This is a genomic window from Mucilaginibacter pedocola (assembly GCF_002013915.1).
In the GTDB taxonomy this organism is placed as follows: domain Bacteria; phylum Bacteroidota; class Bacteroidia; order Sphingobacteriales; family Sphingobacteriaceae; genus Mucilaginibacter; species Mucilaginibacter pedocola.
Window position 1 is genome coordinate 1 of record NZ_MBTF01000010.1, and the last position, 57,671, is coordinate 57,671.

General features: G+C 47.6%; 46 protein-coding genes (1 of these 46 running past the window's edge). 30 read left to right on the forward strand and 16 right to left on the reverse strand.

Annotated elements, in window-relative coordinates; translation table 11 throughout:
• Both BC343_RS11625 and BC343_RS11630 read right to left on the reverse strand, forming a co-directional pair.
• Nucleotides 1-3,212 (reverse strand): hypothetical protein (locus BC343_RS11625; RefSeq protein WP_078347958.1); only part of this gene is annotated, 3,212 nt, incomplete at its 3' end.
• A 390-nt stretch (nucleotides 3,213-3,602) separates the two neighbouring features.
• Entirely contained in the window at nucleotides 3,603-3,869 is a 267-nt protein-coding gene (locus BC343_RS11630; RefSeq protein ID WP_078347959.1) for a helix-turn-helix domain-containing protein, read from the reverse strand.
• 114 nt (nucleotides 3,870-3,983) lie between these two features.
• On the opposite strand from BC343_RS11630, the gene BC343_RS11635 reads away from it, so the two are divergent.
• Nucleotides 3,984-4,220: a hypothetical protein gene (locus BC343_RS11635; RefSeq protein WP_078347960.1), complete on the forward strand. Its 237-nt coding sequence runs from the start codon at nucleotides 3,984-3,986 to the stop codon at nucleotides 4,218-4,220.
• Between the two features lie 88 nt (nucleotides 4,221-4,308).
• Here BC343_RS11635 and BC343_RS11640 read toward each other — a convergent pair whose 3' ends face one another.
• On the reverse strand, nucleotides 4,309-5,328 hold the full coding sequence (locus tag BC343_RS11640; protein ID WP_078347961.1) for a hypothetical protein: 1,020 nt from the start codon (nucleotides 5,326-5,328) through the stop codon (nucleotides 4,309-4,311).
• Nucleotides 5,329-5,447: 119 nt separating this feature from the next.
• The gene (locus BC343_RS30995; RefSeq protein ID WP_156088748.1) at nucleotides 5,448-5,600 is read right to left on the reverse strand and encodes a hypothetical protein; all 153 of its coding nucleotides are present in this window, start codon (nucleotides 5,598-5,600) and stop codon (nucleotides 5,448-5,450) included.
• A 95-nt stretch (nucleotides 5,601-5,695) separates the two neighbouring features.
• Between BC343_RS30995 and BC343_RS11645 the strand changes: the two genes are divergently transcribed.
• Both BC343_RS11645 and BC343_RS11650 read left to right on the forward strand, forming a co-directional pair.
• Nucleotides 5,696-6,790 carry a sensor histidine kinase gene (locus tag BC343_RS11645; RefSeq protein WP_078347962.1) on the forward strand — a complete coding sequence of 365 codons (1,095 nt, stop codon included), beginning with the start codon at nucleotides 5,696-5,698 and terminating at the stop codon, nucleotides 6,788-6,790.
• Nucleotides 6,790-7,515, forward strand: a complete 726-nt coding sequence (locus BC343_RS11650; protein ID WP_078347963.1) for a LytR/AlgR family response regulator transcription factor — start codon at nucleotides 6,790-6,792, stop codon at nucleotides 7,513-7,515. The genes BC343_RS11645 and BC343_RS11650 overlap by 1 nt, the downstream gene beginning before the upstream one ends.
• A 5-nt stretch (nucleotides 7,516-7,520) precedes the next feature.
• Here BC343_RS11650 and BC343_RS11655 read toward each other — a convergent pair whose 3' ends face one another.
• Nucleotides 7,521-10,376: a lantibiotic dehydratase gene (locus BC343_RS11655; protein WP_078347964.1), complete on the reverse strand. Its 2,856-nt coding sequence runs from the start codon at nucleotides 10,374-10,376 to the stop codon at nucleotides 7,521-7,523.
• Nucleotides 10,377-10,470: 94 nt separating this feature from the next.
• On the opposite strand from BC343_RS11655, the gene BC343_RS11660 reads away from it, so the two are divergent.
• Together BC343_RS11660 and BC343_RS11665 are read left to right on the forward strand one after the other, a co-directional pair.
• Nucleotides 10,471-10,896, forward strand: coding sequence for a MauE/DoxX family redox-associated membrane protein (locus BC343_RS11660; RefSeq protein WP_143822157.1), 426 nt, complete (start codon nucleotides 10,471-10,473; stop codon nucleotides 10,894-10,896).
• A 58-nt stretch (nucleotides 10,897-10,954) separates the two neighbouring features.
• Nucleotides 10,955-11,251, forward strand: a complete 297-nt coding sequence (locus tag BC343_RS11665) for a DUF6520 family protein (protein ID WP_078347966.1) — start codon at nucleotides 10,955-10,957, stop codon at nucleotides 11,249-11,251.
• Nucleotides 11,252-11,310: 59 nt separating this feature from the next.
• Here the strand turns inward: BC343_RS11665 and BC343_RS11670 are convergent, their stop codons facing one another.
• The 4 genes from BC343_RS11670 to BC343_RS11685 all read right to left on the reverse strand — a co-directional run bounded on the left by BC343_RS11670 (nucleotide 11,311) and on the right by BC343_RS11685 (nucleotide 17,708).
• Nucleotides 11,311-12,693: a RagB/SusD family nutrient uptake outer membrane protein gene (locus BC343_RS11670; RefSeq protein ID WP_078347967.1), complete on the reverse strand. Its 1,383-nt coding sequence runs from the start codon at nucleotides 12,691-12,693 to the stop codon at nucleotides 11,311-11,313.
• 11 nt (nucleotides 12,694-12,704) lie between these two features.
• A complete protein-coding gene (locus BC343_RS11675; RefSeq protein WP_078347968.1) occupies nucleotides 12,705-15,869 on the reverse strand; it encodes a SusC/RagA family TonB-linked outer membrane protein in 3,165 nt (1,054 codons plus the stop codon).
• Between the two features lie 12 nt (nucleotides 15,870-15,881).
• The gene (locus tag BC343_RS11680; RefSeq protein WP_078347969.1) at nucleotides 15,882-17,240 is read right to left on the reverse strand and encodes a TlpA family protein disulfide reductase; all 1,359 of its coding nucleotides are present in this window, start codon (nucleotides 17,238-17,240) and stop codon (nucleotides 15,882-15,884) included.
• Between the two features lie 165 nt (nucleotides 17,241-17,405).
• Entirely contained in the window at nucleotides 17,406-17,708 is a 303-nt protein-coding gene (locus BC343_RS11685; protein ID WP_078347970.1) for a hypothetical protein, read from the reverse strand.
• 245 nt (nucleotides 17,709-17,953) lie between these two features.
• Between BC343_RS11685 and BC343_RS11690 the strand changes: the two genes are divergently transcribed.
• Nucleotides 17,954-18,307, forward strand: a complete 354-nt coding sequence (locus BC343_RS11690; protein ID WP_162276856.1) for a helix-turn-helix domain-containing protein — start codon at nucleotides 17,954-17,956, stop codon at nucleotides 18,305-18,307.
• Nucleotides 18,308-18,447: 140 nt separating this feature from the next.
• Nucleotides 18,448-19,200 (forward strand): DNA/RNA non-specific endonuclease, encoded by a 753-nt coding sequence (locus BC343_RS11695; RefSeq protein ID WP_078347972.1) that lies wholly within the window; start codon nucleotides 18,448-18,450, stop codon nucleotides 19,198-19,200.
• Nucleotides 19,201-19,576: 376 nt separating this feature from the next.
• Here BC343_RS11695 and BC343_RS11700 read toward each other — a convergent pair whose 3' ends face one another.
• Genes BC343_RS11700 through BC343_RS11715 form a run of 4 tightly spaced genes read right to left on the reverse strand, consistent with a single transcriptional unit; the run spans nucleotide 19,577 to nucleotide 23,734 of the window.
• Nucleotides 19,577-21,112: a hypothetical protein gene (locus tag BC343_RS11700; RefSeq protein WP_162276857.1), complete on the reverse strand. Its 1,536-nt coding sequence runs from the start codon at nucleotides 21,110-21,112 to the stop codon at nucleotides 19,577-19,579.
• Nucleotides 21,063-22,328, reverse strand: a complete 1,266-nt coding sequence (locus BC343_RS11705; protein WP_078347974.1) for an ABC transporter ATP-binding protein — start codon at nucleotides 22,326-22,328, stop codon at nucleotides 21,063-21,065. Before BC343_RS11705 ends, BC343_RS11700 begins: the two co-directional genes overlap by 50 nt.
• Complete coding sequence (locus BC343_RS11710; protein ID WP_078347975.1) at nucleotides 22,325-23,404, reverse strand: caspase family protein; 1,080 nt, start codon at nucleotides 23,402-23,404, stop codon at nucleotides 22,325-22,327. Before BC343_RS11710 ends, BC343_RS11705 begins: the two co-directional genes overlap by 4 nt.
• Before the next feature lie 6 nt (nucleotides 23,405-23,410).
• On the reverse strand, nucleotides 23,411-23,734 hold the full coding sequence (locus BC343_RS11715) for a hypothetical protein (protein ID WP_143822159.1): 324 nt from the start codon (nucleotides 23,732-23,734) through the stop codon (nucleotides 23,411-23,413).
• A 1,723-nt stretch (nucleotides 23,735-25,457) separates the two neighbouring features.
• Between BC343_RS11715 and BC343_RS11725 the strand changes: the two genes are divergently transcribed.
• The 3 genes from BC343_RS11725 (at nucleotide 25,458) to BC343_RS11735 (ending at nucleotide 30,606) form a co-directional block, all read left to right on the forward strand.
• The gene (locus BC343_RS11725) at nucleotides 25,458-28,232 is read left to right on the forward strand and encodes a hypothetical protein (protein WP_078347978.1); all 2,775 of its coding nucleotides are present in this window, start codon (nucleotides 25,458-25,460) and stop codon (nucleotides 28,230-28,232) included.
• Nucleotides 28,216-30,006, forward strand: a complete 1,791-nt coding sequence (locus tag BC343_RS11730; protein ID WP_078347979.1) for a metallophosphoesterase family protein — start codon at nucleotides 28,216-28,218, stop codon at nucleotides 30,004-30,006. Before BC343_RS11725 ends, BC343_RS11730 begins: the two co-directional genes overlap by 17 nt.
• 171 nt (nucleotides 30,007-30,177) lie before the next feature.
• Nucleotides 30,178-30,606, forward strand: a complete 429-nt coding sequence (locus tag BC343_RS11735) for a hypothetical protein (protein ID WP_078347980.1) — start codon at nucleotides 30,178-30,180, stop codon at nucleotides 30,604-30,606.
• 306 nt (nucleotides 30,607-30,912) lie between these two features.
• Here BC343_RS11735 and BC343_RS11740 read toward each other — a convergent pair whose 3' ends face one another.
• On the reverse strand, nucleotides 30,913-31,227 hold the full coding sequence (locus BC343_RS11740) for an HNH endonuclease domain-containing protein (protein ID WP_078347981.1): 315 nt from the start codon (nucleotides 31,225-31,227) through the stop codon (nucleotides 30,913-30,915).
• Nucleotides 31,228-32,076: 849 nt separating this feature from the next.
• Here BC343_RS11740 and BC343_RS11745 point away from each other — a divergent pair.
• The 17 genes from BC343_RS11745 (at nucleotide 32,077) to BC343_RS11825 (ending at nucleotide 50,727) form a co-directional block, all read left to right on the forward strand.
• A complete protein-coding gene (locus tag BC343_RS11745; protein WP_078347982.1) occupies nucleotides 32,077-32,619 on the forward strand; it encodes a hypothetical protein in 543 nt (180 codons plus the stop codon).
• A gap of 235 nt (nucleotides 32,620-32,854) precedes the next feature.
• Nucleotides 32,855-33,184: a DUF4134 domain-containing protein gene (locus tag BC343_RS11750; protein WP_078347983.1), complete on the forward strand. Its 330-nt coding sequence runs from the start codon at nucleotides 32,855-32,857 to the stop codon at nucleotides 33,182-33,184.
• A 10-nt stretch (nucleotides 33,185-33,194) separates the two neighbouring features.
• The gene (locus BC343_RS11755) at nucleotides 33,195-33,641 is read left to right on the forward strand and encodes a hypothetical protein (RefSeq protein ID WP_078347984.1); all 447 of its coding nucleotides are present in this window, start codon (nucleotides 33,195-33,197) and stop codon (nucleotides 33,639-33,641) included.
• A gap of 6 nt (nucleotides 33,642-33,647) precedes the next feature.
• A complete protein-coding gene (locus tag BC343_RS11760) occupies nucleotides 33,648-39,263 on the forward strand; it encodes a helicase-related protein (RefSeq protein WP_078347985.1) in 5,616 nt (1,871 codons plus the stop codon).
• A complete protein-coding gene (locus tag BC343_RS11765) occupies nucleotides 39,260-39,751 on the forward strand; it encodes a hypothetical protein (protein WP_238381765.1) in 492 nt (163 codons plus the stop codon). Before BC343_RS11760 ends, BC343_RS11765 begins: the two co-directional genes overlap by 4 nt.
• Before the next feature lie 56 nt (nucleotides 39,752-39,807).
• The gene (locus BC343_RS11770) at nucleotides 39,808-40,143 is read left to right on the forward strand and encodes a DUF4133 domain-containing protein (RefSeq protein WP_078347986.1); all 336 of its coding nucleotides are present in this window, start codon (nucleotides 39,808-39,810) and stop codon (nucleotides 40,141-40,143) included.
• Nucleotides 40,140-40,934: a hypothetical protein gene (locus BC343_RS11775; protein ID WP_078347987.1), complete on the forward strand. Its 795-nt coding sequence runs from the start codon at nucleotides 40,140-40,142 to the stop codon at nucleotides 40,932-40,934. The genes BC343_RS11770 and BC343_RS11775 overlap by 4 nt, the downstream gene beginning before the upstream one ends.
• Nucleotides 40,935-40,968: 34 nt before the next feature.
• Complete coding sequence (locus tag BC343_RS11780; RefSeq protein WP_078347988.1) at nucleotides 40,969-43,410, forward strand: TraG family conjugative transposon ATPase; 2,442 nt, start codon at nucleotides 40,969-40,971, stop codon at nucleotides 43,408-43,410.
• Nucleotides 43,411-43,419: 9 nt separating this feature from the next.
• Nucleotides 43,420-44,097, forward strand: coding sequence for a conjugal transfer protein TraI (locus BC343_RS11785; RefSeq protein ID WP_078347989.1), 678 nt, complete (start codon nucleotides 43,420-43,422; stop codon nucleotides 44,095-44,097).
• 24 nt (nucleotides 44,098-44,121) lie between these two features.
• Complete coding sequence (locus tag BC343_RS11790; RefSeq protein WP_078347990.1) at nucleotides 44,122-44,787, forward strand: hypothetical protein; 666 nt, start codon at nucleotides 44,122-44,124, stop codon at nucleotides 44,785-44,787.
• Nucleotides 44,784-45,431: a hypothetical protein gene (locus BC343_RS11795; RefSeq protein WP_078347991.1), complete on the forward strand. Its 648-nt coding sequence runs from the start codon at nucleotides 44,784-44,786 to the stop codon at nucleotides 45,429-45,431. The genes BC343_RS11790 and BC343_RS11795 overlap by 4 nt, the downstream gene beginning before the upstream one ends.
• Before the next feature lie 2 nt (nucleotides 45,432-45,433).
• Nucleotides 45,434-46,561: a conjugative transposon protein TraJ gene (traJ, locus tag BC343_RS11800; RefSeq protein ID WP_078347992.1), complete on the forward strand. Its 1,128-nt coding sequence runs from the start codon at nucleotides 45,434-45,436 to the stop codon at nucleotides 46,559-46,561.
• Nucleotides 46,562-46,563: 2 nt separating this feature from the next.
• Nucleotides 46,564-47,181 (forward strand): conjugative transposon protein TraK, encoded by a 618-nt coding sequence (gene traK / locus BC343_RS11805; RefSeq protein WP_078347993.1) that lies wholly within the window; start codon nucleotides 46,564-46,566, stop codon nucleotides 47,179-47,181.
• A gap of 55 nt (nucleotides 47,182-47,236) precedes the next feature.
• The gene (locus BC343_RS11810) at nucleotides 47,237-48,364 is read left to right on the forward strand and encodes a conjugative transposon protein TraM (RefSeq protein WP_078347994.1); all 1,128 of its coding nucleotides are present in this window, start codon (nucleotides 47,237-47,239) and stop codon (nucleotides 48,362-48,364) included.
• Between the two features lie 10 nt (nucleotides 48,365-48,374).
• Nucleotides 48,375-50,153 (forward strand): hypothetical protein, encoded by a 1,779-nt coding sequence (locus tag BC343_RS11815; RefSeq protein ID WP_078347995.1) that lies wholly within the window; start codon nucleotides 48,375-48,377, stop codon nucleotides 50,151-50,153.
• Between the two features lie 13 nt (nucleotides 50,154-50,166).
• Entirely contained in the window at nucleotides 50,167-50,451 is a 285-nt protein-coding gene (locus tag BC343_RS11820) for a hypothetical protein (protein ID WP_078347996.1), read from the forward strand.
• 24 nt (nucleotides 50,452-50,475) lie between these two features.
• Nucleotides 50,476-50,727 carry a helix-turn-helix domain-containing protein gene (locus BC343_RS11825; RefSeq protein ID WP_078347997.1) on the forward strand — a complete coding sequence of 84 codons (252 nt, stop codon included), beginning with the start codon at nucleotides 50,476-50,478 and terminating at the stop codon, nucleotides 50,725-50,727.
• A 15-nt stretch (nucleotides 50,728-50,742) separates the two neighbouring features.
• Here BC343_RS11825 and BC343_RS11830 read toward each other — a convergent pair whose 3' ends face one another.
• The gene (locus tag BC343_RS11830) at nucleotides 50,743-52,005 is read right to left on the reverse strand and encodes a tyrosine-type recombinase/integrase (RefSeq protein ID WP_078347998.1); all 1,263 of its coding nucleotides are present in this window, start codon (nucleotides 52,003-52,005) and stop codon (nucleotides 50,743-50,745) included.
• A 250-nt stretch (nucleotides 52,006-52,255) separates the two neighbouring features.
• Between BC343_RS11830 and BC343_RS31975 the strand changes: the two genes are divergently transcribed.
• Both BC343_RS31975 and BC343_RS11840 read left to right on the forward strand, forming a co-directional pair.
• A complete protein-coding gene (locus BC343_RS31975; protein WP_078348048.1) occupies nucleotides 52,256-52,504 on the forward strand; it encodes a GIY-YIG nuclease family protein in 249 nt (82 codons plus the stop codon).
• Nucleotides 52,505-52,879: 375 nt separating this feature from the next.
• A complete protein-coding gene (locus BC343_RS11840) occupies nucleotides 52,880-55,180 on the forward strand; it encodes a sensor histidine kinase (RefSeq protein WP_078347999.1) in 2,301 nt (766 codons plus the stop codon).
• Nucleotides 55,181-55,198: 18 nt separating this feature from the next.
• Here BC343_RS11840 and BC343_RS11845 read toward each other — a convergent pair whose 3' ends face one another.
• Complete coding sequence (locus tag BC343_RS11845) at nucleotides 55,199-56,980, reverse strand: S41 family peptidase (RefSeq protein ID WP_078348000.1); 1,782 nt, start codon at nucleotides 56,978-56,980, stop codon at nucleotides 55,199-55,201.
• A 208-nt stretch (nucleotides 56,981-57,188) separates the two neighbouring features.
• Between BC343_RS11845 and BC343_RS11850 the strand changes: the two genes are divergently transcribed.
• Nucleotides 57,189-57,671: the 5' end (the start) of a Gfo/Idh/MocA family protein gene (locus tag BC343_RS11850; RefSeq protein ID WP_078348001.1), read on the forward strand. It continues 888 nt past the right edge of the window; only the first 483 of its 1,371 coding nucleotides appear in the window; the start codon lies at nucleotides 57,189-57,191; its stop codon lies off the right edge, out of view.

Sequence of the window (57,671 nt, forward strand, 5' to 3'; positions counted from 1 at the left end):
CTCATCAGTGCATCGGTGGGATAAATGCAAATATCATCGCGGTAAACACCACTTACTGCATCAAAAGTTTTACTACCTGTGTAGGCTTCCTTCTTGTAAACCCATTTACCGGCTACCAATTCGTACCAGCTGATAAAATAGCTCTTACCTGCCGGCGGGCTAAAATTGACCGTATGTTCCCCAGACTTAGCGCGGGTGCCCGTGTGGGCCTCGGACGTTGGCACCAAAGTATTAGACTCGAAGCCGTCATAGAAAATTTCATTGTAAGCAGCATTTTTTGCTTCGGCAACAGGCAGCAAGCCGTCGTAACCCCACAGGTAACTACTTTTAGGCCCAAGGTATTTCGATTGGCTTTGCAGGCCACCGCTGGTGGTATAGCCATAGAACACAATGCGTGGGTCCCAGTTGCCCCCGGCAGCTTTGGTTTGTATGCCCGCAGGTTCAAATACCTGGTTCCCCCAATCGCCATAATCGGTTTTTACCGCTTGCAGGAAAGTTAAGTCCTTATAATAATCGTCCTCTATCTTTTTTTCTACCAGGTTGGCGGCAATCATAGCCGGGTAAGGTGCCCCTGCGCCATCGGCAACCATTTCGTGCGGGTATTTTGATAACACGCGCTGTACAATACCATCGCTCCCCCCCGTTTTTTGCTCGGTGACCTGCATGTGGGCGGGGTTGCCGTAGATGTTCACCTGGTAATTACTCACAGGATTATTGCCCTCCAGGTCGTAATTGGTGGTTGTTACCGTATCGGCATATATCCATTGTACATAAGTTTTGTAGCGCGAAACATCAAAAGCATCCAGCCGGAAATAAGCAGCATCAATAGGTGAACCAGGATCAAAATTTCTTCGTACCACGTTACTGCTGTAATTAACCTGCAGGCGTGGGTCGTTTACATAATGTGTAGTTACGTTTTTTACTATTTTCCAGGTGTAGGCGCCTGCCGATCCGCCATTTACAAAAAAGGCACCGCTTTGCCTTTCCAGCCCATTGGTCAGCCCATAGTTCTCTATCGGCGTACCTGGAATAGTGTCGCCGGTGATAATTTGCCCGTAATTATTAAACGTGTACAAGTATTCATGCTCTACCCCGCCATTAGCCCACTGGTCGCCCTGCATCTCAATAACCTGTTTATAAACGATATGCCCGCCCGAATAAAAATTCAATGAACGGTTGGGGCTGGAACTGGCTATATAGTATTGGCATAAACCGCCCGGGCAGCTGCTTGTTTTTTGTATGCCGTAATAATCAGCATTATCCGCCTTTTGCATCACGCGGCCCGAAGACTGGGTTTGAGCCGCTAACGACGCGTATACATATCTTTTAATAAGCGTTTTACCCGTGAGCGGGGTACTGATATTCCGGGCAAGGCGCACGCCGCCTACCTGATAGTTGGCAGTAACCCCGCCAGCCACCGGCTGATAATTTACAGTGGCGCTGGATACTGCGGCCGCACCGAAGGAACGCACCCTTAAAATAAAATCCCCTCCCGAAGCATTAGGCAGCGTGCCGCTGTAGCTTTGCCCGATATTGATCTGGTTGCTCCACATTACCTGGTTGGTAGCGGCATATAAAACCTCCACGATGGCATGCTGGTGTATCTGGTCATCGATGCCCGAACCGCTATAGGTGCATGACATGGATATCGTAATGGGTGCATTGGCTGAACTGAAGGCCTGGCTTACGGGAGTTTCGCCGCTGTTACCAAAGCCTGTGGCTGATTTAGTGAGGTTAACACGGGGCAATACCGGCACACGTGTTTCGTAAACCGTATTCGGTTCGTACTCCAGGCTATCGGTGCCATAGGATGGATAGGTAATTTTGCTTAATAAGCCAAAATAGGAATAAGCCCCGTTGGGGTTCCTGTCGGCCATGCCCGAAGGAAATTTCGCAGTAATTGTAGGGTCGGGGCTTGGCGGCACCAAATAGCTGTTGTTTACACCATTAAAATAGCCCCAATAATCTTGTGCGAAAGACAGCCTGGAGCCCAGCTGGTTAATGTTATAGTAATTCATCCGGTGCGTTTGCGCCTGAACGCCGGTATTGTACTTGATTACGCTTTTCAGGTATGGGCGGTTGGCCGTGCTGGCACCCGCAAACGTATTGGTGTAATTATTATTATAGCCGTAGATATAGGAAAGCTGGTAACTCTTCAGTATTCCGGAACCGTTAAAGGCCACGTAATCCAACAACTTGTCGCCCGGCACATCCAGCCTGTCGATATAAACAAAATCAACACTGGAATAAGAACCGGTGATGGATGACAATATTACACCGTTGCTGCGAAGCACACTACCGCATATCTGGCTTTCGTTACGGCTGCTGCATACTGTAGGGCTGCCGGGGCACGATACCGTGCTTAAGGTAGTTTGCGGTGTACGGATCAGCGTCTGGCTTACATCCGCTACATAATCGAAGGTGATTGGCTGGTAAGTGAACAATACCTGCTCGCCGCTGTAATGCTGTATTTTGGTAAGGTACCAGGCCGTGGCATTGGGTAAATTAAAATTCTTCCCGCAATCTTCACCTGCACCCTGCGGCACGGTTTTACTGGTTTCGGTAGCCTGAGTGCCACCGAAATAATATTTAGTCCCTTCCGGATCAGTTATCTTGATGGTCCAATCCTCCGGGATTTCCTGGTGGAAATTTGTTTCGATCTTCAGGTTCGTGGCTGCTAAAGGCACCGCTTTGGTCCGTTGCGCCGGGTCGAGGATAAACTGCCCGCTGTAACCATTAAAATCAAAATTAAATACATCTGTTTGGGTATCGTACAAAGAAGAACCCGAAGTGGCATTATATAAAAAATACCGGTAATCAGATCCGTAAGTATCAGTTGGGTAAGGCAGCCAGTTCGAATTCTCGTCCGCCACTCCTGCAACCGAACGGGAGATAACGCCCCCGGCATTCAGTACCCAACCGGTCCCTGCCCGCGAAGCAATTTGGTTCATCCGAATGCCGTTCCCCGAGTTGTAAGATAAATTAACAGGCACCTTAACCCGACCGGCAGTGATCTCGCCAAGTGGTATAGCCGCGCTTACCGAGCCCGTGGACATATTAACGGGCAGCCCCGCATACTTCGTGGTCTCGAAAGCATTGGGTGCGGGTGGTAAAACATTGGTTAAAGCGGGGGCATTGATACCCTGCTGGGCAAAAGCCAGCGAACACGCAAAAGAAAGCAAAAGGCCGGCAATAAAGGTCTTTTTTAGCATATGATAAGGAGGTTATAAAAGTGATCGGTAATTAGCGGCGAACGCTATTTGCAGTGAAAATATTTGATTCCGCCGAAACAAGCACCGGCGATCGTCGCAGAACGTTAAAAGTGTAGGGATCCATACGTGATAAGTACTAAAGGTTACGGTATAAAGATAGCGGCAAATATGTTCAAGGCAAAAAGAATATTAAAATAATATCAATAAGCAAATGCTCGAAACTATTTTACATAGGAAAAACCGGGCTGACCGTGATTGGAGATAACCTTACGGATCTGCTGCCGACAAAATCAATGCCAGGTTTATCAACATGAGCCCCGATGCCGCCCCCCCGGCATATCAATCGTATAGCACAATTTTCAAAGTCCTGCCTGCAAATCACCAATAGTTTTAATGCTTGCTATTTATAGATTCAAGGTCCAAACCCTCGAACCCTGCACTAAAGAATTCTTCCGGTGTCATTTTGAACGCCGCTATTATTTTCAACAAATTGTCGAAGCCAATATTCATCCCTTTTTCATAACGGAAGTACTGTGCCCGGGAAATATCATGTTCGTTAGCGAAGCTTTCATGGCTGGTATAACCCTGGCTGATGCGGATCGACTTGATCCGCTGGCCTAAAAGCCTCTGGTTATATTTTAAAGCCTCTTTTGACATATCCCGCAATCCTTTGCTGTAAAATAAAACAAAACACTGCGCATGAATAACTACTTATAAAGCAACATCTTTTAAGTATATATTTTTATCTTTACCATTGAAATTCAATTTAAAATGGACAACACTGCCCTCATTGACCTGCCCATAGCCAGCTTGGGGCTAAGCAAAAGTTTCGTTGAACGTTCCTTGTTGATGGGATTCGGCACACTTCGCCAGGCTATAGAAAAAGGGCCTCAGCGATTGTTGGAAGATGAGAATTTTTCGTACCACTGGCTTGCGGAACTCAGTTCTTTTTTGGAGGAAAAGGGGCTATTGGAACACTTGCAGCCTTTACCCGGAGCGGGCCGTTAACTTCAGGACGGATTTAATCCTCGCTTTGAACAAATGGGCGTTCCCCGGGAGACAGACAAAGCAGCTACTGCTGCCCGGGCTTCGACGTTTATTGATAGAACAACATAAGATCGATAAGTACGAGTACCGGAAAATAAGCCCGGTTCACGCGCGCCAGCATGGCTTGCAGTAAACCGCGGACGCGTGCCGCAGATTGCTGGCTCGTGCTGTAATATTCTTTACTCAGGCTTCCCGGAGAAATAGCTGGCTGCCGCTTTGTAGTGTAATTTGCGGAGAGAAATTTAAATATGGTGTTTAATGGCGTGTTCCCCAGCAGCCCCTCTTCCTGGAATAGCCGGGCCAGGTAGGCCAGGTGTGCTACCGAGAGGTTTAATGGCAGTTTTGGCGCAGGCAATTCCGGCCTGCACGATAATTTAACGGCTTCTTCGAGCCAGCCGCAAGCCATTGATTTAAGGGAGGGCCAGCCGGGATGGTAGATATAGCGGGACTGTACCGGTTGGCCGGCGTAATTCGCGAGCGTTCCGCGAAGATCAGTGGAGTCGTTCCATGAGGCCTGCAGGCTGGCAAAATACCCCAGGTGATTAAAGTTCATTTCGATCAGCATGCTGCGCATGCGTTTTTCGCAACGGACACCCGCCAGTGTTTCCAGGAAATACCGGTAATAGCCGATCGCACCATAGGCCATTGAATCCGCGGCACGGACGCTGTCCAGGTAGCTTAACAAACAAGTACCTAAACTTTGGGGCCATGGGCCATTGGCCAGGCTGTCCGCCAGTTGTGCGTGTGCACCCGCACATTCCAAAACGATGTGATCGATGAACAATTTTGGCGCAGCCACATCATGGTCAAAAAAGACCGGGTAGTAACGGCAGAGCCCGGAGAGGAGGCGAATCAACCCGCCCTGCATTTCGCCACTTGCGCACGCGGAAGAAAGTTCACTGAGGCCAATTAAATGAAAACGGAAATAACGCTGCAGCGCTTCGCCTCCCGCATCACTGAAAGCAGCCCTCTGCCATGCTTCCGCAATACGGATGCACTCTCCGGCGAAGGGGGATGCCTCACCTTCCGCAGCAAGCCTCTTTAGCCGGGCCAACTCATCTTTAAGCATGTTCGGTCTTTAAATTAATTGGAGAGGCCACGCTTTCTGCGGCTTTGCATGTTCAGTACTCAGGGTAATAAAAGCGGCCGGCCGCCTTGTTACCGGCAGGCCGCTTAAAATCGATTACTTTAACCCTTAAAAATATGGGTAGTGGTAAGGACGGTGGTCATTGATGTCGAAGTCGGGTCATTACTGGTCGGTTGCGGTAAGCCGTTCATAGGGAGGAACTGGTAAAGGGCTACGGCTTGTTTTTTTGGTAATTTGTTTTTGGGTTCTTGCATGGTTTTTATTGTTTTTACTAAAATATCCTTATCTTGTCTTCAACCTGACTTTATTACACGAACCGCAGTTTCCGCATGTCCAACACCATAAATGCATGAAATATCCCACAAAACTTCGCGCCCGTTCTATTATTCTGGGGAGGGCCTTTTGGTTGCACCTGTTTTGCTGGGCGCTCTACATCACTTATGAAATGAGCGCAATGCTGGCGACGCAGCAACCTTTTTTCCCATTCGCGAACTATATAGTTTACTACAGCGTTAACATCGGCCTGTTCTATGCCCATGCATATGTACTAACCCGTACCTTCACGCGCAGGCGGGCTGCATATTGGACAGGTGCTGGGCTGTTCCTGCTGAACTTCCTGTTTTTTTTAACATTAAAAGTGGGTATGGATCTCTTTATCAATGCAGGGAACAGCACCTTCGCAGCGCGCATACAAAGTGCTCTAAAGTATCTGCCCTTAAACGTTATGCGAAATTGCTACCTCATAATTCTGTCGACCTTTTACTGGGTGGGCGGAAATATCGCGGGGTACCGCAGGAAAGCGGAAGCTTCCGAAAAAGCGGAACTGCTGGCCCAGAAGGAGACTGCGGAATTGGGCGCACGTTTCGCGGAAAGCAGGAACGCTTACCTGCAGCAACAGGTCAACCCGCATATGCTGTTCAATGCCCTGGGCTTCATCCATACCCATGTATACCGTTCTTCACCGGATGCAGCGCATTGTGTCTGGCTGCTTTCCGATATCCTGCGTTTCGGTTTGGATGCGGCAGAGGCAGATGGCAAAGCCAGCGTGGCCAGGGAGGCGGAACAACTGGGCCATTTGCTGGAGATCAACCGTTTTCGATTTGACGGCGCTTTGCATATCCGGGTAGAAATAGCAAACGATCTCGGCAGTTACCGCATCATCCCGATGATCTTACTGACCCTGGCGGAAAATATGTTCAAGCATGGCGACCTGCGGAATGCGGAAGCCCCTGCCCTGCTCCGCCTTGAAGTAAACGGCGATGGCCGGCTACTGTTCCGGACGCGCAACCGCAAAAAGGCAGTGCCCCCAATGGCCCGTAACCGGGCATTAGGGTTACAGAATACACGCTTGCGGCTGGACTTTGCTTATCCCGGCGGCTATACATTAACCACGAAAGACGAAGGCGGCTGGTTCGAACTGGAACTGGCCATAACACTTAACTGATGGAATTAACTTGCCTGATCATCGATGATGAACCACACGCCCGTGAACTGCTTGCGGCCTATATCCACAGGACACCCGGATTAAGCCTGCAGGGAGTATATGCCGGCGCGCCGGAGGCCTTGCCCGAATTCAATAGCGCGGCCCCGCCTAACCTCACCTTCCTGGACGTGGATATGCCCGATATGAACGGGCTGGACTTCGCCTCGCTGGTGAATGGGGTGACAATGGTGGTTTTCACGACCTCTTTCCGCGAATATGCGCCAGAGGCCTTTGAAAAGAACGCGGTGGATTACCTGTTAAAGCCGATCGCTTACCCGCGGTTCCTGGCCGCTGTACAAAAGGCTTCCGGGCTTCATAAAGCCAGGGCAGCGTCGGAAGAACGCCGGTTTTTCTTTGTAAAAACAGAATTGAAAGGCAAATTCAGCCGGGTCAATACCGCCGATATCGATTTTATCGAAAGCCTGGGCAACTATGTGCAGTTGCATATGGGCAAGGAAAAAGTTGCGGCATACCTTACACTAGGAGAAGTGCTGGAGCACTTGCCTGCGGGGCAATTCGCAAGGGTGCATAAATCCTTCGTGGTGGCATTGCGGGCGATCCGTACCATGGAGCAGGGCCAGGTCAAGCTGCACGACGGTTCGGCCATTCCCGTCGGGCGGGCCTATTCAGCTGCTTTTATGTCGGCAATGAAACCTTACCTGCTGATCAGCAAGCGCAACAGCTAGGTCTGTTACGGTTGAAGGCGTTTTGTCAAAGAACGTAAATATTTGCTTAGGCTGTAGTATACCAGCAGTTCCTGTTTGCGCTGCTCGGCAGGGAAACAGCGGTTGAGGTGCATATGCACGAGGCTGCCCAGCAGCTCCTGCTTTGCCTGTGCACCCAGCGATGTAGCCGCATCCCGGATATTGGACATCGTTTCAATAAGGCCGTGAAAGGCCGGCTCCTTTACCGGGGTACCGCCCAAGAGGTTCCGGAGGCCGCGGAATTTGTTGCCCAGCGCTATTTTCAGCGCTTTATCTGCCCGGTGCTCCTGCAGAAAGCTTTCGGCCATGATTTCGCAAAAAGCTGCACCGTCATTTTCCAGGAAGGCCACGATCATGGCATGGGCAGAGGCCAGTGCAAAATGAAAGCGTTGCGTATCCCCCATGCCTATAAAACTTATCGCAAGCCCGCTGCTTTCCCGGAAAACATCTTCCGCCAGTTCCATCAGTTTCGGGTGGTAACGTTCGAGTTCGGGCCGGTAAGTGTCCGCCCGGAATTCCTGAACGAGGTGTTCCAGCCCGGCCTCGCGGATTGCCTTTTGCAGGCTTTCGATAAACGAGACGTTACTGCCGGCCTTCACTTTCACCCGCAGGCGAATATGGTGGCCGCTGTCGGTGAAACGCACGAAGTGCCAGTTGGCAAGCCTGGCGGATTGGGCGGATAGCACTGGGCGGAACACTTCCGTTAACAGGCGTTCTGCGGATACCGGCGTGCAATACAGTTTGAGGTACAGCCAGGTGCTGCCAGGCGGGAAAGCACGAGGCATGCCGGACTGCGGGACGTGGCCTGGCATGGGCCTGTAGGACGCCCGGCCATTATGCAGGAAGGCAAGGAACTGGCCCGCGAAAGGCTCGTACCCGCATTTGACGCTGCGTCCAGGCAACAGGTATTCCTGTAGCGTAACCTGCCCCTGCCCTTTCAGGCATTCCAGGAAAAAGGACGCTTCGGGGGCGTGGGCCAGGTCGAAGGCCAGTTGCTGGTCCCCGCCCCCCAGCAGCACCCGTTGCGGCAAACCATATTCACGGCGGAAGCAGCGGAGGGCTTCCTCGCTGCCGGCATTTAGCAAGGGCCTTAATTCGGCCGGGGTAAAATGCCATTTGGCCAAACTCAGGATCACCCGGCCGGTGTAGAACCGGGGGTAAAAGGACAGTCCCGGAAAATATTGCTCCGGGTCAAAGGCCAGGGCAGCCTGGGTACCCTGGTATTGCAGGTCGCACAGGAAGCGGAAAACCGACAGTTGGGTGTTCCGGTGGTTATAAGCGGTGGCTAGACGGGGCATGACCCTTTTATCCAGTTTTTTTGAAAACAACAGGAGTTCGCCATTACGTACACTCAGGTAAAGCCCCCCGGGGAGTAGTTGCCGCGAACCCGGCATGGATGACTGCACATTAAGAGGTATCTCGTAAGGGTAAATTGGGCGGCGGCGGTTGATGTTATCGGTGTGGAGCGCAGACAACTGCCCGATATCTGCGAAAACGATACCCGGATTGGCGGCCTGTTCCTGCGCGGCGATAGACCGGCAAAGCCGGCGGGTAGTATCACTAAAGGGGCTGAAGCGGCCTGCCATGGCCGTGGCGGTGGCCCCGCCGGCCTGTTCCAGCAGGATATATTCTTCGGTTTCGCGGAAGACGATACTGGTGCTCGGGGGAAGCAGGGCAGCGCCCGCAGGCAAGGCGGTATCATCCGCATCCAATTGGACAGGTGCATACTTGTCCCGGCCCGCATCCTGTTGCCAGCGCGCGAACAAATAGCGGTGTACGTGCGTCCAGTGCAGGGAGGCACCCGGCGTTTCCGCAACTGGAAAAGGCAGGCCATCCAGCCCTCCCGCTAAACCAACGCCGGCCAAGCCACCGTAGGCAATGCCGGTATCCGGGTCAAGCGCTTCCAATAAGGGGACCTGCTGCAACCCGAAATGCCCTTCAAAGGCCTTTGTGAATTCCTGCAAGGCCGCAGGTACCAGTGGTGCGGATAGCTTTTGCAGGAGCACCATTGCGTTACCGAGGGCATCCTGTACCGCGAACGCGGGGCCTCCCGACAGCAGGGGCCGTTCCAATGCCGTATAAAAGCGGGGAATAGCCTCCCCGACTTGCGGGCAATATTTCCGGGCGAGCTTAACGACGCTACCTTTGGCGACCCGGTGCCCCGCCGCCTGGCCGATCGGTGAGCGCTGTTGCGGTAGTAATAAGATTTGTTCACTGATCATGAATTCCAGCTGCCCGCCCGCCTCTTCTTCGCCGCAGCCGGTAATACCGCGGGTATAGGCAATCAGCTCTTCGATACCGGCCAGGCGGCCGTTAAGGAATTTGAACAAGCCCTCATAATAGGGTTCTGCATCAATAGCACCCAGTACAAATTCATAAGTTTTTGTTCCCCGGGGGATAGACCGGATATACCGGTATTGCCCGCCTACCCGGTAAAGCAGCGGGTTCAATGCTAATTTACCCGATGCCTCCGCACCGGTAGCCTGCAGGAATTCCATATCCGGCAGCAAATGCAGTTTGCCTTTACTGCGGCCTGCCTTTAACTGCGTAGTACCACTTTTGTCCCATTTTAAATTTGTGAAGGAAGCAAAACTACCGTAAGGTACCGGGCGGAAGGACATGCGGTTATAATACTTCAAAGCCGTATGGCGCTCTTTACCATTTAGTTTTCCATGCTCAAAGGCTTTGGTTTCCAGCACCCGGTAAAATCCGGGACTGGCCAGGTAAACCGCATCCTGAAAGGCTTTATCCAAAAGAACTTCAGGTAAGCGCCCCGGGTCGTAAGCTGCAAAGCTGTAAGCAGGCGCCCTCAAAAACAACTCCTCCCGGAATTTATAATCCATATGCCCGCTCCTTCCCGAAAGGGTATACTACCCATTTCATACTGTTTTGGCTTTCGCCGGCGCCTTTACTTTGCCGGTAACCAAACGAAATACCATGAACACCTTTGCCCGCTCCGTCATTCCAGCCTTGCTGATCCTGCTTTACGCTTATGCCGCCATCAGCAAGCTGGCGGAATTCGATGAATTCCGCGGGGAGATGCTGAACCAGAATTTCCCACGAGAGGCCACCGAAGCGCTGGTTTACCTGGTTCCCGCCTCGGAATTGCTGGCTATTGCCCTGCTGCTGTTTCCGCGCAGCGAAAGCTACGGGCTGTGGCTTTCGCTGGCCCTGCTCATGCTGTTCAGCGGGTATATCGCTTTGGTGCTGCTCGGTTTCTGGGACCGGGTGCCCTGTTCCTGCGGCGGCATCCTGCGCCGGATGGGCTGGGGTACCCACCTGGCCTTTAACCTCAGCTTTGTTTGCCTGAACCTGATCGCTATAGTCCAAAAGGGGAAAGCCGAAAACCTTCGAAAAGAGTAGGCAATTTTTTACATCTAAAAGTTTTCGTTCGTTTTTGATTTGAAAAACGTTCTGCATCATGAAAAATTTAAAAGTTAAAATGGCCGCGCTGGCCCTGATCCTGGGTACCGGTGCCGCGTTCGCTTCGGTTACGCCAAAGCCGTTCCTCAACAAAAAATGGGGCTTGAACCGCTCGACCGGCCAGTACGTGGAAGTGACCGGCCAGACAAAAGGCGCTGATTACACCTGTACCGGCGTTTCGGAGACCTGCACCGCACAGTTCCCTTCGGATGTTGACCCGAACAACCAGGCGGGCGATGCCCACCCGGGTACCGTTGCCGGCACGAACATCGAGCCGGGCATCTTTGCCCAGTAGGCCTTCCATCCTCATTCCCCCTGGCCGGCGCTAAAAAGCGCCGGCCTTTTTTTGCGCCTCTACCGTTCATTCTGGGCAATACCGCTCAGTTGAACTTCTTCTTTGGGTATGGGGTACGCATATCGTTTACTGCCGGGTTCCAGCGTATAGGTATTGCCCCTCACCTTACGCGTCAGCATAACCGCAAATCGCGCATCGCTGTTCAGCCGCCGAAGGTCTGCCCAGCGCGTGCCGCGCGCGGTCAGTTCCTTACGCCTTTCGTTTAGGATGAGCGCCAGTGCTTCATCGGCCGTAGCTGCCGAATAAGGCACATAGGTACCGGGCCTCCAGCGGGTGGACAGCAGCGTATTCAGGCCCGCCATTGCGGCATCTTTTTTCCCTTCCCTCGCCAGGCACTCCGCCCGGGTGAGGTACATTTCGTCCGTTGCAATACCCGAGAAATAAGCGATGATACCGGCGTAGTTCCCTTTGAATTTAAAGCCCGGCGAAAGTGTGCGGAAGAACAGCACCTTCCGCAGATCATTGTCCGCATAGGAACGGTATAACAGGGAATCTGCCACTGTTGGTGAAGCCGAGCCGGTGAAGGTATAAGACAACGCGGTGGAATAAAACAGTACCTCGTTGTTGCTATTCGGCAGCGCCCGGGGAAAAGGGCGCGTTGCTGTCGTACTGTAGCTATTGTAATTTAACAAAGCAGGCGATAGCTGTAAACAGGAATCAGCATAGCTGCCCGCATGCCCGTAATCGGACATGGATAAATAAACACGGGCGAGCATTGCAAAGGCAGCAGCGGTACCGGGACGTGTTTTATAGTTCACCGTAGCAGGCAAAAACATCCGGGCCTTCAGCAGGTCTTGTAATATCTGCCGGTAAGTGCCAGCCACGCTCCCCCGCCCTACCTTTTCATTCACATCGCTGTTCAGGCGGATGGGGATACCCGGATCCGTATTGGCCGTGCCCGGGTTGTAGGGCAGGGTAAACTCCTGGGCGAGGTTATACAAAGCAAAAGCGCGGTGGAATAAGGCCGTGCCCCTTACAGCGTTGCGTTCCGCAGCACCGGCCGTATCGGCGGGCAGCTTATCCAGCCCCTCCAAAACGATATTGGCATAGAATACCTGCTGGTAAGGCACGTTCCAGTCGCCTGCCGCTTCGGTGCCGAATATATCCGCCGCCCAGGTATAGCTGCCCCGCTCCTGCTCGAGGAAATAGCCGTTAAAACCGGCATCGTTCACCCAGGTGTCGCCATCAGCGTTATTAAATAATGCAGGCGACTGGTTAAAAACCTGCGCATTATCCAGCAGGGCACGCAGGTCAGCCAGCGTTTCCGGGACCAGCAGCGCCTTATTGGGCTTCGTATCGAGGAAATCCTTTTTGCAGGACAAAAGCAAACACAGGTAAGCCGGCAAAAGGAAGATCGTTATCAGTTTATCAGTTCGTTTCATGTCCGTAAGATTTAGTAAGTGAAGCGTATGCCGCCGGCAATAGTGCGGGGAACGGTGTAAGTATTGGCATAGTCCGGGTCCAGGCCAGCCTTGTTGGCCCGCCAGAGGATGCCGAGGTTGGCGGCATAAGCATAAACCTGGAGTTTGTATTTGGGCAGGGACCAGGCCAGGCGGATATCCTGCAGCCTGATATGGCTGCCGCTCTCCACCAGCGCCGAGGAATAGGCATAGAACTGGTCACGCTGCGTATCAGGCACCGCAGGCAGGGATGGCACAACAGTACGGGCTTCATCGCCGGGCTGTTGCCAGTGGATGGCATAATCCCCGTTCTGCCCGGCCAGCCCGTAGTCGCTTCCGTAGCGGATGGAACTCCTCCGGAAGTAGTACCCCAGTTTATAGCTGATATTAGCCGAGAGGCTCCAGTTGCCGTACGTAAAGGTATTGCGGAAAGCGCCGAATACGGGCGGGCGCGAAGGCCCGTGGTAAACGAGGTTATCCGGTGTGGCCGCCGCGAGTATCGCGCCGTAATCTTTACTGATATTTCCGTCAAGGTACCCTTGCGGGTCCCCGGTCTGCGGGTCGAGCCCCGCTGAGCGGTAACTATAAATGGCATACAGGGGTCGCCCGCTCAGCGCATAACCGCCGATACTGCCATCGCTGAGGTAGGACAGCGCAGTACTTTGCCGGTTATAGGCCACTACCTTATCGGTAACGTAACTCAGGTAAAAGTTGCTTACCCAGTTGAATTTACCGGTGATGTTTTTACTTTCCAGGTTCAGGTCGAGGCCATGGCCGCTGGCCGTCGCGGTATTGCCGGTAAAAATGGTAATACCTGTGGAGGGCGCGAAGCCGGCCTGCCCGATCAGATCGATACCGCGTTTGAAATAGTATTCGAAACTACCGGAAAGGCGGCCATCAAGAGCCCCGAAATCCAGCCCGAAGTTGATATGGCGTACGCGTTCCCAGCGCAACTGCGGGTTCGGCGGGTTGATCACGCCTGCATAAGGCAAACCCGTCAGCGCATCGCTGCCGTCGAAGTAGCTGGCGGTGGTGTAAGCGGACAGGCTCTTGTTGCTGTTGCCGTTATAGCCAAAGCTGGCGCGCAGCTTGAGTTCGGGCAGCCATGCCATATGGTAGAAGGCCTCTTTAGCGATATTCCAGGCCAGCCCGGCGGAATAAAGCGGCACGCCTTTTTGATTCGTACGCACACCGAAAAGGTTGGATTGGTCGAGGCGGCCACTGGCCGAAAAGGTAATGCGCCCGTCGTAGGTGTAGGCAGCGTTGGCATAGTACGAACGGTAATGGTCGGTAGCGCTGCTATTGCTTTGGTTAAGCGGGATAGGTGCGCTGTTGTTCAGGTCATCGTAATAGGTAAATGGCGTAACGCCATCCACAGGCCCGGAACTGGCGTGAACATTATCGTAGCCATAAAGGCGGTAAGTATCGCCGGCTACGTTCAGGCTTTGTACTTCGTAACCGGCAAGCGCCGTCAATTCATGTTTGGTGCCGAACAGGTGCTCGTAATCCAGTTGCGCACGCCCGTCATGGCTGGCGGCGGCGCTGTTCGCCAGGTCCAGTATACCTCCGGCGGGGATGGTACGGGTAAGTGTACCACTGCCATCATCCTGCGTGTAGCGGTTGACGAGGTTCCTGGCAAAAAAGCTTTCGGCCGGCTGGTGATCCCGCCCGGAGGTTTGGGTTTGTTCATACTGGTAGAGTACCTGTGCATTCAGCCCGGGCAGGACGCGGTATTTCAGCCCGGTATTCAGGCGGAAAGCAGTTTGCGTATTTTGGTTATCAGAAAGGCGCAGGTCCTGCAGGGGGCGGTAATTCCAGTCCAGCAGCCCTGCACCTGGCGCAGCATCCACAAAGTTTTGGCGCAGGTCTTTGGTGACAGCTAAAGGCTCGCCGTTGGGGCCGGCCAGCCGGGCATAAGGAAACAGTAATTGTCCGCGGTTCCACGTAAGGCCAAAAGGATTGTTCTTGTCCGCAGCCGTGCGGGTAAAGTTCAGCGCGGTGCTGAGTTCCAGCCGTCCGCCAATACGGGTGGTTTGACTCCCATTCAGCGTAACGCGGTTAAAACCGTTACCTGCCTCATTATCGAGGTTACGGTCGTAACCGGCGGAGAAGAAATAGCGGTTCAAAGCTGCGCCGCCATCCACGCTCAGGGCGTACTGTTGTTTGACGGACAGGCGGTAGAAATATTTCAGGAGGTCGTCACGGGTGTCGATGGCAGATAGCGCCTGGATGCGCTTATCGGCCTCCACCGCGCTAAGGCCGCCGTCACGCTGTTGGATCAACAGCTCCACCACGGGCGATAAGGGTAAATGGTTATCGGCGGCTTCCGTACCGTCGAAATAGCCTTCACTGAAAAGCCGTTTTTCAATGCCGATATAATCCGCACTGCTCATGCGGTTAAGGCTGAAAAGCGCGGGACGCTCCCCTACCTGAACATTGCTATTGAAAGTAATGGCAATCGGGCGGTTGAAACCGCCTTTTTTGGTGGTGATAACGATAACGCCATTGCCTGCGCGCGTGCCCCAGATGGATGCGGCAGCCGCATCTTTGAGCACACTGATGCTTTCCACGTCATTCGGGTTCAGGTTTTCGATAGGTTCGTTATAGGGAAAGCCGTCTACCACGATGAGCGGGTCGGCATTGGAGAACAAGGTACTTTGGCCACGGATAGATAAACGGCTGCCATTTTGGTTGAAGCTCAGCCCGGGCACGACGTCGCGCAGGCGGTCTACGATGTCCGTAGAAACGCTGCGCTCCAATAAGGTACGGGGCACGGCAACAAAAGAGCCTGTGGCGCGCTCTTTGGGTATTTGCTGGTAACCCGTCGATATCGTCACCTCGCTCAGGCTGTTGCTGTTGCTTTGCAATACAGCCGTTACGGTATCGGCCATGGGCAGCCTGACGCCCAGTTCATAGGGCTTAAAACCGATAAACGATACGCGCAGCCGGTATTCGCCAACCGGTGCGTCCAGCGTAAAATGCCCGGCGGCATCGGATACGGCACCATAGCGGGTGCCTAACAGCGCAACGTTTGCACCCATCACCGGGTGCTTTTCGGCATCGAGCACCGTTCCCCGCAGGGCGGGTGCCTGCGCGGCAGCTAAAGTGCCTCCGGCAAGAAAGTAAATGGCAAAAAGGAGTAAATAAAGTTTTTTCATCGATAAGGCGGGTTAAGGTTTTGAGGAATTAACAGGTGTATCGCGGATCACCATCATGTCGGCGATCCCTTCCCGTTCTGCCAGGACCAGCCCGTAAGGCGCCAGCCCTGCATTAACGGAGGCAACATCACTGAGTTTGCCGGTAAATTTCAGGTCAACGCGGCCGTCGTAGCCGCTCTGGTCGATGACAGGTATGGGCGACCGTTGCAGGTACTGCGCCTGCAGCCGCATGATGAGCTGTGATAAATGGGCGTTCTGCAGTTCACAGGAAAAGGGCGTTACATTGGTGATGAGCGTCCCGCCTTTGCTTTTCAACCGGTCAAGCGAATCAGTCCGCACCAGTGCCAGGCAGCGGGTTTTGACCGCTTCTACGGTAACCTGCCACTGCGGGAATAACCTGCGCAAGTCTTCCTGTATCATGCCGAAAGCCTTATCCCCTGTGCCCGGCGGCGCCAGCAACTCGTAAGAGAAACCATTTCCTTCGGCCAGCCAGGCATCCGTACTTTGCCCCGGTTTAGGCTGCGGGGTGGCGAGGGTTGTATCTTTCGTCAGCAACCTGATATTGGCGCGGGGGAACCACCTGTCATGCTCTTTGAAAGCCAGGCGGCAAAACCAGATAAAGGGCAGGTTGCGGACCGAGAAAGATTGCGGCTTACCGGGTTCCGGTTCGCTGATATGCAGGGCCGGCGGTAAGCCCGGCACGTACCCAGAGAATACCCGGTGGTAAAGCACCGCTGCGCCATCGCCCCCGTTACCGTTAATAAACAGCGGCCTGTCGTCGCTGAAAGGCACCTTTAGATCTTTTTTCTCACTCAGCGATGTGGCGCCGTTCTGCAACATAGCCCGGATGTTAGCCCCGTTCACCTCCGTAAATTCCGTTATCGCCACTACGGTCCCCCCGCCGTTGATCCATACATAATGCGGCAGTGTATGGTGCGGGAAAAGCTTATGCAAAGCTACGTCCCCGGTAAGCTCAGGCAGATCGAACGGCTTGTACTTTTGCATAGCCGCAAGCACCGGTGCCACGACCGCTTCTTTCTGATAGGTGACCGGCAGGAAAACCACCTTTTCGCCAAACACGCGTTGCAGCGAATCCATCACCGGCACCATCGTACGGCAGGGCGCGCACCATGTCGCCCAGAAATCGAGTATCAGCAGCTTGCCCCTAAAAGCGGACAGGTTCAGTTCCGTTACAGGTTTGCCGTTAAGCTTTAAATTACGGACACCCGAAAGATGAATATCGGGTACCTTTTCACCGACGGAGATACCGCCTTTGGTGATATTTTCGGCGTATATTTTGAGTTGGGGTTCCTGTGCGCTTGCCCGGAAAAAAAGGCATAGCACGGCCAGGAAGCATATTTTTGGCTTCATTTTTAAAAGATCAGTAGTGAGAAAAAAAGTAAAAGCTAAGGCAGCGCCAGATAAAAAAGTATCAAATACGCATAGGGAATGATAATATTAAGCAGCCTTAAGAATCAAAGGGAATAAGGTCACTCCGGCGGGCAGATGACCAGTAACCAGGGAGAAATGGTGCCGCTATTCATGTGGCTCCTCCCCTGTCGGTGATAATAAGTGCGCCCCGCCCGGCTCTTGCGCGGCCCCGAGCGCGCTAACAAGGGCTATTAACTGATCGAAGAGCGAGGCAACATCTTCAGCAGGCAACACATCAGGGTCCATCACCGATCTTCCCCCAAGCCCGCCCAGGGATGCCAATGCAAAAACTTCCCACAGCACCGATTGCACGTTCTCAACAGGCCAAAGGCGCAAAAAAGCCCTGGCCGCAGCATCAGGCGGTAAAATCGGTTCATAGGAATTATTCTTTACAAATACGGCTTCCATTACTGTGGATTAGGTTAAAATAGCGTCCACATTGCAAGCCTCACAAAAATGGGCTATTCCCGTACGCAATGACACCTCGTTGGAAAGGCGGAGGCGTGAGCCTCCTAAGCACGCATACGGGAATAGCCCATTACCCTACAAATATAGGATAAATGGGCATCTCATTCACCGTAACCTCGCGTGCTTTTAGATTTCCAACGTCTGTCAAAGCAAGGTTTCTTTGTTATGAAACACCAATTTTATATATGATAACTATCTATCTCGAAAGTTTTTTAAAGGTAACAAATAAAAACATTATTGTCAATATTGACAAGAAATTTATTTGCATTGGTTCGGAGATTGACTTAATGAAAGAAAAGTTTCTTAAGCAATATGAAACTATTGGGAAGAATGTACGATTTTTAAGAATCAAAAAAGGTTGGACTCAAGACGAACTTGCTCATAGGTGCAGCATAAATGCGGCTCAAGTAAGTCGCATAGAAAACGCGAGAAGAGATTACATGTATTCGACACTATTAGAAGTTTGTGAGGCATTGGAAGTTGATTATTGCAAAATCACAAAAACTAATCCTGAAGCGGAAGGGTTTCATGAAGGGTAAATACCACATCTTTTTAAACAGTTGAACCGCACGATATGTGTAATTTTAGGTTGAAAAATTACTTCTAAAAAAGGGTAGTTTCCCCTAAGTAGAGATTTCTTTTCTAATACTTTGCAATATATTTACCTAAACTTCACAACTTGAAAAAGCTTACCGTATTAGCTATGTTCACGGCATTATCCTTAATTTGCCATGCTCAGGACATTGTTAAGTCAGACCTATGTGCGAATTGTGTGGTGTGGGTAAACAAATATTATATCAGTATAGCCGATACTGCCAAGCATAATCCAATACTTGTTTATCATGTAATCACCAAACGGCAACTGGAAATAGCGGACAGCCTAAAAGCGAATAAGACCACTAAAATAGATCGGGCAAAATATCCTTTTAAAGCTGTTAAAGGCTTCCCTAATGAGACGAAAATATTCAGCATTGCCAATAAAATCTACCGTAAAATAAACCCCAAAAATGTTATTGCCAAAGGGCATGTAGCCTCTGCCGATGACTATTCTTGGTCGGCCGGCGGAATGGACACCTCAATGCGTTACACGTTCAACATTGCTATGGAATACCAAAGCCAGAATGCCGGCACGCAACTAGGTACGGAATATATGTGCCGGGCCATGGCACGTAAATATGACACGGTGAAAGTTTGGGCGGGAACATGGGGCAGCCAGGATGTCATCAATGACGGCAAAATAAAAGTGAACTTTCCGGCGGTATATTGGAAGATCGCCGCATACAATGGCGAAGTGCATTGTTATTGGATGCCTAATAATGACGACGGCGCAGGGCAGGCTAATTATCCTAAATTTGAGATATCGTTAGCGGAGTTGGCTGCTAAGCTGGAGTTTGACCCGATGGAGGTGATAAAGGGGGAGACTTCTCTTTAACAAGAATCTCCTACTTATATTAAGTTTTAGGGCTAAGAGTCGATATTCTTTGAACTGAAAAACGGAGTTTAGCAATTTGCTCTATAAACTGATGTTGAACATCATCAACTTATCGAATATTCAAAATGGTAGGAAGATGTTCGATTTTGAATCTTAAGAAGAACAACTTCGGCTTTTTAAATAGAACTAACTGAATTATTCGATTTCCATAAAGAAAATTAGAAATACCAAATGATTACATTTTTCGGCTTGCAGCTGATAAATATTATTGAATGAACTGAGGCGGTTTTAAATTGATTCTTTATTGGGCTATAATTGCTAACAATCTAGAAAATAGTTTTTTATAGCGGCTTTACATAACAGCCCAAATGTTATCTTACTTATTTGGTAAAATTGAAAATCTATATAAGCTTTTCATTATAAACCATGGAAAAAATATGAGGACAATTACAGCCGTGTTCAAAAACAAAGCAGAGTTCCCAATAATCTGTAAGTAAAATACACTATTCTGACTTGACCTAATATCAACAGCGGCTGTGATTATCATCAATATTATTAAAAATAATGGCAATAATGATACGATAACAACTGCAGCGGTAATGAATACATTTTTGTTAGAACGTGTACTCATTAAAAATACAAAAGAAAAAGATGCAATAAATATAATAGGTATATATTTAGGATGAGTTATCAATAGCCAACCTGCTTTAGGGTAAAATAATCCTAAAGCCAAACCGCTCATAAGTAAAAGCATTGCTGGTAAAGCAAGATCATCTGATAAAAAAAATGTTCTAAAAAAACCGGAAATCGCGATAGCTAAACCAATGCCGAAGCTTATGTAAAAACCGATATATGAAATTTGCCCTATAGGTTGAATCTTGGTTACCATTATATTAAGTTTCTCCATACGCTTTAAGGCATTTTTTTCTTTCATTACCACTATCATTTCGTCGATAAGCAAGCTAGCATGAATAGCAGATGAATCGCAATATCTATAATAGTTACTAAATGGGCTTTTATAAATGTAAAAAGAAAAAGTATTTTTTATCTCGCCTGCTTTGTTTAACCCATAGTAAGTCTTCACAATGATGCTATCTCTATACAGATTTGATTTTATAACTTTTTGCTTATAAATTTCATAATTAATCTGATATAAGGAATTCGCCAAGTTTGGTGAAGCCCATTTACTAAAATGTGGAATCATTAAATTCCTCGCCGAATACACTGTAAACGAATCTATTCCAAGGCTGGCTTGTGTCAAATAAGTTTCAACGACATGTTGATTGTTCACAAAACTTGAATAAGATTTTCTAAAGCTATGCAAGCTGTCAGACATCGATGTTCCAAAATCTAATTGAATGTCTATTGGCCGCTTTCCTCTCTCTAAATAATCTTTATCTGGATTTTTTAGGATATCCAAATTATATGAAATTAAAGTTTTAAATTTTTCAAGGTTAAGTACAGGCAATGAGTCATCTACGTATTTTTTATGCACTTTATTAACAAATCCATTGTATGGAAAAACGAAAGCCAGTGCAGTAATAAACAGCGCAATATAAACAGTAAGCAGTACTTTTAAAAAGTACATGGGTCCCGTTATTCCATGAAATTTTTGATAACTAAGTATGTGTGTATCGAAAAGCCAAACTAGAAAAAAAAATAACGCACTTAAAGATAAAAAAATCATAAAGTATTCCGGGTCAACGATACTTTCGTAATCAACTGGCAGGCGTTCCGTCCCAAAATATATGATACAAAACCAAAATAATCCATTGAATATTAGGTAGTGTAATTTTGTTGCCCATAAAGTAGGGGTATGTATCAACAAATAGTTGTCTATTACCTTTAAAAGCGCCCAAGGACTATACAATTTCATTTTCAAAAAAAATTCTGCTAGAATTACTAGTGTCACGGAAATAAGTTATTGCAACGTCGGATTCTATCATCTTATTTAACAATACCTTCCCGGTTATTAATTGTGAGGTTATTAGCATCAATTCACCATGATCTGCACGTATTTCTTTTATATGCTTCGCTAATGGCGTCAATATGTTCTTAAGTTCTGTTAGTGAACAAGTAGTTTTAAACAAGAAACTATTATAACCAATTGTGTTGCTGATTGCTCCCACGGATCCATTGTAAACGGCTTTCCCTTGATTCAAGAATATAACATTGTCAGAAACACTCTCTATATCATACAGATTTTGTGAAGATAAGATTACGCTCATGGGGAATTTTAATGAATCTGTTAGTTTCCGCAAATCATCCAAAAACAGTTGCTGTGTTTTGATATCAAGATGAGCCAATGGTTCATCCATGATTAATAACTGGGGGTTCCATGCAAGTTGCCTTGCTAGTTCGAACCGCAATTTGTATCCTCCTGATAATTTTCCCCATGGATAGTCTTGATATTTCTTCAAGCCAAGCCTGGCGATTATGTACTCAACATTTTCTATATTTTCTTTCCCTGTTATTCCCTTAGCCCCTACAGTAAAATGAATATAATCTCTTTTACTGTTAAACTTAGCCGGTTCACGAATATCTTGTGGAATATATGCTATCTGTTGTTTGATTTTGATCCAGTTAAGACCATTAGGTGAAAATGTAGGATATATGTGACTTCCCTCGTCTATTCCAAGTTCTCCAGCTATAATTTTCAACAATGTAGATTTACCATTGCCATTCTGACCAACTACACTAGTAATTTCCCCTAGCTTTAACTCAAAACTTATAGGATGAATAAAAAAGTTATCTAACTTTCTTGTAATATTTTTACATTGATAAACTGAGGCACTTTTCGCTTTGTCAATGAATGACAATCTAACCTTCTCTATCTTATAATCATTCATCGCGGTTTCATCAAAGGTATCCACGATTTCGAATAGCAATTTGGTAGCTTGCGAAATATATTCAAGTTTAGAAGTATCGAGTAAGATCAACCCTCCATTTTCACTCAATGCTTCCGAAATTTCGGATCCGAGTAAAATAATCTTAGCTTGTATTTTAGAATTGGCCTTGTACTTTTCTCCGAATCTAATAAGCCCAGCATATCCTTGCACGACGTCAAGTTGTAGGGAATTGACCACCTCATTAGCCTCGTCATTTATAACTGGATATTTTACCGTCATGATGCTTTTGATAAAACATTTTGTTTCAAGATTTCCTCAATAATTTCTAACACTCTATTGTAGGCTACAGTTCTTCGTGCTTTATATTCCAAACGATCAATCTCACCTTTTTCTTCTATCAGATCATTACATTCGGAACATAGTAAAATGCTTTCTTTATTAAAAGTTTCGGTTTCATCAAAATTCCTTACAAAGTCGATGAATGAATTGCCAAGTTGAACAAGATTATTTATCATAATAGCCTCTTCTACAAGCCGCTTATGGGCAACAATATCATATTTGGCACCAGTAAATGCAAAGTTCTCAAAATGAGGTATTTCAGAGATATCCCCATGCGTTTGAATTGGGGTTACTATTTCTGGCCGAACAGTATCGTTAGAGTTAAAGCTCTGTATATTCCTATAAGTCAACTCATGAATCTGCCTTAGGGATAGATATTTATTAGATATACTTGAGTCCCCATTTAGCAATGCTTCATTAAAGCTTTCTGTAAACATTGTTATTTTTCGTTCTTCCACGATAAAGGCTGGGCTTTCCTGGGAAGCTGCACAGAGAATTGCGACACCTCTCGTTGCAAAGGCATCTCTCAATTGTTGATTTTGAACAGAAACATCTGCACCCATAAATGCCTTGCCGGCAGAAGCGGCAAAACAGCAATCCAAAATAATAAAAGTTCTAACTGCTTTTGCTGCACGTTTAATGGTTTCGGCAAAAGGTCGAATAGTCAAAGCGGAAACACTCGGATTTTCTTGCCTTGTACCTTTTAAAGCTAAGTAGAATGAGTTATCAGTAGTCGTAAAGGCGCCATGACCTACATAATAAATAAATATATCTTCAGCCCCTGACTCTATCCTGTCGCCTATAAATGCGCTGATTTGTTGATCTATTTCATCCACTGTGGAATCTATATCAAATAGATCTAGAAAACTGCTGTTCGGTACTTCAAGTTTTTGTGCAAAATAATCCCTTATTCTATTTTTTGCCACAGAAAAAGCTTCGCTAGGTTGAAATGCAGATTTCGGAAATGTTGATGCTCCGAGCAAAATAACTGCCGTACGTTTTGGATCAAGCGCCACTGCAATTTATTTGTTATGGTCGAGTATTCGCTCTATATCTTTACTAGTTAAGTTCTCACCGATGATTTCACCATTTTTCTTAATCGTGATTTTTCGGCTCTGAGTTTTTAATAACCAATTCATCAGACCTTTTATAAGGGTCGTGACAGCGGAGGTGCCTAAAGCGGCTATCAATATTGTGCCAGCATCTTGAGTATCAATGCGTTCTTTTGTAATCGTTGATTTAATATTAACAGTTTGATCCAAGAAATATTGAAGTTCTGTTGCAAGTTTATTAGCTTCAGCAGTTGTAGCGTCTTGAAAAATAATGCTATAAGTTTCTTCGCTCATAATTGATAATAAATTTAGGTTTAATTTTATCGCTACTAAGTTTAAAAGATTGTCTAATCCCCTACAACCAAACACAAGTTTACGTCGATTTATCGACATAACAATATATCAAAACAAAAAAGTAAGCATCTTATCAAACGATAATTTAGCTATTGGAAAAAAATGCAGCGCTAACAATTGAGAATTGTAAGAAAATTGAGATCACTATTTGTAAATATTAAAAAGCTATCAGCATATATCTTACGATTACGAAAATTAAACGAAAGTAAAAATCAATATTACAATCTTTTCAACTTTCGTTTTTATATCTTCTTTAAGGAAGACTAAAAAAAAGGACAGATGTTATACCCTAAAAAAATGTAAACTCAAGGACTGGATACAGATAATGATAGAAGTAGAGTAGCCGACTTATTCCAAGTTAGAGATAATATTAAAAGAATTAGCTGCTAAACGGGACGTTAATCAGATAGGAGTTATGATGGAAAATGCACCATTTGTGGGATAGCATAAATTAGAAATTAATAAAGAAGTAAGTTTCTAAATCGAGAGTGATTCTTAAATACATTGCATGATTGATTTATAAATACAAAAGCCCGATACGCTCGCCGTATCGGGCTTTTAACCTAAACCTTATCACAATTAGTGGCGGACGCCACCAGTAATAGAACTCAAAGATATAAAACTATTAAGCAATCAATTACCTATTAATACAAAAGCCTGAAAAACAACTAATTTATAGATGTGTTAATAGCCATTAAGAGCCATACCGCTATGGATAGTCATACAAAAGCGGCAGAAGTTAAAAGATTAAAAAAAGGATAAAATTATCAAATTGGGCAATGATGCCGGCTTAAAATAGGTTGCAATGCCCAAGCATAACATAAAGTCGATATTTCTCGGTCAACTAGCAGATAACTTAATCCATCAACTCGCCATTGGAGTATTATTAGTTTGAGGACAACAGCCTTTTACCGGAATCGAAAACTCTTATCTATCCCCAGTACCAAGCGATGAAAGTTGCTTTCTGAATAAAGTTACATCATTCAACGCACACAGAATTTGGATCTTCACCTGCCACACCTCCTTTAAAAAAAACTATTGCCATACCTCCCCGACCTTAACAAAGGGCGGAGTATGCAATTATTAAGCCGACGATCGAATAACAATTCGGAGGATTGGACTTGGAGGTGAGGGCTTACCAGCCTTTGCAGATATGAGTTCGCTGCATGGTAAATTGTGGGTGTGCGCCGTGCCGCCACTTTCTCCATTTCAATCAAAACAGGCGGCATGGCGGTTTCGGTTGCTTGATTCCGGGGATGGCGGTGACGCTTCCGCAGGGCTGCCATTCCCGGCTACAAGCGTTTCTTTAGGGGTAGGATTAAAGCAAATTTTCGTAAAAGATTGAAAATCTCCAAATTACTTCGAATTGATTTTTAATATGTTAAAGTGCTATATTATTGCTATATCATTTCAACCTTGTTCTGCTCCTATTGAGTTTAAATTTCTGTAAGTGTATTTGTCAAAATTAAATCTTGAGAGACAATTTTATCTGAGAGGTTATTTAATGAGCGCGCCCTGAAGCGTATGTAAATTATCTTAGCTTAATTAAAAGATGACGGCAAGCAGCGGTTTTTGTCCTAATCCCTGCCGATAAAAAATTATGAATAAATTGTTAATTTTTATTCAAAAATATATCTTAGCATTGGAACCTTAAACCTATCCAATGTCCGACACAACGGCTGATTATAGTTCATATAGCTTACACGTAGTACTTGCCACCTTTCCCCAAGGACAAGAAACAAATTTCCATCGCAGTGTAAAGGATGATTTTTACGGTCGTTATCGCGAAGAATCCGTGAAATTTTTTAATAAGTCGGAAGACGAACAGGAGCATTACAAAAAAAATCATGTGCCAATTTTTTACCAGCCGCTTAGCTATTTTATCTTAGGAAATTATGACATCGCATACATTGCGTTGATCGATAATTTCAAATTTGCTCAGCGACTTTTTGAACCCCGAAGTGCTAAGTTGAGGAACAAACATGGTAGAAACGTATTCGGGACACATACTTTTCAAACTTTCACAGGGATTGCAAGGGAGAACGATCAAAAACTGACTGATTTCTTTTACGATCACCTAAAACCAGAAGATCCGGTTAGGAAGTTCTTCTGTGGCATTAGCAATCTAAAGCTGAATAATGAAATCCTGATCGGAAACGGCGCTGTTTTCCTGGAAGCCGTCAATCGTAAAATTGCTCAGTTGATTTCGTTATATAACGAAAAGAACAACTGTTCTGTAGAGTATCTTCGGACGCATTCTTTCTCTTGGTTCGAAATTTCCCTTTTGCTTTTTGCAGACAGTCCGGATGATATTTCAGGGTTGCTACAGTCAATACGCCGCCTAACCCTTGCAGACCTTGAAGAAGATACAAGCGAGTTAATATCCAACAGCCTTTATCCGCTTTTTTTTCCGGATAGCAGGAAGATTGATTTTCTTGATGCAAATATTTTCGCAGATACGCACACCTATTTCGGCTTGCATTCTGATTTGGCAGACGATCCACATTATTTAGCACAGTTGAAGCAGAGTGAGCAGAAACTCAGGACAGCCCTAGAGTGGCGGGTAAAGCCCGGGCATCTTCATCTGTTAAATTCGCTTTTTAAAAGCGACGAGCTGGGTAAAGAACTTTTTGGTGAATTGGAACAGTTTTTAATGCTGGGAAGCAGCGATTATTGTCTCACGACACATTTTGAAGATCCCGTAAAAAACATCAAGCTGATCAAGCTGATCATGAATGAGGATACGCAGCTCTTTCAGCATGTAAGTAAGGTTAAAACGAGAGTATATTTCGAGCGAAAAAATCCGACATATGGAGACGAGTTTCCCAAAAAGAGCATGCAGGAAATTATGCCGATGTTTGCTGAGACAATTAACGCGGTACGCAAGATTGACGACCAGCTTAAAGCCTTAAAGATCTCCAGACAGATACGTTCTAAAATACTGAAATTATTCTCCAATTATAATAATGGGATTCAGGATTTGATCTTGTTTCCTTACCTAATGGACTTTACCATATTTGTCGATCAACTAAAAACGGCCATTCGTGAAAGCTACAATGCTTTTCAGAACCGGATGACCTATCCTGAAACTTATAAGGGTTTTGAAGGCTATCATATTCTGGAAGATCTGCTGATGAAAATGATCACGATATTTCAAGAGGGATTCAGCATTCGTATGCTCAACAACTATCAGTTTGAAGATATTAATGATTTCGACCTGGATTTCAACAGCTCTATACAACAACTTTTGTCAACCTACAGCGTACTTGCTTACGAGATGGGCAACTTGATTTACGATCCCAAGTACAGCTATGGCCCGATTGTACAAATAAGCATGAAGGATACGGTATCGAATAACAATTCCATCAATTATTATATTAATCACCTGACTTCTCCGGAGTTTGTTTTCGCCACATTTTCCAAAGAGATTCTGAATACGGTGATCTTTGAGGATCAGCATTTAAAGGATATCTACCTCAAATTTGAAAAGGATAAAGCAGAGCTTTACCGCTTTAACGCGGTGCTTCGCGATATGGAGCAAAGAAAGTTGATCAATTTCCAGTATTTCATAAACGATACAATGCGGTTTGCCTGGACGTATCGTGCTGATTTCGAATTGTTTTATTATTGGTTCTGGACCTATAACTTCCAAAATTCTTCATTGTACGACGAGCTTGGTATGTTAAGCGAGCTACATTTTCAAAAAGAGCTATTCAGGATTTTATTTATTCGCCGGTTGTTTAATAAGGTTGGCGAAGATATGCCAGCACTAACTTGTCCCTTGCCGGAACTGGATGCCTACTGGGATCGCTACTATCAACAAATAGACACATCAGTACGCCAGTTTATTGATTTCCTGGATAGGCAGAAGATCAGCTTTGAATTGATGAACTACCTGCAGTCCAGATTGAATGACATGATGCGCCGTTCGGACCGGGAGTGCGATATACCCGAGATGGATCACGAAGCGGCTTTTCATTTTACAGAACGGTTGAAGGGTAAATATGAATTAGACATCATGCCGCAAACCTATGCCAATTTGATAGCAAAACGTCACTATGCCTTTGAGCGGTTGAGCGCTGGTATGACAGCGGAAAGCGGTGTCCCTAAGAACAGCCTTTTGTATCTTGAATGGTATATGTGGGATCATTTAAAAAATATTTTCCGAATGAACGGATCGTCGATAGACATGCTCCGGCGCAACTGGCAAACAGGCCGACCGATGTCAGCATTTATGCAAAGCACAGAAAGTAATAATCTCTACACGGTCGATCAGACAGGGGGACTTTTTTTTGACAGCACAGATAAACAAGGCAGATATCTTAAAATGAGTACAAGAGTTCTGACCGATCTATGGCACTACGCATTGGTTCGAAAAAAAGGATTTATCCAATCTAAATTTAACGTCAAAATTCCAAAGCATGATCGGGGAGACTAATATCAAATTACTGTGGATCAGCGACCTGCATTACGCAGAAAAATATAAGGATTTAGCATCGGTGGCTTCATATCAAAAGTTCCTGAACCAATTTCTTGACTGTGTCATGGAGCAACACTTACCGGACGTTCCGATCGATTATATTTTATTGAGTGGTGATCTCGGCAGCTTTGGCAAGTATGGAGATTATGTTCAGCTCAACAAGTTGTTACTTCATCCGCTACTGGAAAAGATGCGTCAAACCGGAAATCCTTTACCTCGTGTGTTAACCTTGCCTGGGAATCATGACGTGAATCGCGAATCCAACGATTTCCTTGCCGATTTCATCACGAATGTGACAGGGAAAGACCACAAATCCGGTGAAATTTCAAAGCAGTTGACAAGGCCGGAGTTTTTGCTGAAATATGAAGATAATTTCAGGCGTTTATTTAATGGATACAGTCAGTTTCTTACGGAGGCTCGTAGTGGCCCCTACAAAGAGGCCTATGCGCTTACGGGTGACGGAGGGTTAGTATATTCAAGTGAATACGCAGCGGAAGGGTTATACGGTTATGTCGTAGACCGACGCCGGCAAATGATTTTTATATTGCTGAACAGCGCCTGGTATTCTATGGGAGGTGGTTTTAACGATCTGTATGCCGATCAGATTTTGGAAGTAATCAGAAAGGATTATAAAGGAAAAGAGATTACGGCTGCGCAGATCATTGAATGGCTTAAAACACGTGATCAGTTAGCCGACTATGCTAACCAGATTTCCGGCATACAATTGCTTAAGCAGGAAAAACTCGACGCTTTATTGCAAAAATATCCAGATTACTTTGTGCTTACAAGTATGCACCACCCCAAAAATTGGTTGCATTATGATGAATCATACAGTCATGATAAAAATGACAGCACTTGTAGCTCATTTTTATTGAATGACCTGTTGTCAAAATCAGATGTTTTTTTGACCGGCCATGAACATGTGCCGATCGATACGGCGACCGAGCGCTTATTAAACACCACCCTGCATCTCAAGACAGGCTGTTTTTTGGAACTCGGGCAGGCACGGGAGCAACGTTATGAAAAGAGCTGGTTTTCGATATTGAATATCAACATCAGCAAACGGGAGATCTTGCAACATCGATATGGTTATAATCCCTTGCCAGATCATGAGAGTTGGCAAGAAGAACTTTGGAATCATCCTCCATTGAAAAAGATTGGTTTATGTACCTTAACCACTGAAAGACGCAGAGAGGTAGAACGGTTAATTGCAAAAGGTACCAAGGTTCAGCTTTTGCATTATTTAAAGCGCGATCAGTCAAGGATGATTCTTGATAATGAATTGCGGTTGATAACAGGCAAAAAAAATGTGCACGAACAGTGGTACGCTTTGGAACGTACAGACGGTAAGCGGGAACTTTGCATATTCGCTGTTGGGCAAAATCCATTTCGGGAACGATACCTCAATCAAGAGTTCAAAAACGAGTTGATCGCACTGCTTAATTCCGACGAAAACGTCAGCCACATCAGATTTATAACGCTTGATCTGCTGGTTGAAGAGAGTTTCTCTATTGCATACGAAAAACCCTGTGACCTAAAAAAGGTGCTCAATGGAATTGCAAGACGAGCGGACAATTCGTTCAACGTTTTTCGACACGTTTTTTTTATGGAGTGGGAAGATCAGGCGGAAAAGGGTATCTTGGATCTGGCAGAATTTGAACGCTTCAAGCGTTTACGTTTTCTGAATCAAATCATACCGTTCTGGGTCGCCGAAAGGTTTTGGTTTAACTAGCGTTCCGACATTCAATGGCTTTTTTTACAATGAAATAGCTAATAAATTTTGTATTTTTGCAGCTTGAATTCCGATACGACAACAAAAGCACGCCGCCGGAAATTAAACTGCGATTAAACTATTGTTTTTTTTGTGTGTTTAAAATATTTATACGGATATTTAAGAATTGTTATGATGAAAATTCCCGGCTTAAAAAATGAGTACAGTAACCCGCTACTGCTCGACCTTATCAATTATTATGAAAGCTGCCGGTTCAAGGCAACTGATGGTTATAACGCTTATTTGGAAGCTGCGAAGCATTTTGCTGCTGAAGTTGAAAATAAGGAATTGATAACCTATGCGCTGGAGGCTGAAAAACCACTTGGACCGGATATGTTCGATATGGCTCAAATCGCACCTAAGAAAGTTTTTCCGCTAATCATGGGCTTTAATAATTTTGTAAGGGCCGTTCAGGATGCCGGATCTGGCCGTGTACCTGCTTATGCCAATTTAAGAGGAGTTCAGCGTAAAGCTGTCCCTGATCTTAAATCATTTAATTACGTCGGTCACAATGATTTAGACATTGATCATAGACCTGCTAATTATTCCCTCTTGTTTTAACTAGCATTCTAAGATTAAAAAGGTTGCTGTGTTGCTGATTAGCGTTACAGCTTACAACTTCACAAAAAATAGATTGTAAGAAAAGGTGTTTATTCATTTCACACCTCACAAAAGGCCAGATAATGTGCATGTTCGATAAACTGAATTTGCACATTATTTGGCCTTTTGAATTAATCAAAACTTCAGATGAGCAAGTTATATATTTTTATCATCCTGCAGACGATGGTCAAAAAGTTCAGCTTGTAATCCTTTCTCTCGATAACACGGCTGTCCGATTTTTAAACATATCTAATGACGGCTACTTTTTTAACTATTCCATGCTTCAAATCCCCGCGTGTTGATCAGGTGATCATAATTCTTTGTCAGTTGTTCGATGGCTGGTCCATGCCAGTTATCCGGCGATTCGTAGCCCAGCAAAGCGACCTGTAATTCTTTCTGAAAACGCAATTGGCTGTGCTTGTGGATGACGCCCCAGTAATGGGTGATGAGTTCCCTGCGGTTCTCAATAAGTGTTGGGCTCGGGATCTTGTCCCGCTTTTGATTATTGAGCTCGGACCGTGCCAGCAACAGATTCCATAGGTCGTTGTTTTTCCAGATCGTAAACGGGATGATATGGTCAATGCACTAGCGGATGATCGTATCACCACTCAACATGCAACTGACTTTGCCGTTCTGTTGAAAATGGCGCGTTAAGGTTCTTCGATGCTGCAATGTCTCGTTCGGTGACCGCGTTTTTGAGAACTTCATTCAGTACCTTGTTCATTGATAAGATTTATCGGTGGCTTGTGCTCAGAATGCTGCCCATTGGAACAGGATCAAGTCCTGTCCGTGACAAAATTTCCATTATCAGAAAAGCCTTATAATAAGGTAAGGAAATAGAAAAAGTGCTAACGTTCCGGATCTGGTATTCTGCATCGATTGTCCGTCTTTTGTTTCTTTCCCCGGTGATACTGATTACTATGACATAATGCTGCCCATAAATGGATGTTCCAATGTATCTCATGGGCATCTGTGAGATCGTCGCAGCTACTTCGTTCACCAACGCCAATAAAAATGGCTGTAATCCTTGCGGTATTCTTTTATTCTTGAGGTAATTTTAAAAGGCAGAGAAGCCACCGCGCATTTCGTAAGAGTCGACAACCGCTTTCAGCGGAGCTGCAAAAGCCAGTTGGGTGGAACGGGTGAGCGCATATGCTATTAAAGCATCTTAGAAAAAGGCTAAGGTTTTTTTTTATTTCTTAATATCTACTTATAAAAGCTGTAAAGACAGGTTTTGGTATACTTTATTTCTCTCGGTTCATCGATTGCTTGTAATTGCATTTAGCGCGACCAGATTTACCCGTGCACGCCTAATTTGCGGGCGCTCGACTGGCCAAGCTCTTCGCCTCCCCCCCACTATTCCAACTCTATTTACCTATAAGTCAATGGGGTACAAAGGCCCAACTAAGATACCACAATAAATTGGACTTTATGCGCAATGCGTTTCCCGGCAACTTTGTAGCAACAAAACGAAATAAAATGAATCATCTATTTAATCACATCAGTTGGAGCGCTTACCTGGGAACCTTAGCCCTGCTCTTGATTGCTTATTATGCCTTTATCGGCTGGAAATATTACCGCGCCGACATACTAGCCCTGGCCCACAAACTGACAGGGCACAAAGATGACAGCCGCAGCCTGCCGGCCGCCTTACGTTATTCAGGCGAAGCACCTCCTGAAAACAGCGAATCGGTTTCTACGTCCATTCCGGAAGAAACCATCCCGCAACCGCAGAGCCTAAGCATCGAAGCCCAGGAACTTTCTCAAATCCTTATAGCATGCATTAAAAAAGCCGCAGGCCAGCCCTATGCACCCGATAAACTGGCCTCCCAGTTAAAAACGATCCTGGAGGGCCTCGATGCTCTCCCTGCCTCCGAACAACAAAATATCACCGCCCTCATCATCACAGAATGCGAAAAGACCGGCACGGCACTACTCAGCGAAAGTGAAGTAGGTAAGTGGTGGAGTGCTTAGTGCGCCGTGCCCTTTCCCCTGCCCCGCTGCCTGCGGGGCATTAAGGGGGAGCCTGAAACCAAAGTATTGCTGCCCCGGCCCGGTGCTGAAGAGCCATTACCATCCGGTGGGTTACGGTTGCAGCCAGTTCCCGCCCCTCCCGCAAATACCGGGAGCGGGTAAGGGAAACCCATGCCCGAAAGATCAGGAAAGGACAATTTGAGGCATAAATCCATAATGAATAAATACAATAATTATGAAAACGAACAGAAGGAAAACGTGGGGCAAATCCCTGAAATCATGCGGACTGGCCGCTTTATTTGCCAGCTTAACCCTCGCTGCCCACAGCCAGGATGGCAACGCCGGCATACAGGAGGCGACCACACAGGTGCGCAGTTATTTTGAAAGCGGAACCAACCTGATGTACGCAATCGGCGCCATACTTGGCCTCATCGGGGCCGTCAAGGTCTATTCCAAATGGAACGCCGGTGACCAGGACACTTCTAAAGTAGCCGCCGCGTGGTTCGGCTCCTGCATTTTCCTGGTGGTTGTAGCCACCATTATCAAATCATTCTTCGGCATCTAAACCAACGGCTATGAAAACGCTACTCATCGGCAAACTGCACAGCTATATGATCCAGCACCATACCGACCTGCTCATCGCCCTGCAGGAAGAACACCGCCTGAGCCACTATTTGGGCAGCAAGGTGGATTCCATCAGCGGACTGATCGAAGGCCTTCAAAAAGAAAACCGGCCTTCATATGTTATCGAAGCCCTGTGCCTCGAAGAACTCACCCGGGACCTTCGCCCCTCGCGCTTCAGCTGGATGCGCGAATTGCTGGAAGCTGAGTTCCCCAAGGCCTACCAGCAAATGAACCGCAGCGGTATCCTAACCTACGAGCTGATCAACCTCATCGGAGCCTGCGAACCCATTTTCGAAGTATTCGGCTTCGGCGAAGACCACGAAGAACTACCCGCCCTGCGCAATGCCGTTACCGGCATGATTGCCGAATACCTCGAAAACCAGTCCACCGAAAACTAAACAGCCATGGCGTTCAACTCCCTCCATAAACTCCGCGGCAATATCGAAGCCATCCGCATCGCGCTGGCATACCAGCCGGGCGATACCTTGTCACCGGATGATATTGCCTCTCTCCGCAGCTATGCCGGGTTCGGCGGACTAAAGGCTGTCATGTTTCCGGCCGGCGAGAAAAAGGAATGGGAAAAACGCAATGCCTCCAAAGCCGACCTGCAGCTGTACCCGTCTATGATGGAGCTACACCAAATGCTGAAAAACCATTTGGACGAACCCGGTTACCGGGAAGCCCTGCAATCCATGCGCGATAGCGTACTCACCGCCTATTATACGCCAGAGGTCGTACCGCAGGTTTTATACGCCGCACTGAAGGAACAGGGCATCAACCCCAAACGCTTGTACGAACCCAGCAGCGGTGCCGGAATTTTCATCGATGAAGCCTTTAATGCGTTTCCCGGGCTACAGCAAGTCCATGCTGTGGAAAAAGATATCCTCACCGGTAAAATATTAACGGCCCTGGCTTCCACTTACCCGGCCAGTACAAGCGTGCAGATTAAAGGGCTGGAAGAAACCTCCAATAAGGAAAACGGGCAATACGACCTGATTGCCAGCAATATTCCCTTTGGCGCATTTAAAGTGTTCGACCCCGATCATCGTGCTCCCGAAATTGCTGGCAGCATCCACAATTACTTTTTCGCCAAAGGGCTGGACAAGCTGGCCGACGGCGGCCTGATGGCATTTCTAACTACTGATGCATTCCTGAATACCCCTTCCAACCGGGAAGCCCGTACCTACCTGTTCGAACGCGCCGACTTGGTCAGCATCACAGCCATGCCAGATAACCTGATGAAGGACAGCGCCAATACCGAGGCGCCAAGCCACCTGGTGGTCGTGCAAAAGAACGTGCACAAAAAATGGCTCAGTGAATTTGAAAAGCTGGCCATCGAGACCCGTAGTGAAAGCAACGAATTTGGCAGCTATCCAATTAATGTATATGTTTTTGGAGAGGTTGGCCGTGCCATTGCGGGTGATACCGTTCGCCCCGGCAAAAACCAATATGGCAAAGCGCGCCAGGAGATCTGGCAAAAGGGCGATATCAGCCAGATCGCCGGAAAACTGGGCGAAAACATCCGCACAGGGCTTAGTGAAAATTTCAATGCCGTGGCCTTTCAACAGGCACAGGCCGGGTTAGCTGATAAACCGGAATTCGAACCCATGCAAAAGCCCTCGCTTACCTATGGGGATATGCCTGAAAAAAAGACGGAAACCGTTAGTGTGCAGTTGGGCCTGTTTGATAGCCGGCCTGCGGAAAGCGCCAACCGCGCCATGGACTACCTGTACCAACCAGACCTTTCGGTAGTGATCCCCTCAACCGCACGCATGCTTGGAAGTATTTCTACCGCCGACCGTCCCGGGCATGAACTGCTGGTACTAATCACGGCCAAACAGCGCGATAACAAACAATACCTGTATAAATTCTTCCCGAACTTCCGGGAGCAAATACTGCCCGAGAACTGGATGAACGGCAGCCGCTTCGCGCAGGAACTGCAAAAAGTAGCCCCTGCCCTACAACAGTACAACCATGATTTCAGTTTTCACGGCGACCAAAGCTTAAAAGAACATTTCAGGTTTGGCAAAAACGCCGAAAGCTATTTTACCGCGCTCCAGAACTTTCATGAATCCGGTACCTGGGTGATGCTGGATGGCAAGGTAGGCAAGATCAGCCAGCTCAATGAAAGCCGCACGCAGGCGCTCTTCAACCCGCTGCAAACCCAATCGGACGCGGCGTTTTACGGTGCATATATACCCGTCCGCGATCAATACCTTCTTTTGTCGGTAAGCGAGGCGGCTACTGAAACTGTTCATCCAGCCCTAAGAACATCCTTAAACAAAGCTTACGAAAGCTTTATCCAGCGTTACGGGGAACTTAACCGCCCGGCTAACCGCAGGCTTATCTTAGCGGATGAGCTCTTCGGCTTTAAAACCCTGGCTTCAGTGGAGCGCAAAGAAGGAGAGCAATACCTGCCCGCTGATATCCTGGGACATCCCATTTTCCATGCGCAGGCGGAATTTACGACTGATGACCCTATAGCGGCCTTGGCCCGCTGCCTGAATGAAAAGGGCCGGGTGGACACCGGGTTTGTTGCCCATGCCACCGGCTTGACCAATGAGGAAGTGATCATTAACCTCCGCAGCCATATCTGCCTGAACCCCGCCGGCAATGAATGGGAAACCATTGACCAGTACCTTTCCGGTAACGTGGTGCAAAAGCTGGAAACAGCCAAACAGGCCGCGGAGGAAAACCCGGACGATATCCATATCGCGCACAGCTTACAGGAGATCACCAGGATACAGCCGGAACCTATCCCATTCGAATTGCTGGATTTTAATTTGGGGGAGCGCTGGTTCCCGATGGGGTATTACGAGCGCTTTGCCAGCAGCTTTTTTGAACTGCCGGTGACCATCCACTTTATGCAGGCTTCCGACAGTTTCAAGGTGAGCACACAGGGCACGAACCTGAAGATCAGCCAGGAGTTTGCCATTACTCCCAAAGAAAGCGTCCGTAAAACGTACGGCTACACTCTACTGGAACACGCGCTTGAGAACACTTCGCCCTATTTCAGCTATGAGGTGCATTTGGGAGAAGGAAAAATCAAACGTTACCCCGATAACGAAGCCATCCAGCTGGCACATGAAAAGATCGAACAGATCCGTGCCGGCTTTGTGGACTGGCTGGGCGGTTTACCCGCAGATGAGAAACAAGCTATCCAGAAATTATACAACGACACGTTTAATTGTTATGTGCTAAGGGAATATGATGGCGGGCACCAGAAGTTTCCCGGACTGGACAAAAAAGCGCTGGGTATAGAGGACTTGTACAGTTCCCAGAAAAACGCCGCATGGCGCATCGTGCAGAACCGCGGCGCGTTGATCGACCATGAGGTAGGCTTAGGCAAAACCCTGACCATGATCGTCGCCGCGCAGGAAATGAAGCGGCTGGGAATCGTCCACAAACCGATGATCCTCGCGCTAAAGGCGAACGTTAAACAAATCGCCGACACCTACAAAAAAGCTTATCCCGCCGCCAGGGTACTGGCACCCGGTGAAAATGATTTTACACCGGATAAGCGGCTGCGGCTATTTCATGAGATCAAAAACAACAACTGGGATTGCATCATCCTGACCCATGACCAATTCGGCAAGATCCCGCAATCGCCGGAGATCCAGCAGCAGATATTTTCCGCAGAACTGGATAACGTGGAAGCCGACCTGGCCACGCTGGAACGGGAAGGCGGAAAATTATCCCGCCGGATGCTCAAAGGGCTGGAGGTGCGCAAGAATAACCTGACGGCAAAACTCAAAGGGCTGGAAGCGGATATTGCCGGTAAAAAAGACAAGGGCATCGATTTCAAGGAAATGGGCGTCGACCACCTTTTCGTGGACGAATCCCATAAGTTCAAAAACCTGACGTTCACTACACGCCATGACCGCGTGGCCGGGCTGGGCAATATGGAAGGCAGCCAAAAGGCGCTGAACATGCTTTTCGCGGTGCGCACCCTGCAGGAGCGTTTCAACAGCGACCTGTGCGTTACTTTCCTGAGCGGCACACCAATATCCAATTCGCTTACGGAGATGTATTTGATCTTTAAATACCTCCGCCCGAAAGAAATGGAGCGCCAGTGCATCCAGAACTTTGATGGCTGGGCGGCGGTCTTTGCCAAAAAGACCACAGATTTCGAATTCTCGGTCACTAATGAGATCATCGCCAAAGAGCGCTTCCGCCATTTCATCAAAGTGCCGGAACTGGCCCTATTCTATAACGAGATCACAGATTATAAAACGGCGAAGCATATTGCGCTGGACAAACCCTCCCTTGTCGAGCAACTTATCAATATCAAGCCCACCCCGGAACAGGAGGATTTTATCCGCAAGCTGATGGAATTTGCCAAAAACGGCGATGCCACGTTGATCGGCCGTCCGCCGCTTTCCGAGGATGAAGATAAAGGCAGGATGCTGATCGCCACCAATTACGCCAAAAAAATGGCGGCCGACATGCGCTTGATCAATTCGAGTTTGTATGAGGACCATCCCAACTATAAAGTAAATGTCTGTGCCCGGAAACTCGCGGAGATCTACCGGGAAAGTACCACGCAGCGCGGTACACAGATCGTGTTTTGCGATATCGGCACCCCCAAACCCGATGCCTTTAACCTGTATGATGCGCTGAAGAATAAGCTTGTCCGGGATATGGATGTACCACCGCAGTATATCACCTTTATCCACCAATGGACGGATAAACAAAAGCCCGAACTGTTCAAAAAGATGAACCGGGGAGAGATCCGCATCCTTATGGGCAGTACAGATAAAGCGGGAACCGGCCTGAACGTGCAGGAACGGGTAGTGGCCATGCACCATTTGGATATTCCCTGGAAACCGAGTGAACTGGAACAGCGTAACGGGCGCGGCTCACGCCAGGGGAATAAACTGGCCAAATCCCATTACGGCAATAAGGTCACAAATTTCATTTATGCGGTAGAACAATCGCTGGACAATTACAAATTCAACCTGCTGAAAAATAAGCAAACCTTTATCAGCCAGATGAAGAACTGCGAACTGAATGTGCGCACCATCGATGAAGGCAGTATCGACGAAAAAAGCGGGATGAACTTTTCCGAATACATCGCCATCCTTTCCGGCGATACCTCGCTGCTCGACAAAACAAAGCTGGAGAAAAAGATCGCAGTCACTGAAAGTTTGAAAACGGCACATTTCCGGGAGATCGCCCGAGCGCGCTATACACTGGAAGGACTCGAAAAAGAAACCGTCAAAACCTCCGCGGCCTTAAAAAGGGTGGCCGGTGACTATGAGGCCTACCACAAGGTATTGAAACTGGAAAAAGATGGCAGCAAAGCCAATCCGGTTAGACTGAATGATGTGGCCAGTGCGGACGCAAAAGCCATCGGCAACTACCTCATTCGGCAATACCAGGCCTGGAAGCCCAATACTGGTGAACCAGCCATTAAGGAACTGGGCGAATTGTACGGCTTCAAATTATATATCCGACATGCCCAGGAACAGCGCCTGCTGGAAGGTAAGCTGTTTCAAAACGATTATAACACTTTGTATGCCGAACGCCCCGGCAGTAACATCCATTATACCGCCAGTTCGGGTGTGCCCAACACCGACAACCCGAAACTGGCTGCCCGCTACTTTATCAATGCCATTGATAAGGTGGATAGCCTGCTGGAAAAGTACACCAAAGAGTTATCGGAACAGCAAATACAGATCCCGCAATTAAAAGCATTGCTGGACAAGCCATTTGACAAGGAAAAGGAGCTGGTGGCGATGAAAAGCGAACTCAATGTACTCGAAAAAGAGATCGCCCGCAAGATCCGCGAAAAACAGGAAGTACAGCAACAGGCAGAAATCCCGGTACCCACATTACCTGCTACCCAAAACGAAAAAGAGCCGGAGAAAGCAAGCTTGGAGGAAGCCATTGTGGTTTCACTTGCCGGGGAACAGGCTTACCGGAAAACCCAGGGCATTGCATCTGCTCAACAGGAGGGCAACAGCAGCAAACCCTGGCCAAACGAAAGCTACCGAAAAACGAAAGGGGTGCGATTATGATCAGGCACTTTGAACATATTCGTTGCCCGCTGCACCGCTATACGTTTTCGGTGAGGCCAATCCGTGAATGGGTGGAAGCTGTTTGTGAAGGGCGCGTACTGAACCTGTTTGCCGGACTGACTAAACTTGCGGTTGATGAAATACGCAACGACCTCAACCCGGAGATGCCCGCTGATTTTCACCTCGATGCATTGGACTTCCTGCGTAACTATGATGGTGAGAAATTTGATAGTATACTGCTCGACCCGCCTTATGCTTTCCGCAAAAGCATGGAATTGTACCAGGGTATGATATGTAGCCCATTCCGCCAATTGAAGGATGAGATCGTCCGGCATCTTAAACCGACGGGGCTCGTCGTCACTTTCGGTTACCACTCCGTAGTGATGGGCAAGGGACGCCACTTCGTTTCCGAAAGGCTTGCCGTTTTCAGCCATGGGGGAGCCATACACGACACCCTGGCCTGCGTAGAGCGCTACCTGCCACCCTGATTTCTCCCTCGAGGGCTAACATTTAATAAATGAATATCCGCAAAAGATAAAGCAATATGAACAACAGTATCTATAGCATTAACAAAGGCATTAATAAAAGCATCGAGTTCCGCGGTTTGCGGGCACAGTATATCTGGTATTTCGCAGGCCTGGTACTTGGCTTGATGATCGTCTTTGCCGGCCTCTATATTGCCGGCGCGGGCACCCTCATTTGCTTTAGCATTTGTGGCACCGCAGCCGCCTTTGGCAGTATCAAAATATTCGCGCTCAGCCGGAAATACGGAGAACATGGCCTCATGAAAGCCATGGCCCGCAAGCGCGTCCCCCGCGTCCTTAAATCCTACGGCCGTCGCTTTTTCCAGCAATTAAACTATCAGGAGGTACAACGATGAATAAATTAAGAGAACCGGTTATCTATAGTTTCGATCAGATCACTTACTTGGTGGATATTGAGAAACAGGTGCTACGACAAACAGATGCGCCTGAGAAAGAAATATCATTTATCAATCAAATGACCGATTTCGGTGATCACTATTTGCTGGCCTGGGATGAGCAAAAAAAAATTCCGGCAACCGGCCCTGAAAAAGCAGAACCCTATATTATTCCGTCGCTGCTTGAACTCGATCCCGAGGGTATGGCTGCCAGATACGGGTTAACCCCGGAGCAATTAGCAGGCAGGACCGATTTCGATGTCATGGTTGACCAGGATGCTTTACGGGCAAGGCAAAACGGGATCCTGCCTCAGATTGATATTGCCGGCGAAAAATTCATCGTCGATCTGCGATTGCAGGAACTGCGCCACGCGCAATATTTCTTCCCGACCATCAGCCTGAAGTCATTAGAGCTAACCGATGACGGCTGGCATTACGAAGGTTTTTACGAACCCATCATGAAACAAGTGGTTTCCCTGGATCCCAAACTGACAGAGTTCCCGAATGGCATCATCAAGATCAGGCTCCCCAATGAGATTGGGCTTGATCCGGTCGGAACTGCGCGTATTTATGGCATGGCAGAACGTGATCTGCTACGCCGGTATCCGATAAAAAAGGAATTGAAGGCAGAAATTATCCCGCTCAGTGAAACCCAGGTACCCCGGCTGATCCAACAGAACAGGGAACAACTGCAACGCGAGCATGAGCAAATTACCAGGCGCATGCGGCCAGGCAAAAGGCCGAGATTTTAAAGGGGCAAATCAGTGAACGTGAAAGAGATTTGAGATGGAAAAACAACTGAAAGATATATTACCGATTCTGGGCATTGAAAACGATGCCATCCTGTCCAAACAGGGCGAGTTTACGCTCGCCTTCCGCATCAGCCTGCCGGAGGTTTTTACTTTATCCGATGAGGATTACGAGAACCTGCACCAGGCCTGGGTAAAGGCCATCCGGGTTTTGCCGAAAGACAGCGTTCTGCATAAACAGGACTGGTTCCTGAAAAAGAAAATCAAACCTGCCGATGGTGCTAAACGCCCGACCTTTTTGGGCGAAGCCAGCAGCCGTTATTTTAGCGGGCGGGAATACCTGGCGCATGACTGTATCGTCTACCTGACCCGCAAGCCGCAGGGGCGTAAGCCATCCAGTTCCCTGTTTTCCAATCTTATCCGCCCGGCCTTAATTCCCCGCGATATGCTGGGCGCACAGGCCGTGCGCGAATTCAGGGATACGGCAACCCAATTCAAACGCCTGCTGGAGGACACCCGCCTGGTGACGGTAAAGGAACTAACTGCTGCTGATCTGCAAAGCCAGCTGAAAACCACAGGGCTGATTGAGCGTTATTGCTTCCTCGCAGAAAATGACGGCCAACAGCTATACCAGGATATCACCTTTGGCGATGCCTTAAAGATCGGCAACCGCGATGTCGCTATTTATACCCTTGGCGATACAGAAAGCCTGTCCGCGCACTGCGGTTCCAGGTTGACGTACGAGGCTTACTCCACAGATCAAACCAAATTCCCGGTCAGCTTCGCCGCCAGGCTCGGCTTGTTACTGGACACCGGCCACGTTTATAACCAATACATTTTCGTGGGTGATGCGCAGGCGACATTAAAGCAACTGGAAAAGAAAAGGCTGCGCCTGCAATCCCTGTCCGCTTATTCCCGTGAAAACGCCATTGCGCTCGATGCCACGAATGATTTTTTGAATGAAGCCATCAGCCAGCAGCGTTTGCCGGTCAAGGCGCATTTCAATGTAATGGTGTGGTCAAGCGGCCGGGAAGAATTGTCGATAAAAGGAAACCAGGTTTTATCCGCCTTAGCCGCGATGGATACCTCCGCCAAACCGGAAACCGACGGCGCTGCGCAAATCTGGTGGGCCGGCATCCCCGGCAATGCCGCTGACTTCCCGGTCAATGATACGTTTGACACCTTTGCGGAACAGGCGGCCTGTTTCCTGAACCTGGAAAGCAATTATAAAACGGCAAAGCCATCTGAAGGCATCCGTTTTTGCGACCGCCTTTCCGGCCGGCCAGTTTACGCCGACCTTTTTGATGCCCCCCGGCACGAGGGCATCACTTCCAATATGGGCACCCTTGTATGCGGTACTTCCGGCGGTGGCAAATCTATGACCGTTAACCACATCCTTCGCTCACTTTATGACCAGGGAGCGCATTGTGTGACGGTGGATATCGGCGGCAGCTACCTCGGTTTATGCGATACGGTAAAGGGCTATTATTTTACCTATACCGAAAGCGAACCCATCAAATTCAACCCCTTCTACCTGTCCAAAGGCGATGTGCTGGATACCGAAAAAAAGGAAAGCTTAAAAGCCCTGCTCGTATCGTTGTGGAAAGGCGAGAACGAAACCTTTAACCGGGCAGAGTACGTGGCTTTATCCAATGCCTTACAAGGCTATTACGAGTTTTTGGCACAAAACGCCCCGGTATTCCCCGGCTTCAATTCTTTCTACGAGTACCTTGAGCGCGACTACCGCGGGGTATTGGCTTCACACCGCGTGAAGGATAGTGCTTTTGATATGGATAATTTCCTGTATGTATTGCGCCCGTACTACAAGGGCGGCGAGTTCGATTACCTGCTCAATGCCAGTGAAAACCTCGACCTGTTGAGCCAGCCCTTTATCGTGTTCGAACTGGACCAGATCAAGGACCATCCCATACTTTTCCCGGTGGTTACGCTTATTATCATGGAACTGTTTATTTCCAAAATGCGCAAGCTGGCGGGTGTCCGTAAAGTTTTGACCATAGACGAGGCCTGGAAAGCCATCGCCAAATCCGGCATGGCCGAGTTCCTGCGCTATGCCTTTAAAACCATCCGAAAGTTCAACGGTATCCCCATCGTGATCACCCAGGAACTGGAGGACCTGGTTTCTTCACCTATTATCAAAGATGCCATCATCAATAACGCGGATATCAAAATCCTGATGGATATGCGCAAGTTCCAGGGCAAATTTGACAAGCTGCAGGACACCCTGGGCTTGTCGGACAAAGGCAAAACCATCCTGCTCTCGGTCAATAAAGATAACCGGGAGATCTTCATCGATATCGGCGGGCAAATCATGAAAGTTTACAAAAATGAACTCTGCCCCGAAGAATATTACGCCTTTACCACCGAAGGCAAAGAAAGGGTGCAGGTGCAGGAGTTCGCCCGGAAACATGGCAGCATCGAAGCCGGTATCACCGCTTTGGTTGCCGAAAAAACGCAATAAAACGGCCTCATGAAAAAGAAAATCCTCATCCCACTCTGCCTGCTGGCTCTGCTACTGGCAACACCACGTGCAAATGCGCAGGTTCCGGTAGCCGGCGCCTTTACCGGGCTGATTAAAAAAGTGATCGTGGCCATTGACCTGGGCGTGCAGCGCATCCAGAACAAAACCATCGCCCTGCAAAACGCGGAACAGCAAATCGAAAATTCGCTGCACCTAAACAGCCTCCGGGATATTAACGGCTGGCTGGACAAAGAACGGAACCTGTATGCCGGTTATTACAATGAACTGGCGCAGGTCAAAAAACTGCTGGCGGATTACCAGATGGTCAAAGAGGTGATCACCCGGCAAAAACAATTGCTCTCCGAATATCAGCGGGCCAGCGCATTGTTCAGTAAAGACGCGCATTTTTCAGCAGGTGAACTCCGCTATATGGCCGGCATCTATGATGGCATTTTGCAGGAGAGCCTGCGAAACCTCGAAGCCGTCAACACAGCGGTCACTGCATTGACAACGCAAATGGATGATGCCGACCGCTGGCTGCGGATCGACGAAGCGGCAAAAGCCATCCAGCTGAACCTCGACCATTTGCGCCAGTTCAACCGGCAGAATGTATTGCTCAGTTTATCCCGCTCCAGGGATGCGCTGGACCGTTCCGGGGTACAGCAACTATACGGGCTAAGCCATTAATTGACACCTTAAATCCAATACAATATGAAAACAAAACTTTTTTTATTGCCCATACTCTTTACCATCGGGCTAACGGCAGGCGGCGCAAAAGCGCAATCTTTTTCCTTCGGCGACCTTTTCGGGCAGCAGGGCAAAAAAGAAAAACTGATGGCTGTCCAGGTGGGCGGGATCTATATTTATCTGGCTGCCCTGAAGGGTGGCTACAACATCATGCACAAAGGCCTCGACCTTGCGGATGAATTGAAAGGCGGGACTTTTGGGCTGCATACCGGTTATTTCAATTCGCTGGAACAGGTTAGCCCCGTGGTTCAGCAAAACCCGAAAGGCAAAGCCATCACCGGCTTGTATAATGAACTCAGCAACCGTTTGAACTCGGAAACCAGCTGGCAAAAAAAACAACAGCAATTGAAGCCCGCTGAACTGGCCTATCTCGAAAAGGTTGCCGCCAATCTGGTGAAACTGGCGGGCCAGGATATGGCGGAACTGAACGAACTGCTTACGCCGGGCAAATTACAGTTAACCGACCAGCAACGGCTGGACCGCCTGGATAAGCTCTATGCAGCCATGAAGGACAAAGCCGCATTCGCCGCTTCTTTTGCGGCTAAAAGCCGTTCGCTGGCGCAGAACCGCCAGCGCGCCAAAGCGGAAAACGAACAAATCCGGAAACTTTACGGCAATCCCCATCCATGAAAAAGCAATTTAAGACCCTCGTGCTGGGCCTGGCATTCGCCTGGTCGGCACCGCTCAACAGCAGGGCACAGTCCGTCACGGATTGTATCGAGCAGCTGGTATTGGATTACCAAAAGCTGGCAGGGCTGAAAAGCGTCCTTTCGCAAATGTACTCCGGTTACGAGATACTCAGCAAAGGTTACGGCGCGGTCAAAAATGTTTCACAGGGGAATTTCTCCCTGCACCAGGCATTTTTGGACGGTTTGCTGCTCGTCAGCCCGGCTGTCCGCAAATACCCGCGGGTAGCGGATATCATCAACGGCCAGGCCGCGCTGTTCAGCGAGTACAAAAACGCGGCGAAGCGGTTTAACAGTTCCGGCAGGTTCTCCCCGGAAGAATTGCAGTACCTCTCGGCAGTTTATGAGCAACTGGTTGACGCCAGCCTGAAAAACCTGGACAAGCTGAGCATGGTAATGGGCGATAGCCAGCTGCGGATGAGCGACGCGGAAAGGCTGGCTGCTATCGACCGTATCTTTTTAGACAGCCGCAGCCAGCTGAGTTACCTGCGGAAATTCAACGGACAGGCCGGGCAAACGGTTCGCCTGCGTGAAAGGTATGCCCAGGATAAACAGAATGTCAACAGCCTTTACGGCATCAACCCTTAACGATGAAAAAACATATTTTGATTACTGCAATGCTGGCCGTCTGCGCCAGCTTGTTGCCAGAGCTTGCCCGCGCCGAAGGGGTTGCTGACGACCTGCACAGCCTGCAGGGCGTGCTTTCGCAGATCCATGACCAGATGAGGCCCATGTGCGAGGGCATCATTGGCGTGTCCCGTGCTATCGGCGGATTCGCTGCCCTGTGGTTTATCGGTGCCAGGATCTGGAAACACATCGCCGCAGCCGAACCCGTGGACGTAACACCCTTGCTGCTGCCTTTTGTCAAAGGTGCTGCCATTGTCGCCTTTCCGGCAGTTATCCTGCTGATCAACGGCATACTGAAGCCGGTGGTCACCTCTACTGAAAATATGGTCAAACGGTCAAACGCCGCTATTGCCTACCTGACTTCCAGGCCGGATGAAGATGACCCATTGCCAGCGGGGCAACAAAATGCCGACCCGGATAAATGGTACCAGTACAGCCACCCGGATAACGCCAACCCGGACGGCACATCGGGAAATCCCATCTCCGATGCCTTTTCCGGCTGGAGTATCAAAAACATGGCCCGTAAGTGGATCGCTGAAGTACTGAACGTCCTTTTCCAGGCAGCGGCGCTTTGCATCGATACCATCCGGACCTTTAAACTGATCGTACTGGAGATACTGGGGCCACTTTGTTTCGGGCTAAGCATTTTTGACGGCTTTCAGCATTCGCTCAAACAATGGCTGGCGAGGTATGTAAACGTATTTATGTGGCTGCCGGTAGCCAACATTTTCGGGGCGATCATCGCCCAAATCCAAGTCAACATGATCACGCTCGCCCAGAGCGGGCAGCTGCAGGGCAATGAGTTCGGCAATACCAATACCGCTTACCTGATATTTCTGGTTATCGGCATCCTGGGTTACTTCACCGTACCCAGTATTTCCAACTATATCATGAACGTCGGCGGGCATGCGCTGTTCAATAAAACCTCGGCGATGGCTTCCATGGCGGTTTCCTATATCAGCGGCTCGGTAATGAAAAACGCCTTTGCTTCCAGTTCGCAAACCAACCATCAGCAAAGCAGCACCAAACAAATACAGCAGAATACTTACAATACGGAAAAGCTGAAAGGCTCGCCCGGTAAATCCCAATAACCATGTTTAAAAAACTCAAAAACATCGAAACGGCTTTTCAGCATGTCCGCGCTTTCACCATCGCCGTCATCGCCTGCGCCTTCCTGGCCATCGGTTTTACCGTGTACCAAAGCCACCGCCTGATCGCCACCATTCAAAGCCGCGTGTATATCCTGTTCAACGGCAAAGTGCTGGATGCCGTAGCCGCTGACCGGAAGGATAACGTCGCCGTAGAGGCTCGGGACCATATCAAAGCTTTCCACGAGCTTTTCTTTACGCTGTCACCCGATGAAAAGGCAAACAAAGCGAACCTCGGCAAAGCACTCTACCTCGCTGATGAAACCGCTAAACGCGCCTATGATAACCTGAGTGAAAGCGGCTACTACGCCAACATCATCTCCGGCAACATCAGCCAGCAACTGCAAATCGATAGTATCAACGTAGACCTGCGCAATTACCCTTACGCATTTAAATGCTACGCGACGCAAAGCATTATCCGCACCAGTAGTACGGTTACCCGCAGCCTGGTCACCTCCGGTGAACTGCGCAACGTAGGCAGGAGCGATAATAACCCGCACGGTTTTCTCATCCAGCGCTGGTCAACTTTAGAAAATACAGATATCAAAGTGGTCAACCGCTAAGGGCGAAATCCTTACCCGTGCATTAAACAGCAATCAAAAACAAAAAATAAAGATCATGAAAACAACAACCCTTCAACAAGAGCGTAAGCGCAAGGCCCTACTAGTCTTGCCCTTAATCGTATTTGCTTTCGCCACGCTGCTTTTCCGCACTTTCGGCGGCGGCCAGGCGCTGGCAGACACGCAGGCCGGAAACCATAACCACGGCTTCAATACGCACCTGCCGGATGCGAAGCTTAAAGATGACCGTGCTTTGGATAAAATGAGTTTTTACGACCGTGCCGCGGCGGACTCTGCAAAACTCAAACAGGAGCAGCAGTTAGACCCGTACGCCAAACGGCTGGCCGATTCTGCGTCAGGACAAGCCGTTAACCCCGGTGGTATTTTTTCCCCTCACCAGGATGATCTATTTGGCGGGGCAGGCATCAATGATGAGCATGGGCCAGCGGCAAAGGAACTCTTGTTAAATAAACGCCTTGCTGAATTACAAGCGGCTATCAATAAACCTGCTGAAACTCCAAGGACAAATAACGCAGCTTACGCACCGTCCAAAAACAATTTTGAAAATTCGGTAGGTGTTCCCGCCATTAGCGAAGATCCCGAACTCAAACAAATGAATGGACTACTGGAAAAGTTGCTGGATGTCCAGCACCCGGAGCGTGTCCGCGAAAAAAACAATGCTATAGCATCACCACAGGCCATTGAACAATTTAAAGCGATACCTGCGGTAATTGACGGCAATCAGAAAATCGTGCAGGGTACGGTAATCAGGATGCGGCTGCTGGATAGCATACGCCTGAACGGGCAGCTATTTAATAAAGGGCAATTGATCTACGGAAGTGGGGATGTCTATAACCAGCGGGTAAAGATCAATATCAAATTGCTGCACATCGGGCTGAACATCATCCCGGTGGACCTGACGGTGTATGACCGGGCGGACGGTATGGAAGGGATCAGTGTGCCGGAGGCGGTGACGGGCGATGCCCTGAAAGATGGCATGGTTAACGGTGTCCAGACGGTGGATATGATGTCGATGGACCCGTCCATGACGGCGCAACTGGCGACTGCAGGCATCAACACGGCCAAAGGCCTTTTCTCCAAAAAGGTAAAACGGATCAAGGGAAAGTTGAAAGACGGGCATGAATTGCTCTTACGCGATAACAACCTGAGTAAAGCGGGGCACTAAAATATCGGCCATGGAATTAACGAATCGCGAAGAGGTTGCTGAATTTCTGCAAAAAGCTGCGGTACAAAATTGGAATTGGGTGGCATTTGACCGGAGTAAGGATGACCCTTCATTTTACGGGTATGCTGCCGAAGCTGAAGGATTTTGCACAGCGGCAAATAATGTTTTTGATTATTTCGAGCAAAATTTCGTGGTGGCCGACCATGTATTCCTGCCGGTGGCTAATCTTGCCGCAAGCTTTGAGCAAAAGAACTTACCGCTTGGCGATGATTTACGGAATATCGGCCAGCAATTAAAGGAACTGCATATCAGCCTCCAGCCCGGCTGGCAAATGAGCGACTTGAAGGTTTATTTACAACAGGAAATGTTTTTCCCGGTGCAATGGCAGCAAGTGATCGAGCCGGAGAAAGAGGTCAAGCGCTTCCTGGTGGCCGAGCACACCCATCCGGGGCACCAGATGTATGAAATTGGCCATGAGGTGGGGATACTAAAATACTTTGAGAGCCAGGGAGAAGGGCGGGACTTTCTGCTCAACAAGGGCAAAGAACTTTCGGCTAATAAAAGGCAGGCTGACTTGATCCTCGCCGGTGAATACCGCGGGCGCAATTTAAAGCTGGATATGGAAGGCTGCCCGGAAGAACATTGCGGCATTACGCTATTGACGCTGCATTGCGATAGGGATGGTAGTGTACGGCTATCAACCCCCAACCAACTGAATGATCCCGTAACTATTGAGCAAACGCTTTACGCAAGGTTCGATGCTAAGCGTGGCACGGTCAGGCTACATGATGACCGGTTGAAATGGACAGACCCAAAGTTGCTGCCGGCTTCAACCTATGCCAGTTATTTTAACAAAGAAGTATTAACCATAAAAAAAGGAAATATTATGAATCAGGAAAGTTTCAATTATAACGCCGAAACGCTCAAAAATCTGGGCTTTGGCGAAGGGCTTAAGGAAGAATTGCATCAAAAAATGGATCAGAACCTGGCAGGGTTCACTTTGAACCACAGCCGCCAATTCGGTAAAGACGTGGTGGATTCGGTGCTCCATTTTTCAAAGGGCGACGACCTTGCAAAAGACATTACGTTTTTTAACCGTTTTGAATCTACGCTTAAAAAAGAAGGCATGGAAGATCTTACGCAAACCTTTTTTGTGGGGCCGAAGCATAATTATACGCTTCAGGAACGCTACAATATGATGGATGGCAGGGCTGTTTACCGGGAACAGCCGAAAATGGAGCCAAAAGAGGAAAAGGGCACCACGCGGATGAGACCCACCGGCGAGACCTACTTCGCCTGGCGGAGCTTGAATTTCAAGGAAGCGGATAAATACGGAAACTTCAACCCCAAAGTTATTTTCTGGGATCATGAAAAGGAATTGCAAAAATACCCGATCAAAAACGTCCAGGAAAAATATGACCGTAACATCATTATGCGGCCTTTGCAAAAAGGGAACCGGGTAGAAGTTACGCTGGTGCGTGACGGCAATGAAACACAAGCGCAAGTCGTTGCCAACCCGCGCATGATGCGTTTGGATTTTTATGATGCCGACGGCCAAAACCTGAGCGTCCGAAAAGTAGAGAAACAAGCAGTTAGCCAAACGCAAGCACCGGAGATGACGCCGCAGGAAGTACAAAAGGCGGCTATTGCACGTGCTGCAGAACAGGCACAATCCAATACGCCTTCACAAAGCCAGGCGGCTTCCGCGAATGAGGCTATGAAGCAGCAAAATGAAGCGGATCAAAAACAAAACCAAGGGCAACGCCGCGGGCAGAAGGTGCACGTTTAGATAAATCTGAACCTTGGAGAACTTTAAGCCATTATCGGGATTCTTTGAAGCTGTAAAAGCTGACGGGCGGATCACTATCAGTCATATCGGACTGTATGCGGTGTTGCTCCAGCATTGGCAGGAACAGGATTTTAAAAATCCGGTAATGGCTTTTAGCCATGAGGTCATGGCGTTGGCAAAAATGTCGGCCAGGGCAACTTATTTCAAATGCCTGAATGATTTGAATGACCTGGGGTACATCCGTTATGAGCGGTCTTTTAAACGCAATGTCCGCAGCAAGGTGTACCTGCTTTATTAAATATTAACTATAGATCGTAAAGTGATGGGATTAGAAGCGTTGACTGGAAACGATTTAGAGAATTTTCGTACGCAGTTACTGAATGATATCGAATCGCTCCTGAATATGAAACGGCCGAAAAAGTGGCTTAAAACAAATGAGGTGATGGAATTGCTGGGTATGTCCGAGGTTACTTTACAAACCTTACGGAACCGAAAACAGATTCCGTTTAAAAAGCTCGGGGGTATCTGTTATTATAATGCCGAAGAACTCGACGAATTTCTCCAAAACCTTTAGGTTTATAAGCGGCGTTCAGGCTACGATCAGGGCGCCGTTTATAGCTTTTGCAATTACGCCGTCCTCTATATCATCAAGGTAAGTCCGGGTTTGCAACTGCGTTTCATGGCCCAGAGCTTCTTGGATAAACCTGATATCCACACCTGCTTCGTTTAAATGACTGGCAAAACCATGTCTGATACAGTTTGAGGTGAATCGTTTTTCCCAACCTATAGCTTCAGCCATGGCCTGGGAATCTTCGTTAAAGTCTTTCAACGCAGAATCGATGCGTGCGTCAATTTTAAAAACATCATCGTGCTCCTTCATCAATATTGGAAATACATACCCGGCATCAGACTGAACCGGGTATTCACGTAATAGATTTAACACAGCTTGTGCTTTTGGGTGCAGCTCAAAATCGTAACTGCGTTTGTTCTTTGACCTTTTGTAAGCGACGCCATTATTCTGAATGTGTATCCATTTCAGTTTTATCATGTCGTTAAAATTCATCCCTCGGGCGTAATACATGAATTGCGCCATCAGATGTGACCGGTAGATCCGTGTATTAGGGGCTGGTTTTAGTTTTAAAATACGTTTCCAGTAGTCCGCTTTGATCGAGCGTTTCTTTGTCCTTACCCTTTTGTAAACCTTAAATTTAAAATACTTTTTGGGATGATGGTCTTTGGTTACCAAGCCATCGGCAATAGCCAGGTTCCATATTCGGCAATAAGTCCGCAGGTAATTGCTTTTGGTAGATTCCGACAAACCGAGAAACTGATTTTCGTAGGCTTCATGATCTGCTTTGGTGAAGGTCAGGAACATCTTGTCCTTATCTTTAAGCAATTTGCGCACGGTCAAACGGCAGTTGTAAAAAATAGCAGCGTAGCCAGGGTTTTCAACTGCTTTGTAGCCGTCTTCCACCATTTGGATATAGGCAATGATTTTGTTGGGTTTATCGGCGGGTAAGTTGACTTTTGTGGCCTGGGTAAGGTTATTTTTGATCTCTACCGGCGTAATATATCTTCCGGCTTTCTCAGCCAGTTTGATCTCGAAGTTGATGTTTTCAGTTATCTTATCAATGCGTTGCGCCAATTCCTTATAAAGTGGATGGCTAAATTTTGGATACCCGTTTTCAGCGTCCCAGTTTTCTACGCTGCTGCTAAAGCCAGTAGCCATATATTTGGGCTGACGGTTTTGCGTCATCCTGATCCGGACTTCATGTTCTCCGATAACAAGACTTTTTTCTGCTTCCCGGACAGTTGAGTATGTCCAAAGGAATGATTTTATGGCAATATTCATGATCACTTTTCCCCTTCACAAGTAAAACACAAGTAAAACACAAGTAAAACAAATATCGGAAAAAGGAGTTAAAAATGCCAAATATTTTAGTAGAAAAATTTACATAAAATGCTGATTTTTAAATGTTTGCATGATATTTTAAACCGGTTGAAATTTGCTAAAAGCCGGATGGCATGCAAGAGGTCATCGGTTCGACTCCGATATTCTCCACAATAAAAAATCGCTTTTTTTCAAGGCGATTTTTTTGTTTATGGAATATTGCTGCTACATCATATATTCTAACAAACTCGACCGCTATTATGTCGGACATACCGACGATGTCGACGAACGAATAGTTCAACATAATTCAGGTATATCAACATACACTGCGAAAGCCAACGATTGGACACTTGTGCATAGGGAGGTGTTTCTGACAAGGGAAGGGGCCAGAAATAGAGAAAATCAAATCAAAAAGAAAAAAAGCCGAAAGTATATTGAATGGATCATCTCTGCCGGCTAGAGCGCTTGCATGCCCCGAATGCTTTCGGGGAAGAGGTCATCGGTTCGACTCCGATATTCTCCACTAAAAAATCAAAAGCACTTGCAAACCGCAGGTGCTTTTTTTATGCACTACCCCTCCGTTTTAATACCACTGCCTTTACCCTGTCCCCTTGTTTTATCATATAAATAATAACACTTATTAGTATACTGCTAATAGCACTTGCAAAAACCATCAATATTACCCGTATTGGCAATGCAGGGCGTTTCTATGCCTGCTTCCTGATATGATTTTAGCTAAGTGCCCCGTTGTTTATCTTTAAGTTAAATTCCGCACAACCTGCTGTTGTGTTATATTCGCATATAAAATGCTGCGCTAATATTGAACTACCCAATAATGCGAAACGCACTGTTATCAGCCCTCTTGCTTTTGTTTGCAGTACCAACACTGGCCCAAACCAGTAATTTGGATGAGCTGCCTTTGCCTGTTTTAAGGCAAAAACTGGCAACAAGCGCCAACGATACTAACAGGGTGAAAATACAACTCGCCCTCGGCCATTTAATGTTTTTTAAACCCACAAAGGGGCAAAAAGAAGCTGACACTGCTACAAGGTTGGCTGCTGATGCTGAAGCCTTGAGCAGGCGGCTTAATTATCATTTCGGGATAATTAATGCCATGTTGCTTAGTGCAGAAACTTTCTACGACCGGAAAGACCGCGAAACGGGTTTAAAAGTGGCTCAAAATGCGCTTACCTTTGCTCAAACACACCACAATAACGATGGGCAGGCAAGGGCTTACAATCTTATAAGCCAATATTACTCCGATACCGACCCTATCGAACTCCGCAACCGAATCTTTTACCTTTACAAGGCTATCGCCATCTTCCGGAAGGAAAGGAATGCGCTTTGGCTTTCGTACCTGCTTACAACAAATGCCAACCTGCTATTCCAGGCAGAAAGAACAACCGAAGGGCTTAAGCTGTTGTTCGAGGCGCTGAATTTGGGGAAAGGCGTGAGCCGGAGGACGGTTGAGGGTATCTACATGAATATCGCTAACACCTCATTCAGGCAGGGCGATTATCAAAGCGCTTTGAGATATAATTTTTTCGCGCTTAAAACGGCAGCAGAAGTTAGAGATACCAGCATGCAGGCCAGCTATATTAACCATGCTATAGCTTCCGCTTACGTAAAATTGCAGGACCATAGCAAGGCAATCCCCTACGCTTTAGAAGCTGTGCGTATGGCAAAACGTTACAACCAAACCCGGTTTGCCAATACGGCATCTTCTACCCTGGCCCTGGCGTACACCCATACCAACAAGCTACCTAAAGCTTTAGCGCTGCTTAACGAGATGAAGCGCCAGGCATACAGCGACCCGGACAAACTATCTGTAAGGGTAGATTTGCTTAACAATTTGGTTTATGCTAAACATTTTGCACAGGCCGCCGATTATGCGCGCGAGGTGAAAGAATTGTTAGCCGGCATTCCCCCGCATAACATTACAGATCTGATGAACGGCTACAACTCGCTCGCTTCTTATTACTCGGAAACCGGCCAGGCGAAACTGGCCTACCAGTATGCCGACCTGCATGCAGCTATGGCTCGTAAGCTAAATTACCTGGCGGGCATTCGCACGGCCGAGAGCCGTTATTATAAGCTGGTTACTTTAAAAGGCGACCTGAAATTAGCCATGGAGCATTTCCTCAAACAACAGGAGATAAAAGATTCTATAGACAACATTGCAAAAGAGTACCAGATATCGCTCCTGCGTATTGAAAACGAAACGCTCGAAAAAAATAAGCATATCGATTCGCTAACCCGCGAAACGCAGATAAGCGATATTAAATTAAAGCGCAACCAGCTTATCAGTAGCGTAACAGCCGTGGTATCGTTAATGCTTTTGATCATAACAGCCCTAATTTACAGCCGGTACAGGCTAAAGCAACGGAGTAATGCCTTGCTCACCCAACAAAAGGCCGAGATAGATCAAAAGAATGCGGCCCTGCAGCTTCTTGTGGCCGACAAGATGGAATTGCTTGAAGATAAAGACGAATTACTAACCGAAAAGGACCTTTTATTAAAAGAGGTGAACCATAGGGTAAAAAACAACCTTCAAATAGTAATGAGCTTGCTATCCTCGCAATCGGCCTACCTGGCCAACGACGAAGCACAACAAGCTATTTTAGAAAGTTATAACAGGGTGCGCTCCATAGCCCTCATACACGATCAATTGTATAAAGCCGATAATATTGCAGAGATCAACCTATCGTTATACATCAAAGAATTAATAAACTCCCTGAATGATTCGTTGAACAGGAAGCCTAACAACATCGCCATAAAGTGCGATATTGAAGATATTACGCTTGACGTTTCGCAAGCCATACCAGTGGGCATCATACTAAACGAAGCGGTAACCAATGCTTTAAAACACGCATTCCCCAACGGCCGCCCCGGAACCATAACCATCCTTGTTAAAAAAACAGGCACGTTTATAGAGATGCGCATCGGCGACAATGGAGTAGGTTTATCCGACGATGTAAGCCTGTCAACTGTAAACACGCTCGGACTAACACTATTGGAAGGGCTTACCACACAACTGGAGGGCACCTTTAGTATCGAAAACAATGAAGGGCTTGCCATCAACTTAAAATTCCCTATAAAAGTTACCGAGATACATCCGCAGGTACTAAGCAACTAAAGAAAAACCAACGTAATATCAACGCCCGCCTATCCATTCAAGTGCCTGCTTAAGTTGGATATCTTCTCCCTTAGATAAGTCGGTTATGGTTGGGTAAACTACCTTATTTATTTTTACGCCTTTGCGCTGTGCCTGTGTGCCATCGGGATAAAAAATAGCATTGCCCGAGAACGGAAACTCGTAACCTCCGGGCAGCATAATACCTTTATCGTCGCCATCGGCACCGGCACTTTGGTTGCCAATAGTGATGGAGTTGGGGAACATGTGCTGGAACAACATGGTGTAATACTCGGCAGCGCTCAGGGTTTCGCCATTTACCAATATGGCAACTTTTGCGTTAATGGTTTGCTTGCCTGGTTTTGTAAACGGAGGATAATACTCCACCGTGTCGGTTATTTTTTTATACATGCCAATGTGCTGTTTATCCAGCATAAAGTACCTGGCGAACAAGCTCTTATCCTTCCCGAAAGCATTAAACATCAGGTAATAAAAACCTCCCCAATCCGGGTAGCTGCGCATATCTAAGATCAGGCCTTTCTGTTTTCCTGCCAGGGTAAAAATCGAATCCATGGCAGTTTCCAGCTTACCTTCCGGTATCGATTCAAGGAAACGCCTGGTTTGGTCTGCCCTGAAAATGGTTACGCCTGGGGCAGCGTATTCCAATTCTGTACCCTGTGGTTTTGCCATTTTCTGGTTGAGGTAGGCAGATAGTTTTTTAAAGTCGTCGGGCTTGCTGGTCCATTCAATGTTTACTTGTTTGGTGGCACCGGCATGCATCAGTGTGAGTTTTGCATGCAGGCTATCGGTAGGAAACATTAAGTTATCCTGGTATCGGTTCAAACGAGCATAAAGCGCATCAGGGTTTGATGCCGACAGATACTCGCCAATAAAGCTAACCCGTTTTTTCACCGGCTCGCCGTTAATGTGGGTGATCATGTCCCCGGCCTCAATGCCGGCCTGATTACAGAGTTCGGGGATAAGCACTTTGGTAACCACTATCTTCGAGCCGTTTTCTACCAATTGATAATCGAACGGTGGATAAAATTTCACTTTCAGGATGGCTTTCCAATTCTTCATCTCTTTATAAAAACGCAGGGCATGGGTATCGTTCAACGGGGCTACCAGTTTGAGTAGTTGCGTTTCATAAGCTAAGCGCGTATCTGCCTTGGCAAATAGCGGAATAGCTGCCATAGCAAGTTTATCCCAATTCGTATCCATCAGGTATTTATGGGGAAAGAGATAGTCTACACCCGCCATAATTTTTGCTAAAGCCAGCATGCGGTAAGCATAGGGCACGGCAGCAGTATCAGCGAAAGCGTAGGTTTTTTCGTGAGGGATAATAGTAGTGAAGTGCCGCGGGGTATAATAATAGTGGCTGGTATCCGCAAAACGATGCTTGTAAACATATTGCAGTTGGCTGCGCACGGCGGCCTGCAAAAAGGCATCTTTAGTGAACCAGTTATGGTCCACGTTTTGGGTCATTTCCGTAGCGGTGTATTTTACAGGTGCCGGCTTAAAAGTTTGCCCTTTGCTTAACCCTGCTATCATTTTAGAAATTACTGCACTTGCTTGCCCTGCGTTTTTAGCTTTATCGGCGTCGGGTAAATAAGTTAAAAAGATACTATCGGCATCTACCCTCCCCGATGCTAATGCTGGGTGATAGTATTTCAGAAATCCCCAGGCCTTATAGTAGTAATACCTTCCTTTGGTTGGCGTGATGCTTTGGCTGTGAACCGTGCCGGATAATATTAAAAACAGAAAAAGAAGTTTAAAAGATCTTGATAGTACAGGTTGTGTCATATAGATAGGCAGATGTTAGTGGCGCAAAATAAAGAAAGTTCGGAAACCCTCACGTATGGAAGACGCCGGTGAACCCATTAATGATACACGGAAAATCCTAATTTTTTGCCATGCCGTTCTTTTCTCCTTCCTCTTTTTAATTTCTCCTACCTTTTATAATACCTAACGTGTATCTTCACAAACACATAACCTTTTAAAAACTTAAATAATGGATAATTCTCGCCGTAAATTCATCGGGCAGGCCGCTTTGGCCGGTGCCGGCACCTTGCTCGCAAACAATGCACTGGGCGCTGTTAGTTTCAGCGCAAAAAGTTACAACCGTATTATTGGGGCTAACGACAGGGTGCGCGTGGGCGTAGTAGGTTTTTCCGACCGCCACCGCTACTCGCACATGCCCAGCTTCATGAACCATTGCAAAGAATTGAATTTTGAAGTGGTGGGCGTATCCGACATCTGGAACCGCCGCCGCGAAGAAGGGGCAGCCATGTGGAAGGAGAAAATGAAGAACGATGTTAAGGCTTACCGAAATAACGAGGAGATGTACGATGCCAAAGCGGTTGACGCGGTATTTATTTCCACTGCCGATTTTCAGCATGCGCGCCACACCATAGAGGCTGTTAAAGCAGGTTGCGATGCTTACGTAGAGAAACCTTTTGCCGAAACCATGGAAGATAACCGCGCTGCATTTAAA

Bases quoted from the DNA above. Each gene is read 5' to 3' on its own strand.
- BC343_RS11630 (WP_078347959.1), bottom strand. From the start codon at position 3,869: ATGTCAAAAGAGGCTTTAAAATATAACCAGAGGCTTTTAGGCCAGCGG.
- BC343_RS11635 (WP_078347960.1), top strand. From the start codon at position 3,984: ATGGACAACACTGCCCTCATTGACCTGCCCATAGCCAGCTTGGGGCTA.
- BC343_RS11640 (WP_078347961.1), bottom strand. From the start codon at position 5,328: ATGCTTAAAGATGAGTTGGCCCGGCTAAAGAGGCTTGCTGCGGAAGGT.
- BC343_RS30995 (WP_156088748.1), bottom strand. From the start codon at position 5,600: ATGCAAGAACCCAAAAACAAATTACCAAAAAAACAAGCCGTAGCCCTT.
- BC343_RS11645 (WP_078347962.1), top strand. From the start codon at position 5,696: ATGAAATATCCCACAAAACTTCGCGCCCGTTCTATTATTCTGGGGAGG.
- BC343_RS11650 (WP_078347963.1), top strand. From the start codon at position 6,790: ATGGAATTAACTTGCCTGATCATCGATGATGAACCACACGCCCGTGAA.
- BC343_RS11655 (WP_078347964.1), bottom strand. From the start codon at position 10,376: ATGGATTATAAATTCCGGGAGGAGTTGTTTTTGAGGGCGCCTGCTTAC.
- BC343_RS11660 (WP_143822157.1), top strand. From the start codon at position 10,471: ATGAACACCTTTGCCCGCTCCGTCATTCCAGCCTTGCTGATCCTGCTT.
- BC343_RS11665 (WP_078347966.1), top strand. From the start codon at position 10,955: ATGAAAAATTTAAAAGTTAAAATGGCCGCGCTGGCCCTGATCCTGGGT.
- BC343_RS11670 (WP_078347967.1), bottom strand. From the start codon at position 12,693: ATGAAACGAACTGATAAACTGATAACGATCTTCCTTTTGCCGGCTTAC.
- BC343_RS11675 (WP_078347968.1), bottom strand. From the start codon at position 15,869: ATGAAAAAACTTTATTTACTCCTTTTTGCCATTTACTTTCTTGCCGGA.
- BC343_RS11680 (WP_078347969.1), bottom strand. From the start codon at position 17,240: ATGAAGCCAAAAATATGCTTCCTGGCCGTGCTATGCCTTTTTTTCCGG.
- BC343_RS11685 (WP_078347970.1), bottom strand. From the start codon at position 17,708: ATGGAAGCCGTATTTGTAAAGAATAATTCCTATGAACCGATTTTACCG.
- BC343_RS11690 (WP_162276856.1), top strand. From the start codon at position 17,954: ATGATAACTATCTATCTCGAAAGTTTTTTAAAGGTAACAAATAAAAAC.
- BC343_RS11705 (WP_078347974.1), bottom strand. From the start codon at position 22,328: ATGACGGTAAAATATCCAGTTATAAATGACGAGGCTAATGAGGTGGTC.
- BC343_RS11715 (WP_143822159.1), bottom strand. From the start codon at position 23,734: ATGAGCGAAGAAACTTATAGCATTATTTTTCAAGACGCTACAACTGCT.
- BC343_RS11725 (WP_078347978.1), top strand. From the start codon at position 25,458: ATGTCCGACACAACGGCTGATTATAGTTCATATAGCTTACACGTAGTA.
- BC343_RS11730 (WP_078347979.1), top strand. From the start codon at position 28,216: ATGATCGGGGAGACTAATATCAAATTACTGTGGATCAGCGACCTGCAT.
- BC343_RS11735 (WP_078347980.1), top strand. From the start codon at position 30,178: ATGATGAAAATTCCCGGCTTAAAAAATGAGTACAGTAACCCGCTACTG.
- BC343_RS11745 (WP_078347982.1), top strand. From the start codon at position 32,077: ATGCGCAATGCGTTTCCCGGCAACTTTGTAGCAACAAAACGAAATAAA.
- BC343_RS11750 (WP_078347983.1), top strand. From the start codon at position 32,855: ATGAAAACGAACAGAAGGAAAACGTGGGGCAAATCCCTGAAATCATGC.
- BC343_RS11755 (WP_078347984.1), top strand. From the start codon at position 33,195: ATGAAAACGCTACTCATCGGCAAACTGCACAGCTATATGATCCAGCAC.
- BC343_RS11760 (WP_078347985.1), top strand. From the start codon at position 33,648: ATGGCGTTCAACTCCCTCCATAAACTCCGCGGCAATATCGAAGCCATC.
- BC343_RS11765 (WP_238381765.1), top strand. From the start codon at position 39,260: ATGATCAGGCACTTTGAACATATTCGTTGCCCGCTGCACCGCTATACG.
- BC343_RS11770 (WP_078347986.1), top strand. From the start codon at position 39,808: ATGAACAACAGTATCTATAGCATTAACAAAGGCATTAATAAAAGCATC.
- BC343_RS11775 (WP_078347987.1), top strand. From the start codon at position 40,140: ATGAATAAATTAAGAGAACCGGTTATCTATAGTTTCGATCAGATCACT.
- BC343_RS11780 (WP_078347988.1), top strand. From the start codon at position 40,969: ATGGAAAAACAACTGAAAGATATATTACCGATTCTGGGCATTGAAAAC.
- BC343_RS11785 (WP_078347989.1), top strand. From the start codon at position 43,420: ATGAAAAAGAAAATCCTCATCCCACTCTGCCTGCTGGCTCTGCTACTG.
- BC343_RS11790 (WP_078347990.1), top strand. From the start codon at position 44,122: ATGAAAACAAAACTTTTTTTATTGCCCATACTCTTTACCATCGGGCTA.
- BC343_RS11795 (WP_078347991.1), top strand. From the start codon at position 44,784: ATGAAAAAGCAATTTAAGACCCTCGTGCTGGGCCTGGCATTCGCCTGG.
- traJ (WP_078347992.1), top strand. From the start codon at position 45,434: ATGAAAAAACATATTTTGATTACTGCAATGCTGGCCGTCTGCGCCAGC.
- traK (WP_078347993.1), top strand. From the start codon at position 46,564: ATGTTTAAAAAACTCAAAAACATCGAAACGGCTTTTCAGCATGTCCGC.
- BC343_RS11810 (WP_078347994.1), top strand. From the start codon at position 47,237: ATGAAAACAACAACCCTTCAACAAGAGCGTAAGCGCAAGGCCCTACTA.
- BC343_RS11815 (WP_078347995.1), top strand. From the start codon at position 48,375: ATGGAATTAACGAATCGCGAAGAGGTTGCTGAATTTCTGCAAAAAGCT.
- BC343_RS11825 (WP_078347997.1), top strand. From the start codon at position 50,476: ATGGGATTAGAAGCGTTGACTGGAAACGATTTAGAGAATTTTCGTACG.
- BC343_RS11830 (WP_078347998.1), bottom strand. From the start codon at position 52,005: ATGAATATTGCCATAAAATCATTCCTTTGGACATACTCAACTGTCCGG.
- BC343_RS31975 (WP_078348048.1), top strand. From the start codon at position 52,256: ATGGAATATTGCTGCTACATCATATATTCTAACAAACTCGACCGCTAT.
- BC343_RS11840 (WP_078347999.1), top strand. From the start codon at position 52,880: ATGCGAAACGCACTGTTATCAGCCCTCTTGCTTTTGTTTGCAGTACCA.
- BC343_RS11845 (WP_078348000.1), bottom strand. From the start codon at position 56,980: ATGACACAACCTGTACTATCAAGATCTTTTAAACTTCTTTTTCTGTTT.